The 57,671-nt window shown below is 57.6% G+C and carries 48 protein-coding genes (1 of these 48 only partly in view); 24 read left to right on the forward strand and 24 right to left on the reverse strand.

All coding sequences use genetic code 11. The features are described 5' to 3' along the window. Positions 1-97 precede the first annotated feature (97 nt). The 3 genes from OK142_RS15465 to OK142_RS15475 all read right to left on the reverse strand — a co-directional run bounded on the left by OK142_RS15465 (position 98) and on the right by OK142_RS15475 (position 3,090). Complete coding sequence (locus OK142_RS15465; RefSeq protein WP_498683702.1) at positions 98-976, reverse strand: DUF3313 domain-containing protein; 879 nt, start codon at positions 974-976, stop codon at positions 98-100. A 108-nt stretch (positions 977-1,084) separates the two neighbouring features. Beyond that, complete coding sequence (locus OK142_RS15470) at positions 1,085-2,419, reverse strand: sensor histidine kinase (RefSeq protein ID WP_498683703.1); 1,335 nt, start codon at positions 2,417-2,419, stop codon at positions 1,085-1,087. Beyond that, positions 2,416-3,090, reverse strand: coding sequence for a response regulator transcription factor (locus tag OK142_RS15475; RefSeq protein ID WP_498683704.1), 675 nt, complete (start codon positions 3,088-3,090; stop codon positions 2,416-2,418). Before OK142_RS15475 ends, OK142_RS15470 begins: the two co-directional genes overlap by 4 nt. 187 nt (positions 3,091-3,277) lie before the next feature. On the opposite strand from OK142_RS15475, the gene OK142_RS15480 reads away from it, so the two are divergent. Further along, positions 3,278-4,426, forward strand: a complete 1,149-nt coding sequence (locus tag OK142_RS15480; RefSeq protein ID WP_498683705.1) for an efflux RND transporter periplasmic adaptor subunit — start codon at positions 3,278-3,280, stop codon at positions 4,424-4,426. 1 nt (position 4,427) lies between these two features. After that, positions 4,428-7,580: an efflux RND transporter permease subunit gene (locus OK142_RS15485; protein WP_498683707.1), complete on the forward strand. Its 3,153-nt coding sequence runs from the start codon at positions 4,428-4,430 to the stop codon at positions 7,578-7,580. Between the two features lie 15 nt (positions 7,581-7,595). On the opposite strand, the gene OK142_RS15490 is transcribed toward OK142_RS15485, so the two are convergent. Further along, positions 7,596-8,138, reverse strand: coding sequence for an NUDIX hydrolase (locus OK142_RS15490; protein ID WP_082184779.1), 543 nt, complete (start codon positions 8,136-8,138; stop codon positions 7,596-7,598). A gap of 113 nt (positions 8,139-8,251) precedes the next feature. Between OK142_RS15490 and OK142_RS15495 the strand changes: the two genes are divergently transcribed. From OK142_RS15495 to ku (OK142_RS15505), 3 genes are all read left to right on the forward strand, one after another. Next, positions 8,252-8,896, forward strand: coding sequence for a DUF47 domain-containing protein (locus OK142_RS15495; RefSeq protein ID WP_082184780.1), 645 nt, complete (start codon positions 8,252-8,254; stop codon positions 8,894-8,896). Then, positions 8,896-9,900 carry an inorganic phosphate transporter gene (locus OK142_RS15500; protein WP_082184781.1) on the forward strand — a complete coding sequence of 335 codons (1,005 nt, stop codon included), beginning with the start codon at positions 8,896-8,898 and terminating at the stop codon, positions 9,898-9,900. Before OK142_RS15495 ends, OK142_RS15500 begins: the two co-directional genes overlap by 1 nt. 98 nt (positions 9,901-9,998) lie before the next feature. Next, positions 9,999-10,790: a non-homologous end joining protein Ku gene (ku, locus tag OK142_RS15505; protein WP_498683710.1), complete on the forward strand. Its 792-nt coding sequence runs from the start codon at positions 9,999-10,001 to the stop codon at positions 10,788-10,790. A 3-nt stretch (positions 10,791-10,793) separates the two neighbouring features. On the opposite strand, the gene ligD is transcribed toward ku (OK142_RS15505), so the two are convergent. The 8 genes from ligD to OK142_RS15545 all read right to left on the reverse strand — a co-directional run bounded on the left by ligD (position 10,794) and on the right by OK142_RS15545 (position 21,900). Further along, positions 10,794-13,286: a DNA ligase D gene (ligD, locus tag OK142_RS15510; RefSeq protein WP_498683712.1), complete on the reverse strand. Its 2,493-nt coding sequence runs from the start codon at positions 13,284-13,286 to the stop codon at positions 10,794-10,796. 3 nt (positions 13,287-13,289) lie between these two features. After that, a complete protein-coding gene (gene ku, locus OK142_RS15515) occupies positions 13,290-14,117 on the reverse strand; it encodes a non-homologous end joining protein Ku (RefSeq protein ID WP_498683713.1) in 828 nt (275 codons plus the stop codon). Continuing rightward, positions 14,114-14,398 (reverse strand): hypothetical protein, encoded by a 285-nt coding sequence (locus OK142_RS15520; RefSeq protein ID WP_498683715.1) that lies wholly within the window; start codon positions 14,396-14,398, stop codon positions 14,114-14,116. The genes ku (OK142_RS15515) and OK142_RS15520 overlap by 4 nt, the downstream gene beginning before the upstream one ends. A gap of 204 nt (positions 14,399-14,602) precedes the next feature. Continuing rightward, positions 14,603-16,945, reverse strand: a complete 2,343-nt coding sequence (locus OK142_RS15525; protein WP_498683717.1) for a bifunctional diguanylate cyclase/phosphodiesterase — start codon at positions 16,943-16,945, stop codon at positions 14,603-14,605. Between the two features lie 186 nt (positions 16,946-17,131). Then, the gene (locus tag OK142_RS15530; RefSeq protein WP_498683719.1) at positions 17,132-18,235 is read right to left on the reverse strand and encodes a hypothetical protein; all 1,104 of its coding nucleotides are present in this window, start codon (positions 18,233-18,235) and stop codon (positions 17,132-17,134) included. A 241-nt stretch (positions 18,236-18,476) separates the two neighbouring features. Next, a complete protein-coding gene (locus OK142_RS15535) occupies positions 18,477-20,015 on the reverse strand; it encodes an ABC transporter substrate-binding protein (protein ID WP_498683916.1) in 1,539 nt (512 codons plus the stop codon). A 124-nt stretch (positions 20,016-20,139) separates the two neighbouring features. After that, positions 20,140-21,120, reverse strand: a complete 981-nt coding sequence (locus tag OK142_RS15540; protein WP_498683721.1) for a mannonate dehydratase — start codon at positions 21,118-21,120, stop codon at positions 20,140-20,142. Between the two features lie 66 nt (positions 21,121-21,186). Beyond that, positions 21,187-21,900, reverse strand: coding sequence for a FadR/GntR family transcriptional regulator (locus OK142_RS15545; protein ID WP_498683724.1), 714 nt, complete (start codon positions 21,898-21,900; stop codon positions 21,187-21,189). Between the two features lie 205 nt (positions 21,901-22,105). Between OK142_RS15545 and OK142_RS15550 the strand changes: the two genes are divergently transcribed. From OK142_RS15550 to OK142_RS15565, 4 genes are read left to right on the forward strand one after another with little or no spacing between them, the layout of a single operon-like run. Next, positions 22,106-23,134, forward strand: coding sequence for an ABC transporter permease (locus OK142_RS15550; RefSeq protein ID WP_498683726.1), 1,029 nt, complete (start codon positions 22,106-22,108; stop codon positions 23,132-23,134). Next, on the forward strand, positions 23,131-24,030 hold the full coding sequence (locus OK142_RS15555; protein WP_137039731.1) for an ABC transporter permease: 900 nt from the start codon (positions 23,131-23,133) through the stop codon (positions 24,028-24,030). Before OK142_RS15550 ends, OK142_RS15555 begins: the two co-directional genes overlap by 4 nt. Next, a complete protein-coding gene (locus tag OK142_RS15560) occupies positions 24,017-24,862 on the forward strand; it encodes an ABC transporter ATP-binding protein (protein ID WP_313608113.1) in 846 nt (281 codons plus the stop codon). Before OK142_RS15555 ends, OK142_RS15560 begins: the two co-directional genes overlap by 14 nt. Further along, positions 24,859-25,596, forward strand: coding sequence for an ABC transporter ATP-binding protein (locus OK142_RS15565; protein ID WP_216332163.1), 738 nt, complete (start codon positions 24,859-24,861; stop codon positions 25,594-25,596). The genes OK142_RS15560 and OK142_RS15565 overlap by 4 nt, the downstream gene beginning before the upstream one ends. Before the next feature lie 109 nt (positions 25,597-25,705). Here the strand turns inward: OK142_RS15565 and OK142_RS15570 are convergent, their stop codons facing one another. The 7 genes from OK142_RS15570 to OK142_RS15600 all read right to left on the reverse strand — a co-directional run bounded on the left by OK142_RS15570 (position 25,706) and on the right by OK142_RS15600 (position 33,499). Further along, positions 25,706-26,758 (reverse strand): ABC transporter ATP-binding protein, encoded by a 1,053-nt coding sequence (locus OK142_RS15570; protein WP_498683729.1) that lies wholly within the window; start codon positions 26,756-26,758, stop codon positions 25,706-25,708. An 18-nt stretch (positions 26,759-26,776) separates the two neighbouring features. Continuing rightward, positions 26,777-27,619 carry a carbohydrate ABC transporter permease gene (locus tag OK142_RS15575; protein ID WP_498683730.1) on the reverse strand — a complete coding sequence of 281 codons (843 nt, stop codon included), beginning with the start codon at positions 27,617-27,619 and terminating at the stop codon, positions 26,777-26,779. Next, positions 27,609-28,541, reverse strand: a complete 933-nt coding sequence (locus OK142_RS15580) for a carbohydrate ABC transporter permease (RefSeq protein WP_498683731.1) — start codon at positions 28,539-28,541, stop codon at positions 27,609-27,611. The genes OK142_RS15575 and OK142_RS15580 overlap by 11 nt, the downstream gene beginning before the upstream one ends. A gap of 10 nt (positions 28,542-28,551) precedes the next feature. Continuing rightward, positions 28,552-29,823: an ABC transporter substrate-binding protein gene (locus OK142_RS15585; protein ID WP_498683732.1), complete on the reverse strand. Its 1,272-nt coding sequence runs from the start codon at positions 29,821-29,823 to the stop codon at positions 28,552-28,554. 49 nt (positions 29,824-29,872) lie between these two features. Further along, entirely contained in the window at positions 29,873-31,474 is a 1,602-nt protein-coding gene (locus tag OK142_RS15590) for an FAD-dependent oxidoreductase (RefSeq protein WP_498683918.1), read from the reverse strand. 5 nt (positions 31,475-31,479) lie between these two features. After that, positions 31,480-32,550, reverse strand: coding sequence for a LacI family DNA-binding transcriptional regulator (locus OK142_RS15595; protein WP_498683734.1), 1,071 nt, complete (start codon positions 32,548-32,550; stop codon positions 31,480-31,482). A gap of 211 nt (positions 32,551-32,761) precedes the next feature. Further along, entirely contained in the window at positions 32,762-33,499 is a 738-nt protein-coding gene (locus OK142_RS15600) for a carboxylesterase family protein (protein WP_137039723.1), read from the reverse strand. A gap of 323 nt (positions 33,500-33,822) precedes the next feature. Between OK142_RS15600 and OK142_RS15605 the strand changes: the two genes are divergently transcribed. Continuing rightward, positions 33,823-35,889, forward strand: a complete 2,067-nt coding sequence (locus OK142_RS15605; RefSeq protein ID WP_498683736.1) for an ATP-dependent helicase — start codon at positions 33,823-33,825, stop codon at positions 35,887-35,889. A gap of 23 nt (positions 35,890-35,912) precedes the next feature. Next, positions 35,913-36,992, forward strand: coding sequence for a DNA polymerase IV (dinB, locus tag OK142_RS15610; RefSeq protein WP_498683737.1), 1,080 nt, complete (start codon positions 35,913-35,915; stop codon positions 36,990-36,992). 302 nt (positions 36,993-37,294) lie between these two features. On the opposite strand, the gene OK142_RS15615 is transcribed toward dinB, so the two are convergent. Then, on the reverse strand, positions 37,295-39,466 hold the full coding sequence (locus OK142_RS15615; RefSeq protein WP_498683739.1) for a TonB-dependent siderophore receptor: 2,172 nt from the start codon (positions 39,464-39,466) through the stop codon (positions 37,295-37,297). A 272-nt stretch (positions 39,467-39,738) separates the two neighbouring features. Between OK142_RS15615 and OK142_RS15620 the strand changes: the two genes are divergently transcribed. The 13 genes from OK142_RS15620 to OK142_RS15680 all read left to right on the forward strand — a co-directional run bounded on the left by OK142_RS15620 (position 39,739) and on the right by OK142_RS15680 (position 54,291). Continuing rightward, entirely contained in the window at positions 39,739-40,563 is an 825-nt protein-coding gene (locus OK142_RS15620; protein ID WP_498683741.1) for an ABC transporter ATP-binding protein, read from the forward strand. Beyond that, positions 40,560-41,603: a FecCD family ABC transporter permease gene (locus OK142_RS15625; RefSeq protein WP_498683743.1), complete on the forward strand. Its 1,044-nt coding sequence runs from the start codon at positions 40,560-40,562 to the stop codon at positions 41,601-41,603. Before OK142_RS15620 ends, OK142_RS15625 begins: the two co-directional genes overlap by 4 nt. Continuing rightward, positions 41,600-42,640, forward strand: coding sequence for a FecCD family ABC transporter permease (locus OK142_RS15630; RefSeq protein WP_498683745.1), 1,041 nt, complete (start codon positions 41,600-41,602; stop codon positions 42,638-42,640). Before OK142_RS15625 ends, OK142_RS15630 begins: the two co-directional genes overlap by 4 nt. A gap of 7 nt (positions 42,641-42,647) precedes the next feature. Then, on the forward strand, positions 42,648-43,607 hold the full coding sequence (locus OK142_RS15635; RefSeq protein WP_498683746.1) for an ABC transporter substrate-binding protein: 960 nt from the start codon (positions 42,648-42,650) through the stop codon (positions 43,605-43,607). Between the two features lie 92 nt (positions 43,608-43,699). Beyond that, complete coding sequence (locus OK142_RS15640) at positions 43,700-44,596, forward strand: MurR/RpiR family transcriptional regulator (protein WP_498683920.1); 897 nt, start codon at positions 43,700-43,702, stop codon at positions 44,594-44,596. A 155-nt stretch (positions 44,597-44,751) separates the two neighbouring features. Beyond that, a complete protein-coding gene (rfbC, locus tag OK142_RS15645) occupies positions 44,752-45,321 on the forward strand; it encodes a dTDP-4-dehydrorhamnose 3,5-epimerase (protein WP_498683748.1) in 570 nt (189 codons plus the stop codon). 2 nt (positions 45,322-45,323) lie between these two features. Beyond that, positions 45,324-46,379 (forward strand): dTDP-glucose 4,6-dehydratase, encoded by a 1,056-nt coding sequence (gene rfbB / locus OK142_RS15650; RefSeq protein WP_498683922.1) that lies wholly within the window; start codon positions 45,324-45,326, stop codon positions 46,377-46,379. Between the two features lie 5 nt (positions 46,380-46,384). Then, positions 46,385-47,278: a dTDP-4-dehydrorhamnose reductase gene (rfbD, locus tag OK142_RS15655; protein WP_498683749.1), complete on the forward strand. Its 894-nt coding sequence runs from the start codon at positions 46,385-46,387 to the stop codon at positions 47,276-47,278. After that, entirely contained in the window at positions 47,275-48,141 is an 867-nt protein-coding gene (gene rfbA / locus OK142_RS15660; protein WP_498683750.1) for a glucose-1-phosphate thymidylyltransferase RfbA, read from the forward strand. Before rfbD ends, rfbA begins: the two co-directional genes overlap by 4 nt. A gap of 194 nt (positions 48,142-48,335) precedes the next feature. After that, a complete protein-coding gene (locus OK142_RS15665; protein ID WP_498683751.1) occupies positions 48,336-49,601 on the forward strand; it encodes a rhamnan synthesis F family protein in 1,266 nt (421 codons plus the stop codon). 2 nt (positions 49,602-49,603) lie between these two features. After that, entirely contained in the window at positions 49,604-50,446 is an 843-nt protein-coding gene (locus OK142_RS15670) for a glycosyltransferase family 2 protein (RefSeq protein ID WP_498683753.1), read from the forward strand. Positions 50,447-50,639: 193 nt separating this feature from the next. Then, positions 50,640-52,385, forward strand: a complete 1,746-nt coding sequence (locus OK142_RS15675; RefSeq protein WP_498683755.1) for a rhamnan synthesis F family protein — start codon at positions 50,640-50,642, stop codon at positions 52,383-52,385. Positions 52,386-52,647: 262 nt separating this feature from the next. Beyond that, positions 52,648-54,291, forward strand: coding sequence for a class I SAM-dependent methyltransferase (locus OK142_RS15680; RefSeq protein WP_498683759.1), 1,644 nt, complete (start codon positions 52,648-52,650; stop codon positions 54,289-54,291). An 89-nt stretch (positions 54,292-54,380) separates the two neighbouring features. On the opposite strand, the gene OK142_RS15685 is transcribed toward OK142_RS15680, so the two are convergent. The 4 genes from OK142_RS15685 to rfbC (OK142_RS15700) form a co-directional block, all read right to left on the reverse strand. Then, positions 54,381-55,481 carry an NAD(P)/FAD-dependent oxidoreductase gene (locus OK142_RS15685; protein ID WP_498683760.1) on the reverse strand — a complete coding sequence of 367 codons (1,101 nt, stop codon included), beginning with the start codon at positions 55,479-55,481 and terminating at the stop codon, positions 54,381-54,383. Positions 55,482-55,569: 88 nt separating this feature from the next. Further along, positions 55,570-56,529 (reverse strand): rhamnan synthesis F family protein, encoded by a 960-nt coding sequence (locus tag OK142_RS15690; protein WP_498683763.1) that lies wholly within the window; start codon positions 56,527-56,529, stop codon positions 55,570-55,572. A 184-nt stretch (positions 56,530-56,713) separates the two neighbouring features. After that, a complete protein-coding gene (locus tag OK142_RS15695; RefSeq protein ID WP_498683764.1) occupies positions 56,714-57,637 on the reverse strand; it encodes an NAD-dependent epimerase/dehydratase family protein in 924 nt (307 codons plus the stop codon). Further along, positions 57,634-57,671, reverse strand: the final stretch of a protein-coding gene (rfbC, locus tag OK142_RS15700; RefSeq protein ID WP_498683766.1) for a dTDP-4-dehydrorhamnose 3,5-epimerase. Its footprint extends 529 nt past the window's final position; the window shows 38 of its 567 coding nt (coding positions 530-567); its start codon lies beyond the right edge, outside the window; its stop codon occupies positions 57,634-57,636. Before rfbC (OK142_RS15700) ends, OK142_RS15695 begins: the two co-directional genes overlap by 4 nt.

The following is a 57,671-nucleotide window of genomic DNA, read 5'->3' on the forward strand; positions in this document are numbered from 1 at the left end:
TATAAGTTTCATGAGAATTTGGATCATGACTCCGCCGAGCGTGGTCGCACGACACCGATTTATGGCGCGAGTTCCAGCCCGGCAGAGACCGGTCGTCCTATTGAGGTCGCGGCTTTGCGTCTTTTTCGGTCCATTCGGGCGGCGCACCGAACTGGTCGGCCACCATACCCTGCAAACCGCGCGAGCGGCCGTAAGCATCGCATTCGGCATATTTGGGCTTTCCGCCCAGCGCCGATTTGATGCGGTGGCCGGACGGGAGTGACATGTCCAGGCCCTCGGATTCTTTGCCGGTAACCAGAATGCGCGCGAAGTGGTTGGCAAAATCGGCCGCAAGCCCATAGGCATCACCGATTTGCGAAACGCGGGCGCTGTCGGTGAAGGAGTTTGCACCCTTCGACCAGACGGCCGCCGCACGCTGAACGCCGGCATTGTCCACCGCCTCCGCTTCGACGGCGAGGCCGCCGAGACCGACGGGCAGGCGCGGCACGCCAACCGGCAGCACGAGGTTGCTGCCAAGCGAAACGGCTGTCGATACGCCGGCCATGGTCTTGTCGGTCGGCACCAGATCGGTAATGACGGTTCGCACCGTCATATCCGCCGGCTGACCAAGGGCGGCGATCCGGTATTTATCGCTCAAAGCCACGCAGACGGCGCGATCCAGCGCATTTGAAACAAGCGTCCGGTCCTTTTCCGATGTCACGCGCGCGGCGGCGGCGAAGGAAAAGGTGGTCGGCACGATGGCGACCGTTTTGACGGTCGCCAGCCCCTTGGCATCCACGAATATCCGTGACTTGGTGAACTTGCCCTTGGCCGGGCTGAGCTGCGCGTAGGAGGTGAGTGTCCCCCCTTCCTTGAGCGGCACGGATGTGCAACCGGACATGATGATGGCGAATGGCAAGGTGGCAAAAGCGATATTGCGGCTGCGCGCCGTCTTGTCGCCTGAAGGCCGGGGGAAGAGATTCCGCTGGTGGCTCACTGCATTACTCCGCTTGGCATGATTGCCCCTGTGCCCACACCCTACGACAGCTAAAATTGCGGCAGCATTACATGTGCGCCCCGCGAAAACCGGTGCGCAAAATTGCGGTCAGAAACGGAGCCGGAAGGTGCTTCCGAAAGCCGTGCTTTCCAGAACGATCTGACCGTTGTGGTTCGCGATGATCTGCTTGACGAGGCTGAGACCGAGCCCCGCTCCCGTGCTGCGCGGCGTAACGCGATAGAATGGCTCGAATATCCGCTCCTGCTGGTCTTCGGCTATTCCCTGCCCCTCGTCGGAAATGGCAATCTCGCCGCTTGCGAGAACCGCCACGTGGATCATCCCCCTGTTTCCACCGTGATCGATGGCGTTGCGCACGATGTTGCTGATGGCGCGCGGCAGCGCGAAGGGGTTGCCCTGCATCTCATGATGCGAGACCTGTGTTTCGAAGGAGATATCGTAACCCGCCGAAATCGCGAGCGGCGCAAGATCCGCAACCACGGTGCGGGCGATCTCGACCAGGTCCACCGTCTCGCGCCGGTCGTTCACCTGATCGTTGCGCTCGAAGGCCAGAAGCTGTTCGGCGGTTTCGCCAAGCCGGGCGACATCCTCCATCAGGCGTTGCTGCTCCGGCCCCGGCAGACCCTCTATGCGGGTCTGCATGATGGCAATCGGCGTTCTGAGCTCATGCGCGGCGTCGATGAGGAAACGCTGTCGCGCCCGGAACTGCTCTTCAAGCCGCTCGAGGATACTGTTGAAGGAAAGGATCAATGGCACGACTTCCCGCGGCACGTCCTCGACGGGAAGTTTCGAACCCGGCTGCCGCGGGTCGATCTCCGGCGCTTTTTTGACGACGGAACTGAGGCCGGCGAGCGCCCGGCGCACGATGCGCGGCACGGAGAAGAAAACCGCAGGCAGGATGACCGCCAGCAGCGGAATGTAAATCGGCGCAGTCCCTACAAGAAGTGTCAGAAACGACGCTCTTACATGAGAGCTTCCACCGAACATCACTCTGATGGGTCCCAACGCGGTGTCGATGGTTTCCGCCAGAGCAACCTCGGAAATGCCGGTACCGCCGCGAATATCGGCGTCTGTCATCATATGAACGTAGCGCGACAGTTCGGCATAGACCGCCGGCACGTTGCCATAGGTCGCCGCCCGTCCGTCAAGCGTGGAGGCCACGAACCAGAGCTTTAGATTTTCCGCCTGCAAGGCGCGCAGCGCCGGCCCCTCGGTAATGATGAGCCCCTTCTGCGGATCGAGTGAAAGCGACTCGTCAAGCGTTGCCGACAGGTTGTCCAAGAGCCCTATGCCGGGTGAGACGACCGTCACACCGTAAATGCAAAGACCGATGATGACCACGGCGATCATGGCGGCTACGACAATGCTGAGCTGCCAGCTCAATTGCCACCACAATGACGGATTGGACTTGCCCTGCGCTTTCATGCCTCTTCCTTCAGCAGATAACCGATGCCGCGAATATTGTGCACGCTCACCCCGGCCGAGGCGTCGAGCAGACGTTTTCGCAGCCGCGATATATGCGCGTCGAGCGCATTGGACTGGATTTCCTCCTCGTAATTGTAGACCGCGGCCTCCAGCGTCGAACGCAGCACGGATTTGCCTTTTCGTTTCGCCAGCGCGACCAGTATCATGAGCTCGCGCCTTGGCAGGTCAAACGGCATCGAATTGATCGTGACGCTGAGGTGAAGCGGATCGATCACGATCCGGCCGGCCGCGACCTGCGTTGGGGCCACACTTGCCGGCCTTCTCAGGACCGCACGTACCCGCGCCAGAAGCTCACCGATGAGAAACGGCTTGCCCAGATAGTCATCGGCGCCGCCGTCCAGTCCGGCAATCCGCTCTTCCGGTTCGTTCATCGCCGTCAACAGGATGATCGGCGTATCGATGCCGGCACGGCGCAGCTGCGGGATGAAGGTGAGCCCCTCGCCGTCAGGCAGACGACGGTCGAGCAGGATGGCGTCATAGACATGCTGGCGCGTCAGCTCCATCGCGTCGCCAAGCCACATCGTATGATCAATGACAATGCCCTGCCTGCCGAGCGTTGCCGTCAGCGCATCCGCCATTTCCTGTTCGTCTTCGATTAGCAGAAGTCTCATGCATCACCGTCCCTTCGCCATCCCTTGTCTGCCAGAAAGGTTGCGGCAGTATTGCGGCAGAGACCGCGCGACGGGGTAATGCTGCTGCAATTGTGGGGGGCTATTCGTTATCCATCAGCCTGAGAGACAGGCGACATGACCGCCAGACAGGCGGTCGCAGGATGTGTTTTGCCTTGAGGATTACGATATGTGGATGAAGAGAACGATCAAGGCGGGGATAGCGCTTGCAGGCTGCGCTCTCGTTGTCACCGCTCTCGATCCGGCGCGCGGCAGCGTCGATGCGAATGAGCGCGTCAAGGGTATCGTCGCAGCCGCCTCGATGAGCCCGGCCGGTATCCCGTTCGAACTGACGGCAGCGGAAATAGCCAAGATCGGCACCCGCGCAATGGTGGAGCGGCTCAGCATCAGCGGCGAGCTTCAGCCGGTCAACCGTGTGGTGATGCGCGCCCGCGAGCCCGGAAAAATTCTAGAGGTGAACGTCCGGGAAGGACAGGCGGTGCATGCGGGCGACGTGCTCGTGCGTTTCGAAACTGACGAACTGCAATCGACGCTGCTCTTGCGCCAAAGCGATCGGGATGCGGCCGAGGCCGAGCTGACGCTGGCGATGCAGGCGCTCGCCCGAACCGAACAGCTCGCCTCGAAAAACATCGCGTCGGCAGAGCAGCTCGACAAGGCGAAAAGCGATGTCGTGGTCAAGACGGCAAGGGTCCAGAGCCTTTCGGCGCAGGTGGATATCGCCCGCCTCGCCCTGCGCAACGCCGAAATCCGCGCACCTTTCGATGGCACAGTCACCCGCCGGCTGGCCGAGCCGGGGTCTCGCGTTGGAAGTGATGGCGAACTGCTCACGCTGGTCGATACCAGCGCGCTGGAGGCGAAGGTCCTCGTCACCACACGGGATATTCCGCGCGTCGCCCTTGGCCAGACGGCGGAGCTGGAGATTGACGGGCTCGGTGGCCAGACCGTCAAAAGCATCGTCGAGCGTATCAGCCCGGTTGCCGAGGATGGTACGCGCTTCGTCGCCGTCTATCTGCGGCTTGCCAATCGCGACGGACAATTATGGGGCGGCATGTTCGCAAGCGGATCGATCCTCGTGCGCGAAAAAAACGATGCCCTCGTCGTCCCCGCAATCGCGTTGCGCAAGGATGAGACCGGCTATCATGTGCTCAAGGTCCTCAACGGCCATCTTCGTCGCCAGACGGTGGCGGTGGGACCGCGCTGGAACGGCGGCAGCCTGATCGAGATCGGCGCGGGGCTTACCGATGGTGAAACCATCCTGACAGCGCCGCTTCCCGAATTGCAGCCCGATATGGCCGTCACCGTCGAGAAGGCAGGCTGACATGTTCTTGACCCGCATATCCGTCGCCCATCCCGTTTTCGCAACCATGATGATGGTGGCGCTTCTGGTCATCGGCACCTTTTCGCTGCAACGGCTGGGGCTCGATCAATATCCCAATGTCGACGTTCCGGTCGTGGTGGTGGTCACCGCCTATCCCGGTGCCACACCGGAGACGGTGGAGACGGAAGTGACGCGACCGGTCGAGGATGCGCTGAATGCCATAGGCGGCCTCGACGAGATCAACTCCACCTCTTACGAAGGCCGCTCCGTCGTCGTCGCGAAATTCAAGCTGGAGGTTAAAAGCGCCGCGGCCGCGCAGGACGTGCGCGACAAGATTGCCGCCATCGAGGCGAATTTCCCCGAAGACGCCAAAAAGCCGGTCATCTCGCGGTTCGATCCCGCCGCCGAGCCGATCCTGTCTTTGGCGATCAGTTCGACATCGCTTGATGTACCTGCGCTCAGCACCCTTGCCGACCAGAAGGTATTACGGCAACTGACGACCGTTCCCGGCGTCGGGCAGGCAACGCTGGTCGGCGCCCGCAAGCGGCAGATCGATGTCACGATCGACGACACGCGCATGCGCGCGCTCAAGGTGGGCATCAATGACGTGGTAAGCGCGCTGCGCACCGGCAACAGCAACAGCCCGGCCGGAAGCGTCATCGATACCGTTTCCGAACGCACCATTCAGGTGCAGGGCCGCATCGACGAGCCGCAGGCGCTGCTGGACATGGTGATCGCAAGGCGTGGCGGCACAGCCATTTATCTTCGCGATGTCGCCTCGATTTCCAAAGGTGCCGCCGATCCGCAAAACCGCGCCCTCTATAATGGCCAGACGGCGCTGGCGATCGACATCGTCAAGGTTCAGGACGCCAATACGGTTCAGGTCGTGACGGATGTGAAGAAGCGCCTCGAGGCACTCAATGTCGAGCTTGCCCCGCAAAATGTGCAATTGCGCGTCGTTACCGACTCTTCCGTTCCCATCAGGGAATCGGTCACCCAGGTGCAGATGACCCTGATCGAAGGAGCCGCGCTCGCCGTCGCCATCGTCTTCCTGTTTCTCAATTCCTGGCGCAGCACGGTCATCACCGGACTGACATTGCCGATCGCCATCATCGGCACGCTCGCGGTCATCGATCTGCTCGGCTTCACGCTCAATACGCTAAGCCTCCTGGCATTGACGCTTTCCATCGGCATTCTGGTGGATGACGCCATTGTCGTGCGCGAAAATATCACCCGCCACCTGCATATGGGGAAATCCCATATCCGCGCGGCACTCGACGGCACGAATGAAATCGGGCTTGCGGTGATCGCGACAACGGCAACCATCGTGGCGGTCTTTTTGCCGGTCGCCTTCATGGATGGCATTATCGGCCGGTTTTTCTACGAGTTCGGCGTCACCGTGTCGGCCGCCGTGTTGATCTCGCTCTTCGTCGCCTTCACGCTTGATCCGATGCTGTCCAGCCTCTGGTACGATCCGGATTCGCAACCCGACGCCCGGCGCGGCCCAATCGGCCGGCTGATCGCCCGCTTCGACCGCGGCTTCGAGTGGCTGGCCGAGCGCTACCGGCTTGCGATCGGCTGGACATTGCGCCACCGTCTTATCACCCTGCTTTCGACGGTCGGCATCTTTGTCGGCAGCCTGTTCATGGTGCCGCTGGTCGGCACGGAATTTGTGCCGGATACGGATGAGGGCCGCTTCCAGATCAGCATTACAGCACCTGTGGGCTCCTCGCTGGATTACACGACGGCGAAAGTGCGGCAGGTTGAGAAGGCGCTCAGGGAATTCCCGGAGGTCGAAATGCTTTATTCCACCGTCAATACCGGCGGTGCCGCCGGCAAACATCGTGCCGCCATCCAGGTCGGGCTGGTGCCGCTTTCGGCGCGCACGCGAACCCCGGTCTCGCTGGCCGAGCCGATCCGCAACCGCCTGTCGGCCATACCGGGCATTGAAGTCACGATCCTGCAGAACGGCCTGGGCGGCGGCGAAAGTCCGGTGCAGCTCAGCATCCTCGGCGACGACCGGGCCATGCTTGAAAAAATCGCCACCGGTCTCATGGAAGACATGAAAAAAGTCCCCGGCCTCGTTGATGTGACCTCCAGCGCCAGGGACGTGACCTCGATCCTTTCCGTGCGTCTCAAACGCGATGCGGCAAGCGATCTTGGCATTTCCAGATCCGATCTGGCCGCCGCGCTCTCTCCGCTCGTCGCTGGCGAGGACGTCTCGAAATGGACGGATGCGGGCGGCAACAGCTACGACATCGTCGTGCGCCTGCCCGGTGAGCGGCGTTCCGATATGACGGCACTCGGTGAATTGATGATTGCGACCAGCCGCATCGCATCGAACGGCGCACCGCAGATGGTGCGTCTCGATCAGGTCGCCGATATCGCCACCGTGCCGGCGCCCGCCGAAATCCGCCGCATCGAGAACCGACGCGAAGTGCTTGTTTCGGCCAATGTCACCGGCCGCACGCTTGGGGACGTGACAAATGCGTTGCAGAGCCTGACCGCCTCCCGCGATCTGCCTGACGGTTACCGCATCCGCTTCGGCGGCGAAGCCGAAACCATGCAGGAAACGGTCGGCCACATGGTCAAGGCGCTCGTTATGGCGGTCATCTTCATCTACATCGTGCTCGCCTCGCAATTTGGCAGTTTCCTGCAACCCCTCGCCATCATGGCGTCGCTACCGCTGTCGCTCATCGGCGTCATCCTCGGATTGATGGTGGCTGGCAGCACGATCAACATGTTCTCGCTGATCGGTTTCATCATGCTGATGGGCCTCGTTACCAAGAACGGCATATTGCTGGTCGATTTTGCCAATCGCGAAAGAAAACGGGGACTGTCGCTGAACGAGGCGCTCGCAAGCGCCGGCGTCATCCGCTTCCGTCCGATCGTCATGACGACGCTTGCAATGATCGCCGGCATGATCCCGCTTGGTCTCGCCATTGGCGGTGGCGGCGCACAACGCGCGCCGATGGCGCATGCGGTGGTCGGCGGCCTCATCAGCTCCACCCTGCTCACCCTGATCGTCGTGCCGGTGATCCTGTCCTATATTGACAGTATCACCCGGCGTTTCGCCCGCCTGCTGCCGAAAGCGCCGGATGAGACGGGCGAAACCGGATTGGCAGACCATCCGGCATCACCGTCGCAGACTTGACCAAAGGATTCGCGGTCAGGGCCTGTCTTCCGCCTGGCGCTTCTTTTTGCCCTTCGGGCGAAAATCGACCAGGAGCGACTTCAGCTCGATTTCCCGGACGCGTCTTGCCGCCTCGTCCGGGCGAACCCATTCGACGAGGCGTTCGCCGCGCTCCTTGAAACTCGCTTCCTCCCCGGTCACCTCGATCTGGAAGACATCGACGACGCAGGGAACGACATCACCATTGTCGAGCATCTTGAGATAGGTGTAGCGGCCGACCGCCTCTTTTTTGACCCGGCCGCGCACGCCCGCCTCCTCCCATGCCTCGATTGCGGCGGCCTGGTGCGGCTTCTTGCGTTTCATCGGCCAGCCGCGCGGAATGATCCAGCGTGCGGTGACGCGTGAAGTGACAACGAGGATTTCGATCTCTTCGCCGCTGCCGGCATAACGGAAGCACAGGGCGGCATATTGCTGCCGGAAAGCGCCGGTGAAGAGCTTTTCGGGAACCGCAGCGAGCTGCTGGAGCAATGTCAGGGGACGCGCCGGACGGGCTTTCCGGCTTTTCTTCGTGGATTTCATATCCGTTGATAGTGCTGATTTTCCGGGTTGCATCAATGCCCTGCGTGCATTTATGACAGTTTTATGACAATCACCCCCCACAACTAATAAAGCGCCATTGAGGGCCAATTCGCATGATGAGCATTTTTCGCAAGCTGATGCCGCGCGAGGACCGTTTCTTCGACCTGTTTAGTAAACATTCGGAAACCGTCGTCAAAGCGGCAGCAGCTCTGGACCACCTTTTGAGCGGCGTCGACGTCGAGAAAAACTGCGACCTTATTGTCGCTCTCGAAGACCAGGCGGATGATATTACCCGCGATGTGCTGCTTGCGGTGCGCCGCAGCTTCATAACGCCCTTTGATCGTGGCGATATCAAGGACCTGATCCAGTCGATGGATGACGCCATCGACATGATGCACAAGACCGTCAAGACCATCCGCCTTTTCGAACAAACGCAGTTCGACCCGCTGATGCGCGAGATGGGCCATGAAATCGTGCGTGCGGCAAACCTGATTGCCGAAGCCCTTCCGCTTCTGGAAAAGGTCGGCACCAATGCCCAGCGCCTGTCGGCGATTGCCGAAGAGGTGACCCGTGTCGAAGGCCGCTCCGACGAACTTCACGATCAGGGTCTCAAAGACCTCTTCCGGCGCCATGGCGCGGCCGGCGATGCCATGGCCTATATGATCGGCAGCGAGATCTACGGCGAACTCGAAAAGGTCGTTGACCGCTTCGAGGATGTGGCCAACGAGATCAGCGGCATCGTTATCGAGAACGTCTGATGGAAGTCGCGCTTGCACTGCCGCTGCTTGTCGGCCTCATCGCCATCGCGCTGTTCTTCGATTTTCTGAACGGTCTCCACGACGCCGCAAATTCAATCGCCACCATTGTTTCCACCCGCGTGCTGCGCCCGCAATATGCGGTGGCATGGGCGGCCTTCTTCAATTTCATCGCCTTCCTGTTCTTCGGCCTGCATGTGGCCGAAACGCTCGGCACCGGCATCATCGATCCCGGCATCGTTTCGCCGCAGGTCATCTTCGCGGCGCTGATGGGCGCCATCGTCTGGAACATCGTCACCTGGATTTTCGGAATCCCCTCCAGCTCGTCGCATGCGCTGATCGGCGGTCTCGTCGGCGCGGGATTTGCCAAGGTCGGTTTCAATTCCATCGTCTGGTCGGGCCTGCTGAAAACCGTGGGTGCGATCTTCATGTCGCCCGCCATCGGCTTCTTCCTGGCCCTGCTGCTGGTTCTCGCCGTGTCCTGGCTGTTCGTACGCCAGACGCCCTTTGCGGTGGATCGCACGTTCCGCGTCATGCAGTTCATCTCCGCCTCGCTCTACTCTCTCGGCCATGGCGGCAACGATGCGCAGAAGACCATGGGCATCATAGCCGTGCTGCTGTTCAGCCAGGGGCACCTGGGAGACAGCTTCTATGTGCCGTTCTGGGTAGTCATCTCTTGCCAGTCGGCCATGGCGCTCGGCACGCTGTTCGGCGGCTGGCGCATCGTGCACACCATGGGCTCGAAAATCACCCGGCTGAACCCGATGCAGGGATTCTGCGCCGAAACCGGTGGTGCGCTGACGCTGTTCGGCGCGACGTGGCTCGGCATTCCGGTGTCGACCACCCATACGATCACGGGCGCCATTATCGGCGTCGGCGCCGCCCGCCGCGTTTCGGCGGTGCGTTGGGGCCTTGCCGGCAACATCGTCATTGCCTGGGTCGTGACCATGCCGGCCGCCGCCCTCATATCCGCAGCCGTCTATGGGCTGACATCGCTGTTCGGCTGACACCTGAGCCGCTTGCGATTTGCCAAGGCTCCCGGAACAAAAGCCACCCTGTGGCTGTTTGATCCGGGAGACGGGGGCGACGAAGCGGATCGCGGATCATGGCACGGCAGGTTTTCTGGAAGGGTTATCTGAAGCTGTCGCTGGTGACGGCCTCCGTTTCGCTGACGCCCGCCACCACCGACAGCAACAAATACCGCTTTCATATTCTCAATCGCAAGACCGGCAATCGCGTCGAAAGCCGCTATGTCGACAGCGTCACCCACAAGCCGGTGGCTGCAAAAAACCAGGTGAAGGGTTTCCCCCGCGCCGAGGATGACTATGTGCTGCTGGAGGATGACGAGATCGATGCGGTTGCGCTCGAAAGCACTCGCACCATCGACATCAAGACCTTCGTTCCCACGGGTTCCATCGACTGGATCTGGTACGACCGTCCCCACTTCCTGCGCCCGGAGGACAAGATCGGCGCGGAAGCCTTCAGCGTGATCCGGGAAGCCATGTCGGCGAATGGTGTTGTCGGCGTCGCCCGGCTCGTTCTCTATCGCCATGAAAGGGCGGTGCTGCTGGAGCCCTCGGGCAAGGGCATCATCCTCTGGACGCTGCATTATGGCGAGGAAGTGCGCGAAAGCATCGACGCGCTGGACCCGAAGATGAAGATCGAAAAGCCGCTGCTGGACGCGATGGAAAAACGCATCGACAAACAGATGACCGGGTGGAAGCCGACACTGGTGCAGGACCCGATCCAGAAAAAGATCAGCGCCCTGCTGAAAACCAAGAGCAAGGCTGCCCCCTCCCCGGAAAAGAAGACCGGCGCGAAAGCGCGCGCAGGCGGCAATGTCATCAACATCATGGATGCGTTGAAGAAAAGCCTCGCCGCAGACAAAAGAAACTAGCCTTCAGCGCGCCTTTTTCGGCAGCGGCCGGGCGGCGGCGAAAAAGCCGTCCCATGGGTCCTTCTTCAACGCGGCGAGTCTCGCCGCGATATTTTTGACGGTGAAGTAAGCCGGACCGATCTCGCCGGAGAGTTCCGCCCATTCGATTGGCGCTGAAATGGCGGCCCCCGGCCGGGCACGCGTCGAATAGGGCGCGACAGCCGTATTGCCCCTGCCATTGCGCAGATAATCGAGGAAGATGCGGCCCTGGCGTTTCGCCTTGGTTGCCACCGAGAGGTATTTTTCCGGCTCTGCCATGGCCATGTCATCCGCCATGGCCTTTGCAAAGGCCTTCAGGGCTGGCCATCCCGCTTCCGGTTTCAACGGCGCTACGACATGCAATCCCTTGCCGCCGGAGGTTTTTACGAAGGCGGCAAGGCCGGCATCTTCGAAACGCCGCTTCAGTTCCAGTGCGGAATCGATCACGTCCTGCCACGACACATCCTCGCCGGGATCGATATCCATGGTGATCATGTCGGGCTTTTCCCAGTTCGCGGTTGTCGCCCCCCATGGGTGAATTTCAAGCGCGGCGGATTGCACCAGCGCCATCATGCCGTCGAAATCGGTAATCCGGATCAGCGGTTCGCCAGCCTTGTCCTTCGGATCCCTGATCTGTTCGATCGCCTTGTTGACACCGCGCCAGGCATGTTTCTGGAAAAAACGCTGCCCGTCGATCCCTTCGGGACAACGCAGCAATGCCAGAGGGCGGTTGACGACGAAGGGAGCCATATAGCGCCAGACCTGCGTGTAATAGTCAGCAAGCCCTTCCTTGGTCACGCCGTCATCCGGCCAATAAAGCCGGTCCGGATGCGTGAATTTGATCTTTGACTGCGGCGTCCCTTGTTCCGACACTGCTTTTTCCTCCCGTTCGATTTCCCCCGCCGGTTTATCCTCCCGCAGGCCCCGGAAAGATGCATGGCGCAGATTGCCATCCGCGGACCATGCCCGAAACTCCACTTCGGCCACCAGTTCCGGCCGGACGAAATGGAGGTCGCGGCGGGCAAGTGCCGTCAGCCTTTCGGAAAAAGGGCTTTCCCTGCTGTCCAGTGGCGTCAGGCGGCCAAGCAGCATTTCGGCCACTTCAGCGGTGTAGCCGGTGCCGACGCGCCCGACATGCCGCAGCCTGCCGTCCTCATAGACTCCGAGCGCCAGGGAGCCGATGGCATGGTCCGAACTGGAAGACAGGGTATAGCCGCCGATCACGAATTCCTGCCGCATCGCGCATTTGGATTTCACCCAGCTGCCCTTGCGGCCGGAGACATATTTGCTGTCCCTGACCTTGGAGATGACACCCTCAAGGCTGAGGCGGCAGGCATGGTCGAGCACAAGCCCACCGTTTTCCTCGAAATGTTCGCTGTAGCGAAGATGACGGTTGCCGGCGGGCAGCAGCTTTTCGAGCAGCGCCTTGCGATCCATCAGCGCCGCGCCACGCAGATCCGTGCCGTCCAGATAGATCAGGTCGAAGGCATAAAAAACGAAGCGGTCGCTGCGCCCTTCGCTCAAATCCTGCTGCAAAGCGGAAAAATCCGAGGCGCCGCTCTCCCGCTCAACCACGATTTCGCCGTCGATCAGCAGCGTTTCCGCCGGCAGCGCCTTGAGCGCGCCTGCCACGGTGTCACCGAACTTCTCGGTCCAGTCCAATCCGGTGCGGGTCAAAAGCTGCAGTTTGCCGTGGTCGATACGGGCCTGAAGGCGATAACCATCGAACTTGATCTCATGCAGCCAGCGCGAACCTTCGGGTGGCCGGGGTTTCAGCGTCGCCAGCGCCGGCGGCACGAAGGATGGCAACGCCTGTTTGCGCGCGCCTTTGGGCAGGGCGTGAGCCTGCTTTTGCCCCGAGGAATAGCTTGCGGCTTTTTTCGATACGGGTTTGGAATTCCAGGTGTCCTTCGGTCTGGCAGCTACTTCCTCGACGCTGCGGCCGGTCTTTACCGATTCCGGCCGCTCCTCCAGTATATCCACACCGGCATCATGCCTTGCCTCCTCGTCGTCGCCTTTGATCAGCAGCCAGTTTTCGCGGCTTTCGCCGGGCTTTCCATGCATGCGCACAAGGTGCCAGCGGCCTTTGAGCTTTTCGCCTTCCAGTTCGAATTCGAGGTGGCCTTTGCGGTAGCCCTTCTTCGCGTCGCCGATCGGGTGCCAAATCCCGCGATCCCAGACAATGACGGTGCCGCCGCCATATTGTCCTTTCGGGATGACACCCTCGAAATCGCCATAACTTAAGGGATGGTCCTCGACATGCACGGCAAGGCGCTTGTCTTCCGGGTCGAGGCTCGGCCCCCGCGTTACCGCCCAGCTTTTAAGGACGCCGTCCATCTCCAGCCGGAAATCGTAATGCAGGCGGCGGGCATCATGCTTCTGTATGACGAAACTCGATCCTTGAGCCTCGGCCTTCGCGCCTTTCGGCTCCGGTGTCTTGTCGAAACTGCGTTTGGCATTGTAGGTCTGCAACCCCATGGATCAGCTCGCTTTCCGGGGGGATTTGCGTGCCGCGCCCGCAGCCTTCTTGTCGCCGGCTGCCCCGGCGCTGCGGCGCAGTGCTTCCTTGAGATCGATGATGTTGTCCTGCCTGCGCGGCGCCTGTTTGGCGATTTCCCGGCCCTCGATCTTGGCTTTCACCAGTTCTGCCAAGGCGTCATTGTAGCGGTCGCTATAGTCGGCCGGATTGAAGGTGCCTGCGCGCGTCTTGATGATATGGCCCGCAAGCTCCAGCATCTCGTCATCGAACTGTATGTCCGGAATGGACTTGAAGACGGTGGTTTGCGAGCGCACCTCGTAGCTGAAATTCAGCGTCGTCGCGACGAGCGCCTTGCCGCTCGGCCGGATCAGCACAATGCGGTTGCGGCGGAAAAGCACCGCCTCGCCGAGTGCCACGACATTCTCGTCGTCCATGGCCTTCGCCAGCAGCGTCAGGGCGTCCTCCCCATCCTCCTGCGTCGGTGCAAGATAATAGGACTTGTCGAAATAGAGCTTGTCGATCTCGCTGCGCCCAAGGAAATGCCGGATGCGGATGACCTTGTCGTTTTCCGGCATCAACTTCGCAATCTCGTCTCCCTCGATGACGATGTGATCGCCATTGTCGAGTTCATATCCCTTGACCTGATCCTCACGCTCGACAGCATCGCCGGTATCGCTGTCGACATATTGCCGTTCGACGCGATGTCCGGTCTTGCGGTTGACGATGTTGAAGGAGATTTTGTCCGATGAGGTGAGCGCGGCATAAAGGCCGATTTCACAACTGAAATCGGCAAATTTCAAATGACCCTTCCAGCTCGCTCTCCGGTTCATGATCGCCGCCCGTGATCATCGTGGGAGGATCGCTCTCTGCCCCGATCCGCAGCCAGAATACGCTCGATCGCCGGCACGTCCGCCTCCGCGAGCACCGGCACGGGATCGGATGCCATTGCCTCCAGCACCTCCGGCGACAGCCCGCCATTGCGGATGACCCATTCCATGGCCTCGCGGGTTTGCCGTTCAGCCTTCAGCTGCGCATAAAGCGCCAGTATCAGCCGGTCGCGGACATCGAAGGGTTTTACATCTCTGTCTGAACGTTCTGCCTGCCGTTTCATGTCAAATCCCCGAGGCGCCTCAAACGATAGGACACTTGGACCCCGCCTCGGCCTGGCGGAAGACGCCATATGCGACTCTAACGATTCGGATCGCCCCTCGTTCCATCCGACATGCGGATGGGCAAGTCATGTGACGGCCCGACCTCAGGCTGGCATGGCAGGACGGTGGGCCGGCGGCATCACAAGCCGCCGCTTCGCCCTACCTCAAACGGAATATTTCTTTCTATTGGGGGTGCTTGCCGCTCCGGAAGGCGCAACATCGGGTTTACCGAAGAGATAACCCTGCGCCTGTGCGCAACCCTCATCAACAACCATGCGATATTGCGCATCCGTTTCGATACCCTCCGCCGTCACCGGCAGATCGAGGCTGCGGCCAAGGCCGATCACCGCACGCACGATGGCGCGGGCATTGTCATCCTCGCTCATGGCGGCGATGAAGCTGCGGTCGATCTTGATCTTGTCGAAAGGGAAGCTCTGCAGATTGCTGAGTGAGGAATAGCCGGTGCCGAAATCATCCATGACGATCGCAACGCCCAGCGCCTTCAACTGGTTGAGAATGATCAGCGTCGCCTTGCGGTCTTTCAGCAGTGCCGCTTCGGTAATTTCCAGTTCAAGCCGGTTCGGAGACAGTCCGGTCTGCATCAGCACGGTGCAGACGACATGGCCGAGATTTGCCAGCGAAAACTGCAATGGCGAGACATTGACCGCGATCTTCAGATGCGGCGCCCAGGTACTCGCCTGACGGCAGGCCTCGCGCAGCACCCATTCGCCGAGCGAGATGATGATCCCGCTTTCCTCGGCAATCGGAATGAAGACGTCCGGCGGCACCACGCCCCTTGTCGGGTGCTGCCAGCGCACCAGCGCCTCATAACCTACAACCTGCCCGCATTCGACGGAAAGGACCGGCTGGTAATTGAGGAGCAACTCGTTGCGGTTGATGGCAAGCCGCAGATCCGTCTCGAGCTGGCGGCGCTCGCGCGCCTCCTGATCCATCAGAGGATCGTAGAAGGACAATATTCCGCGCCCGCCCATCTTGGCACGATAGAGCGCCAGATCGGCGGCGTGCATGATGCTTTCGTCGCTATCACCGTCCCGCGGGAAGACGGCAATGCCGATGCTGACGCCGACGGCGGTCGGGTCGTTGGCGGCATTCATTTTCAACCCGAACATGGCAAGGATCGTTTCGGCGAGCAGACGCGCCTCCTCCGACTTGGTGTTCCGGGCAGTCAGGATGACGAATTCGTCGCCGCCGAGACGCGCGACGACATCGCCTGCCCTTGCGCATTCGTCGAGAATGGAAGCGACCCTTTTCAACACGCGGTCACCCTCGGCATGGCCGAATATGTCGTTGACAGCCTTGAACCGGTCGAGATCGAGCGCCAGCAAGGCAAACTCGTCCTCTTCGCTGCAATGTTCGATCTGCTGGCGAAGCCGCGTCTGGAACATGGTCCGGTTCGAAAGGCCTGTCAGTACATCGTGCCGCGCGAGATATTCGATTTCCCGCTGCGCTTCCCGCTTTTCCGTCAGGTCGCGAATGGCCAGAACTTCGCAGGGATGGCCGCGATATTCGATCGTGCGCACGGCAAGTTCAAATACCTGCGCCCGCTCCCCACGCTCGCGGATTGCCTCCACCGGCGCGTGGCGCGGCAGATAGGTCGGCTGCCCATCGATGGCCCTGAAGAGGTCATCGGGATTTTTGCCGATCAGGGACGCCTCGTCGCTGCCGAGAAGTCCGGCAAAACGGGTGTTCAGCTCGACGATACGACCGTCACGCACAACGGCAAGGCCATCCAGCGTCGCATCGACAAGACCTTTGAGGTCAACGAGATAGCGGTCCACCAGAGCGGCGGTGGCTGTTGTCGACAGGATGAGGAAGGTCACGCCGGAAACGGCGCCAATCATGATCAGTCTGGCGAGGTTGTCGGGATCGGGACCGGAGACGGAGGGATCAGGCGACAGGACAGTGGCCGACATGGCGGTAAAATGCAGCGCGCAGATCGCCAGGATGGATGATGCCGCCGGAACGATGATGCGCTGCTTCCACGAACCGGAACGACGGAAAAGGAAGAAGGCCAGAAGAAAGAACACCCAGGCAACGGCAAAACCGCCGAAGATCGGCCCCCAGCGGTAACTGATCGTTGCGGCCACATCCATTCCCGCCATGCCCACGAAGTGCATGACGGCAACCGACAGGGTTACGAGCGTTCCGACGACGACAGGGCTATAGCTTGCCCGCGTGCGGACATTGAGCGCCAGCCAGAACCCCAGGACGGCCAGAACCGCCGAGAGCGCCGTGAACTGAAAATCAAAACCGATGGGGACTGCCCCCTCATAGGCAAGCATGGCGACGAAATGCGTGGCCCAGACGCTGAGCCCCGCAGCAAAGGCGGCAACCAGCACCCAATAGGGCTTGCGGCCAGCCGGACTTTCTTCCGCGCGCAATAAAAGGTGAAAAAAGGCAAGCATTCCGAGCAGGCAGATAGATGCCGCAAGAAGGACGATCGCCCGATCGTGTTGTACGGCAACGCATTCCAGAACCGTGAACATGATGCACTCTCCCAGCCTCTGAGAACCGCCCACGATCGCACTATGGAGTTGGTTTATTTATAAATCTCTAATGCAACTTTGGATAATTGATTGATCTCATCGACAACGAGCCGAAATGCGTTGAGCCGACGCGTCAGCCCATCGGGCTTTTGCGATCGGCGCAACGAACGCCAAGAGAAAACGCCTTTATTTCCAGCTTCGATAGTCATCCCCGGCGCAACCGAAAGGTGCCGGGCCATCGGCAAAACGCTCCTGCAGGCGCGCGCAGCCCCAGTCGTTGAGCGCTGCGGGCATCATGTTGTTGAGGTCCATGCCCGGAGAGTTGAATTGCGAGGGGGCGCTGGTCACGTACCACAGCCAGTAGCCGAACGTTGCAACGACGATAAAGGCGACGATTGCAAGGAACATTGCCAGTCTTCGCACAAGGCTCGGGGCTTTTGTCACCGCCGCACCGGGGTCGGATATGCCCTCCTGCTCACGGCTCGCAACCACTGGGCCGAGAGAAGCAAGCGCTTCCGCTCTTTCCTTTTCCGTAAGCTCAATCCGCTGCAGCTGATCGTCAAGCAGAACGGGCAGCGGGGTTTCACCGTGCCAGACCGCCAGCGCGACATCGTGTTTTCCGGTGTGGCCGACGACGACGGGAATTCGTCCCCTCTCCAGATGCGTAAAGGACTGCCTCTTCGTCTTCCCTTCCCTGACCGTATCAGCATAGGTCACGAAAAGACGGCTGCGTTTTTCGGCAACCGCCGTCAGCGCGACGGGAATGACGGTCAATGGCGCAGGGTGCCGTAACCGCAGCCCAGCCCGCAAACTGCGGATAAGGGTAAACAGCATGGCGATACTGCCGAAACCGAGCAGGGCAACGAACACGCCAAGGGTTATGATCCGGTTCCAGAGCATATCGAGGCCAAGCGAAATCGTTGCAAATTCCGGGTTCTTCGCGGAAATGACGAGGCCGGTTTCATAGTCGCCGGAATGGAAATCGACGAACATGACCTCGACATCCTTCCTGTAGCTCACGCCGGCATGGTCGTAGGAAAGATCCGCCTCGCAGGTCGTAAAAATCGCCTTGCGGGTCTTGCAGCTGCCGTTGATATCGCCGCTTTCAATCTCCAGCGGGTCGCGGCTGATCTGATAGTCGCGCAACACGCCCGGGCCCTCGGCCACGAGCATGACGGCCGTAATCACCAGCAGCACCGGGATGGAAAAATAATAGGCCGCCGGCACCGAAATGACGCCGCGCTTCAAACTGAGCGGCCTTGCGGGAAGTTTTATCTGTGGGAAGCTCATGGTGGCCAACGTATTTGGGGGAACGCGAGCGGAGTCTGGGAATCCCGCTCTCAGGAAGGGACGATCGCCGGACGGTCTACCCCGCTGAAGCCATCGCGAAAACCCCAATAATTCAAGGATGCCGGCGTAATCATTCGCAAGCCGGTCCTGTTCCACTAGCCGACAGGCCGTCGAGGGAAGCACAAAAAAACGGACGGTTGAATAACCGCCCGTCTCATCTTTTCCGCTTGGTGATGCGCCGTCACTGCTTTGTCACGTTTTCCAGTCGCGTCGTCTGGCTGGGGTGACCGACATAGTCCTTGACACGCGCATTCAATACGATCGGTTCGTATCTCTCGAAGAGAGGCAGAACCGCAGGCTTCTGCGCCACGAACATTTCCTGCATCTCAGTGTAGATTTCCCCGCGCTTCTTGGCATCCGGCTCAAGGGAGGCCTTTGCGGTCAGAGCCGTCAGTTCCGGAATGTCCCAGGCCGAGCGCCAGACGAAATTGCCGGCATTGTTGGCAGCAAGCGAGTTGTCGGGGTTGCTGGAGAACTGCTCCATCGAGCCGAGCACGTTGGGCATATAGGCGCCCGTCTGCGGAATGAGCAGATCGAAATCCCGCGCGCGGTGAGCGGCAATCACGTCCGAACCGTTGCCCTGCTGGATGTTCACCTTGATGCCGACCTGGCTGAGCGATGCCTGGATGGCGGTGGCGAGATCGATACGCGGCGTTTGGGCAATTGTCTTCAGATTGAGCGTGAAACCGTTCTCGTAACCGGCTTCCTTCAGAAGAGCTTTCGCCTTCTCGACGTCAAGCTTCCAGTCGGGGCTCGGAATGGCGTATTCGAAATTCTCCGGCACCGGCACCGTGCGCGCCCGGCCATAGGGGCCCATGATGGTCTTTTCCATTCCCTTGTAATCAATGCCGTAAGCAATCGCTTCGCGGACCTTGGGGTTGGACAGAGGCTCCTTGCCGGCATTCATGGACAGGACGTAGAAACCGCCCGTCGGCACGCGCTGGATCTGAAAACCTTCCTTGTTGTTGAAGGTCGCAAGGTCGGCAGCCGTCAGCGCGCTGGCGATGTCGATGTCGCCCCGCTCCAGCATCAGGCGCTCCACCTGGCTTTCCGGTACATGCCGCACGATAACGCGACGCATCTTCGGTTCGCCGGCCACATAATCCTTGTTCGCCTCAAGGATGATGATTTCGTTGGGTGACCAGCGATTGAGCGTGAAGGGACCCGAACCGGCGGAATTCGTTCTCAGCCAGGCATTGCCCCAGTCACCGTCGACTTCATGGGACTTGAGTTCCTTGCTGTCGACGACACTGGCAATGACCATGGCCAGACGATAGAGCAGCAGCTCGGACGTTGTTTCGCCCGACAACTCGATGCGAACTGTCTTTTCGTCCGGGGCGCTCACCAGCTTGTCGACATTTTCAGCGTTGTAACCGACGCGCTTGAGGTTGGCGGCAGCCGCCTGGTTCATCTTCAAAAGGCGGCTGAACGAATAAACGACATCCGCCGAGGTGACGGGATTGCCCGACGCAAAGTTGGCCTCGCGAAGATGAAAGGTGATGCCCTTGTCGTCTGTCTCCCAGCGCTCCGCCAGCTGCGGCGAAACCTTGCCCGAACCGTCGACCGAGATCAGCCGATCGTAAAGATTGGCCATGATTTCGTTGGCTTTGGCTTCGGTCGCCTGATGCGGGTCAAGTGACAGCACCTGGGCCAGCGACGTCCCGACGACGAGCTGGTCGTTGGGAGTCTTGGCCGCAACCGGGGACGCCTGCACCAGCATGGCGCCCAGAACGGTGGTGAATGCCAGACGGATCATTGATTTTTTCATACCTGCTCCTCCTACAGATCGGTAATTGCATTGGTGAAGCCGGCAACGCCACGACGCGCCAACCGGCCTGAAACAGTCAAAGATGGTTGTTATTGAGCGCCTCGATGAGCGCGGCGATATAGCCGTAGCAGAACCCGAAGGCGACACCGACGGGATCGCGGCCCGCAATCGTCGGCACATGATCGGGCATTATCATGTAACGATAGCCGAGTTCATGGTAGAGCTTCAGCGAACGCACCATGTCCATGTCGCCCTCATCGGGGAATGTCTCCATGAACGACAGCTTGCCGCCGCTGATGTTGCGGAAGTGGACGTTGAAAATCTTGTCGCGGCTGCCGAACCAGCGGATGATCTCGTCGATCTCCTCCCGTGGATTGTCGAGCATCTCGCCGATCGATCCCTGGCAGAAATTCAGTCCGTGATAGGGGCTTTCCCGCATCTGCACGAATTTCTTCAGGCCCTCGACGGTGCCGAGCACCCGGGTGACACCCTTGTAACCCGGCGGGGTATAGGGGTCATGCGGATGGCACGCCAGGCGGACCTTGTTGCTTTCGGCAACCGGAACCACGCGCTCCAGGAAATAGTCGATGCGTTCCCAGTTTTCGTCTTCGGACAGAACACCGGCAAGGCCCGGAGCGGCGCCATGGTCTGCCTTGTCCCAGCGCCAGGCTTCATTGAGCGAACCGCCGCGGCCACGCTCCATTTCCGTGCGCGGAATGCCGATGAGGTTGAGATTGTATTTCGCCGCCGGAATGCCGGCCCGGGCGATATCCTCAATCATCCTGCAGACGGCATCGATCTGCCGGTCGCGCTCTGGCCCGGCAAGCAGGATATCGGGAAACGATGCCTGTTCGATCGGCCTTGATGGCAACGGCAATTGCACCATGTCGAGCACGAGGCCAAAGCTTTCGACCTTGTCACGGTGACGTTCAAAATCCTCAAAGGTCCAGCTCGCGGGCGCTTCAGGCGGATCGGCGTTGATATTCCTGACGCCAAGCTGCGCCCAAACCTTAAAATCCTCGTCGTCGCGTGCTGCCACCTGAGTGCCGACATACATCGATTCTCTCCCTCTCCATGCTAGTCATCATATGACATCGCACGAAATAAGATGAGTGTCGAGATGCTATTGCGCCTCGGAAAGCAACCTGTATCGACGCTGGCTCGCAAGCATATGATCGCGCATGGCTTTACGCGCGGCATCCGGATCCTGCTCGACGATGGCGCGCAGGATCGTCTCATGCTCGGCCTGCACTTTGCGCAGATAATCCGCATCGCCCGTTTCCGGCAGGGTGGGAAACTGACCGCGCGGGATCGAGCGTGAGCCGAACTGGCGCAGGGCCTCCAGATAGAATCGGTTGTTGGTCGCTATCGCAATGGCGGTGTGAAATTCATAGTCGGCATCGACCGTGGTTTCGCCCGCATCGATGGCGCGGGCCATTTTCCTGTGGGCTGCGGAAATCGCCGCTTCCTGTTGCGCCGTGCGGCGATAGGCGGCGATTGCCGCCGCTTCCCCTTCGGTTGCAAGCCGAAATTCAAGCATTTCGAGCGTTTCTGCAATTGTTCCCACTTCGGATTGCGTCAGCTTCACACCCGCCCACTCGCTGACATTGCTGACGAAAACGCCCTTGCCCTGGATGGGAATGACATAACCGGAAGAGCGCAGATCCGCGATCGCTTCGCGAACCACGGTACGGCTCACGCCATAGGTGCGCTCAAGCTGCGGTTCCGTGGGAAGCTGATCGCCGTTCTTCAGTTTTCCACTGCGAATTTCTGCACTGAGATTATCGATGATCTGTTGTGCCCGCCGCTCCCGCGGCTTTTCCTTATCGCCCATCATGCCACTCTTCCCTCTTGCAGAAAACGAATCCCTTCGCTACTCATATGATGACGTGGCGTTACGTCATATGTTTTCATGTTAGCTCAGGGAGGAGTTGGGATGAAGTACCATCAAAAGTTTTTGCAAGGTAGAATTGCGCGTCCGCAGCGAGCGGTTCAAAAAGTGGCATCGCTGACAGCGTCTTCCCGTGGAAGTGCGACCTGCGATGACTGAAATTTCACTGCGCGGGCTCGGACATCGCTTCCTGCAACTTGTCGTCAGCCTCTTCATCCTGCTCTGCATCACCTTCATCATTGGCCGGGTGATGCCGACCGACCCGGTGGGGGCAATCGTCGGTGAGCTTGCAGATCCCAAAGCCTATGAAGCCATGCGGGCTCGGCTTGGACTTGACCTGCCGCTTTACCAGCAGTTTTTCATCTATCTCCGCGGCCTGCTGCACGGCGATTTCGGTATAGCTATTTTGACCGGAAACCCGGTAACGCGGGACCTGGCGCAGGCCTTCCCGGCAACGCTTGAGCTTGCAACTCTTGCAATCATCATCTCCACCGTCATCGGCGTGCCGCTCGGTCTTGCCGCAGCCCTGTTCCGCGACACGTTCATCGACAAGTTCGCGCGTGTCTTTGCGCTGGTGGGGCATTCGATACCCGTCTTCTGGTTCGGTATCGTCGGGCTCGTGATTTTTTATGCCAATCTCAACCTCGTCGCAGGCCCCGGCCGCGTGGATGTCTTTTACGAAGGCCTCGTGGAGCCTAAAACGGGGTTGATGCTGGTCGACACTCTTCTCGCAGGTGAGACGGAAATCTTCTGGAACGCGCTCGCCCACATCATGCTGCCGGCGATCATCCTTGCCTATATGGCCATGGCCTACATCACCCGCATGACGCGCGCCTTCACCCTCGAACAGCTCAGCCAGGACTATGTGATTGCGGCGCGTGCCAAGGGCGTCAGCCCGGCGCGTACCATCACCCGCCACGTGCTGCCGAACATTGCGGTGCAGCTGATCACGGTTCTCGCCATCTCCTATGGCAACCTGCTGGAAGGCGCCGTGGTGACCGAAATCGTCTTTTCCTGGCCCGGTATCGGACAATATATGACGAATGCACTGCTTATCGGTGACATGAATGCGATCCTCGCAGCCACGATCGTCATCGGCTTCATCTTCATGATGCTCAACTTCCTGGCAGACGTGGCCTATACCACACTCGACCCGCGGACACGGGAGGTCGCTCGATGACCGATATCACACAGAACAATCCCGTGCAGAGCCGCAGCGCCTTGTCGCGGATATCAACCACGACAGCGCGGACGCTGCGGAAGCTTGGAGACGAGCCGCTTGGAATGTTCGGCTTTGCCATTCTCGCCATTCTGGTCGTCGTCGCCATTTTCGCTCCGCTCATTGCGCCCTACGATCCCGTGCGCCAGACGCTCGACAATGCGCTTCAGCCTCCCAGCTGGGCGCATCTGGCGGGGACCGACGAATTTGGCCGCGATATTTTCAGCCGCCTCGTCTATGGCACCCGCATCACGATCCAGACCGTTTTGTCAGTCTCGGTCATCGTCGGCCCGATCGGGCTTGCAATCGGGGTCATGGCCGGTTTCTTCGGCGGCCGAACCGACGCCATTCTGATGCGCGCGACCGATATCGTCCTTTCCTTCCCTTCGCTCGTTCTGGCACTTGCCTTTGCTGCTGCAATGGGAGCCGGTCTCGGCACCGCAATCATCGCGATCTCGCTGACCGCTTGGCCGCCCATCGCGCGTCTGGCGCGGGCCGAAGCTCTGGTCGTGCGCAACACCGACTATGTTGCGGCCGCACGCCTCTATGGGGCCTCGCCGATGCGCATCCTGTTTCTCTATATTGCGCCGATGTGCATTCCGTCAGTCATCGTCAGACTGACGCTGAACATGGCCGGCATCATCCTGACCGCCGCCTCGCTTGGCTTCCTCGGTCTCGGCGCGCAGCCGCCGCTTCCCGAATGGGGCGCGATGATTTCCAGCGGCCGTAAATTCATGCTCGATTACTGGTGGGTCGCCGTCATGCCCGGCATCGCGATCCTCTTGACGAGCCTTGCCTTCAACATCGCTGGCGATACGCTGCGCGACCTACTGGATCCGCGTCATGCCCGTTCCTGATAGCTCCCCCATTCTTTCGGTCCGCGATCTCAACGTTCGCTTCGGCCGCAACGCCATCCCCGCCGTCTCCAATGTCAACTTCGACGTCGGGCGCGAGCGTGTCGGCATCGTCGGCGAATCCGGGTCCGGAAAGTCCACGACCGGCCGCGCCGCGATGCGCCTTCTGCCCAAGAGCGCCACGGTGACGGCAGAACGGATGGATTTCCTCTCCGAACCCCTGCTTGAAAAATCCGAGCGCCAGATGGGTGCGATCCGAGGCAGCGAGATGGCACTCATCATGCAGGACCCGCGTTATTCCCTCAATCCTGTCCTGCCGATTGGAAAGCAGGTGGCGGAAGCGGCCGAGCTGCATCTGGCGCTGACCGGCAAGGCCGCCAGAAATGCCGCGCGCGACATGCTGCTGCGCGTGCGCATCAACGACCCTGACCGCGTGATGGGGCTTTATCCGCACCAGATTTCGGGCGGCATGGGACAGCGCGTGATGATTGCCATGATGCTGCTTGCGAAACCCAAGCTGGTGATTGCCGACGAACCGACCTCCGCCCTGGATGTCAGTGTCCGCAAGGATGTCCTTCTGCTTCTGGACGAGATGGTGCGCGAGAATAATTCCGGCCTCATCCTCATCAGTCACGATATCCGCATGGTCGCCGCCTTCTGCGAACGCGTGCTGGTCATGTATGGCGGACGCGTCGTGGAGACGCTTTCCAAGCTCGAAGATGCGCAACATCCCTATACGCGGGGCCTGATCGCGGCCATGCCCGATCCCCGCAACCCGGTCCGGCGCCTCAAGGTGCTGGATCGCCAGGCAATCGATGCGGAGGTGATGCGATGATCAACGTAGACAAGCTGGATGTCGTCTACGGCACAAAGGAAAACCGCAATCACGTCGTGCGCGATGTCAGCTTTCGGGTCAACCGAGGCGAAACACTCGGCATCGTTGGCGAAAGCGGTTGCGGCAAGTCGACATTGCTGCGATCGCTTGCCGGGCTGGAAGCCGGCTGGACCGGATCGATCGCCTTCGAAGGCAAGCCTGTCGGCAAAGTCCGTAGCCGCGACGAACTGAAGCTGGCGCAGATGGTGTTCCAGGACCCCTATGGTTCCCTGCATCCACGCCACCGCATCGGCCGCGCTCTGGCCGAACCGATCCGATCGATGGGGCTTGGCGATGGCTGGTCGAAAGTGCCGGCCGCCCTGCAACAGGTCGGCCTGCCCGCGCATTTTGCCGAGCGCTTCCCGCATGAACTGTCCGGCGGCCAGCGTCAGCGTGTGGCGATTGCCCGTGCGCTTATCCTCGAGCCGCCGATCCTGCTGCTCGACGAGCCGACATCCGCGCTCGACGTCTCCATTCAGGCGGAAATCCTGAACCTGCTGGCAGATCAGCGTGAAGACCAGAACCTCACCTTCGTTCTCGTCAGCCATGACCTGTCGGTCATCGCCCATATGTGCGATCGTGTTCTGGTCATGCAGAATGGCGTTTTTGTCGATGAGTTGACCAAGGCTGATCTTGAAGCCGGCATCACCCACGCAGCCTATTCTGGCGAGCTCTTCGAAAGCAGCTTCCTTTGAAAGCCGTCATGGGGTGAGCCATTGGAAAAGCTGGACCGCAAGGGTGTTACCCTGGCAGTCCAGCATCTGATCAGGCCCTCGGCCCGCGCAAGAGGCAGAGGGCCCGTGATCAGTTCAGCCGTGCTCCGTCTTCATTCGAAAACAGATGGACGCAGTTGAGCGTCGGCGAGACCATGATGCTGTCGCCGACTGCCTGCCCTATGCGTTCCCGAAAGACGCCGAGCACCTTGGAATCACCGAGTTTCATGGTGACCTGCGTTTCCGATCCCAAAGGTTCGACCAGCATTATTTCGGCCGGAACGCCGTTGGCATCCAGCAGGAAATGTTCCGGGCGGATGCCGTAGACGGCCTGTTTGCCGGCAAGGCCGGCCGTGGGAACCGGCAGGGGCAACACGATACCCGCAGTTTCAAAACCTCTTTCGGTTATCCTGCCGGACAGGAAATTCATCGATGGCGAACCGATGAAACCCGCAACGAACTGATTTGCCGGGCGGTCGTAAAGATCGAGCGGCGTGCCGATCTGTTCGACCCTGCCGCCATTGAGAACAACGACCCTGTCGGCCATCGTCATCGCCTCGACCTGGTCGTGCGTCACATAGATCGTGGTGGTTTTCAGCTTCTGGTGCAGCGCCTTGATCTCGCCGCGCATGACGACGCGCAACTTCGCATCAAGATTGGACAGGGGCTCATCGAACAGGAACACCTGCGGATTGCGCACGATGGCGCGGCCCATCGCAACGCGCTGGCGCTGGCCGCCGGAAAGCTGGCGCGGATAACGGTCGAGCAGCTGCGCGAGGCCAAGGATATCCGCTGCCCAGTTCACCTTTTCAGCAATTTCCTGCTTGCTTGAACCACGATGCTCCAGCGAGAAGCCCATATTGCTGGCGACCGTCATATGCGGATAAAGGGCATAGGACTGGAACACCATGGCAATATCGCGGTCCTTCGGGTCGAAATCGTTGACGATCCGCTCGCCGATCCTGAGTTCGCCGCCGGTAATCGTTTCAAGACCGGCTATCATCCGCAGCAATGTGGACTTGCCGCAGCCGGAGGGGCCGACAAGGACGACAAATTCGCCATCCCTGATGTCGAGATCGACGCCGTGAATGGTTTTAACCGCGCCATAGCTTTTGCGGATGTCGGACAGGGTAACATTAGCCATCAATCGGTTTCCGGTTCTTCAGCCCTTGAGGCCGGTATGGGCGAGGCCTTCGACGAACTGCTTCTGGGCAATCACGAAGACGATGAGCACGGGCAGCGCGGTCAGCGTGGCTGCGGCAAGCTGGATGTTCCACATCGGTCCGCCATAGGCGTCGGTATATTGCGTCAGCGCCTGTGGCAGCGTGAACATCTCGGCGCTGGAGAGAAAGACGATGGGCTCGAGGAACAGGTTCCAGGAATGCAGGAACGTAAAGATCGCGACCGACGCCAGCGCCGGCTTTGCCAGCGGCAGTGCAATCTTGCGAAAGATCTTGAAACGCCCGAGACCATCGACACGCGCCGCCTCCTCCAGTTCCCCCGGCAGCGTCACAAAGAACTGCCGCATGACGAAAGTTGCAAACACGCTTGGCGCGCCGAAAATCGGCACGAGGATCAGCGGCCAGTGGGTGTTGACCATGCCGGCCTTCAGGAACATCTGGAACAGCGGCACGATCGTCACTTCCGAGGGGATCAGGAGGCCAAGCAGCACGATCATGAAGATGGCATTGGCGCCCGGAAACCGGATCCGCGCAAAGGCATATCCCGCCATGGAGGAGATGATCATCGTGCCGATCGTCACGACAGCGGCAATATAGGCGGAGTTCCAGTATTGCCGCACGAAGGGCTGCAACTCGAAGACCTTCGAATAGGTCGTCCAGTCGTGGCTCTCAGGAATGAGCTGCGGCGGGAAGGCGAAGATGTCGCTGATGGGCTTGATGGACGAGGTCACCATCCACCAGGTCGGAAAGACGAAGGGGATCAGCAGCACGCATAACAGACCGTAGAGCGCCACCTGCATGCGAGGGGAAAGGTCAGCTTTCATAAAAGACGATCCTCTTGCGCATCTGCCACTGGGCGAAGGTCAGCACGGCGACGATCAGAAACAGCAGGATGGACAGCGTCGAGCCGTAACCGAAGAAATGGAACTGAAAGGCCTGCTGATAGAGGTAATAAACCAGCACCGTGGTCGAGAGACCCGGTCCGCCCTGGGTCAGAACCGCAATCTGCGCGAAAACCTGCAGCGAGCCGACGATGGTGATGATCGAGGTCAACAGGATCGTCGGGCTGATCAGCGGCAGGGTGATGCGACGGAACTGCTTGAAGGCTGGCGCACCGTCGATGCGGGCGGCCTCGTAGAGTTCCTTCGGCACGCCCTGAAGTGCCGCCAGAAACAGGATCATATTGAGCCCGACATTCTTGAAGACCTGCACGACGATGACCGAAATCATCGCTGTCGTCTCCTCGCGCAGCCAGTTGGGGCCTTCGACGCCGACCATCAGCAACATGCCGTTGATGCCGCCGTTCTTCTGCAGCAGGAAACCCCAGACGATCGTCCAGGCAACCAGCGACACGACGACCGGCGAGAAGAACAGCGTTCTGAAGATCGCAATGCCGGCAAGCTTCTGGTTGAGCAGCACGGCAAGCAGCAGCGCCAGCGACAGGTTGAACACGACGAGGCCGGCGGAGAATATCCCGGTCGCGCCCAGCACCTCCAGAAGATTGCCGTCTTCGATGAGCATCCGGTAGTTCTGCGCACCGGTATAGGTGAAGGTATTGGCGAGCACGTTCCACTCATGCAGCGAATACCAGAACACCAGCCCGAGCGGGATCAGCACGAAGATGATGATCCCGATCAGTTGCGGGGCGATGAACAGAAAGCCTGCGAGGCTGTCGCGCCGCGCGATGGTCCAGAACGCCGATGCAGGGCGATGCCGGGGACGGGTAGTCTCCTGCGCGACAGCCATGGCCTTCTCCTCAGCGCTTCAGGAGCGGCGCGATCTGGCCGCAGATTTTTTGAAGCGCACCCGCGACATCGGCCTCCGGCCGCCAGACGGCATCGAGGTTTGAGCGCACGATCTGCTGGATCTGGGCAAAGCCGGTGTGGCCGGGCATGACCTTGCCCGTGGCGATGCCTGATATGACGACCTTTTCGATCTGCTCCTGACTGAGCAGCGGGTTGGTCTTTTTCAAAACCTCCGCATTCAACAGCGATTTGCGTGCCGAGGGGAAGAACTGGCTGAGCTTTGCCGAATTTTCCGGATTGGTCATGTAAGCGACGAATTCGGCCGCCGTCTGCGCATTCTTGCCGGACTGCATGACGCCGATACCGGCCTGCCCAATCAGCGCGTATTCACCGGCCGGCCCCTTCGGCAGCGGCACGAGGTCCCAGCCGAAAGGCTTGTCCTTCGGCAGAAGCGAGGCACGGCTGATCTGGGTAATGGTCATCGCCGCATTACCGGCGAAGAAATCGACCGTCTCGCCGGGGCCGGGCATGGCCTTCTTGTTGAAGATGGCATCATGGATGAACGACACCGCATCCGCCATCGGCTTTTCCGCCATGGTGCAGGTTGCGCCATCCGCGCTCCAGGGTGATGCGCCCCAGCCGTTCCAGACCGAGGTCAGATATTGCCAGCTCTGGTAATTGAAGTCGCGGACGACAAGCCCGCCCTTGCCTGATTTCGCGACCGCCGAGGCGGTAGCGATGGCGTTTTCCCAGGTCCATTCGCCGGCAGCGATCATGTCCGCCGGGGTCTTTGCGCCTGCGGCCTTGATGAGATCATTGTTGACGAACACCGCGAAAGGCGAGGTCGAGAATGGATAGGCGAAAAGCTTGCCGTCCTGCGACCAGCGTTCCGTGGCCCCGGCGCTGACTTCATCGAGATTATAACCCTGCGCGGCTTTCAGCGTGTCGGTGAGCGGATAGAGCGCGCCTGACTTCACGAAATCATAGGCCGAGGTCTCGAAAATCCATGCCATGTCAGGCGCATTGCCGCCCGCAATCTGGGTCGTCAGCGCGGTCGTGTAGGTGTCGAACGGCAGGGACTCATAGGTCACGCTGACATTAGGGTGGTCCTTCTTGAAGCCGGCCGCGATGTCGTTGAACAGTTTCAGATGCGCTTCGTTGGCACTCCAGATCGTCATGCGCAGCTTGATCGCATCCTGCGCCGCTGCGGTTCCGGCAAGGGCAAACGAGCCGATAAGGGCCAGCGCACAGGCCGTGGATTGCATTTTCCAATGATTATTCATTCCCAGTCCTCCTCCAAAGATGGGTTCGATCGAACGGCAGTCCGTCGTCCTAATAGGCCGCGATATCCGGCCAGCGTATTTCGATGCCCTCGCGGGTCAGCGCCGTCTGGAAGGCATGAAGATGTTGATCGTCTTCCTGCACTTCATGCGGCGTCAGGCCTTTTTCCAGGCAATAGGCCGCCAACATTCCAGCTACTTCGCCGATGTTCCATTCGACCGGATGCAGGCGGTAGCAGCCATTGGTGATATGCGTCGTGCCGATGTTCTTGCCGGCCGGAATAAGGTTCTTCACGCGCTCGGGTATGAGTGCGCCGAGCGGAATCTCGAAGGGGCAGGAAGGCACATCGATATAATTGTCGCCGCCGGTCGATGGGTGCAGATCGATGCGGTACATGCCGATACCGATGCTGTCGCGATAACGGAAAGCCCCCCTGTCGCCGCGAACCGTGTAGGAAAGATCCTGTTCAACGATACGCGTGACCGGCTTGATGCGGCGGCTTTCACGGATATAGGGCGCCATGGCAAGGCCGTGTTCGGTGCCGGTAATATCGCCTCTGAGGCGCAGGCCGCGAAAACCCTGTCCGCCATCGAGGCGCGGTGCTTCTGTTTGCAACCAGTAAAACACCGAATAGGAAAGTTCGGCCGCCGCCTTCAGATGCCGCGCCTTTTCCTCTTCCGAGACATCGATGATGGTGCCGTCCATATAGTCGATCATCGGCCAGTTCACGAGGCAGATATCGGACTTATAAAAACCCGTCGCGAAGTTCTTGCGTGCCGCAATACGACGGAAAATCCAGAGGTTTTCATCGCCACCGCCCTTGCGCTGATCGGCATCGACCAGCAGCGGATCATCATCCGGATTTGGCGTGAAGGAGCGGGTCGTATGCTCAAGGGTGCGCGGATGCGGCGCGGTGAAACCGAGCATCGGCCCACCCCAGAAATGCGGCTGGTACTTGCGCCAGTAGTCATAATTATCAGGCTTGTCGATCGTCTGATCGCCGTCGACGTGGTCGATTGCAAAGCAGATCGACACGGCCTGCACATTATCAGGCTGGGCGCTGGCCGGCGCACTGGGCTCACCCGTGTCCGATTGCGCCTCGAACCCCTTGGCATATTCCGTGCCCGTCATCGGCAGCAGATCGCCGAGTTCGGTCGCATCAAGAATATAGTCTGCGGAAATGACGATCTCGGCTCCGCTGTCGCGATGCTTCACGGTAATCGAGCGCACCCGGTCGCCATCCACATCGGCAGTGACCGGGCGGTAGGGCTTGAGCACCGTCAGCCGGTCCGCGCCGACATAGGGCATCAGCATGCTTTCCATCACCGCAAGGCTGACGCGCGGTTCGGCGCAGATCCGGCTGACCCAGCCGCCACCCGGATTGAGGTCACCCCAGGCGCGGGCGCCTTCCGTCAGTGGGTAATGGTCGCGGTAATATTGGCGCACGCCGTTGCGCAGCGCGCGATAAGAGCGGGTGATGCCGAACTGCTCGACCCAGCTATGTTCATCCGACGGCACGGCCTGGCTGGTCAGCTGACCGCCGATCCAGTCATATTCCTCGGTCATGATCACGCGCTTTCCGGCGCGTGCGGCACCGAGTGCCGCCGCCACGCCGCCAAGGCCACCACCGACCACAAGAATGTCTGCTTGCATCTCTTTCACGTCGTCACATCCGTTTTGTTGACTGGGGACTTATCCGGGGAGGCCGCTGGAGCCGGCCCCAATGTTTCACCCTTGACGGGTTGGCACTTGAGTAAAATCTGACTTCCCGGGCTGCCCGTCTCGATGCGGTTCACCAGCATTGCAGTCGCCTGCCGGCCCATCTCTTCACGGGGAATTTCATAGGAAGTGAAACGCACGGGGCTGCGGCCGGCGCGAATATGGCTGCCGAGCACGACCATCGAAAACACCTCGGGCACGCCGATTCCGCGCTCCCGTGCCAAAGTCTCGACGCGCACCGCATCCGCTAGTTCTATGAAAAATGCCACCGTCGCGCCGCTTTCGATAATCGCATCGAGGATTTTTTCAGCAGGCCGGTTTACCGCCTTTATGTGCACGGCAAGCGTCGCCGCCATGCCGAGCGCGTCGCTGAAACCTCGCCAGCGGTCGGCAATCGATTCCGCCGGACCGGCAGGGCCGATATAGGCGAGTTTCGAATGCCCGAGCTCCATGGCGTCTTCAACAAGCTGCCGCGTCCCTGCGGCATAGTCGCCGCCAACATAGGGCACCGGCCCGCCGGCATCGTCGCGTCGGCCAATCGCCACAAATGGATAATCTTCCGAGACCAGCCGGGCGAGTTCCTTGCGGTCAAATTCGCGACCGAGGACCAGGCAGCCATCGGCGATCCGGAGCCTGTTGCCCTCGGAAAAAATCTTGCGGTTGTTGCCGACGCCGGCACTGGTCAGCAGCAGAAGATCGTATGCCTGCTGCTGCGCCTCTTCCTCGATGCCCAACAGGAACGGCGTGAAGAAATCGGCCTGTGCACTTGGAAAAGCGGGCTCATAGGTGAAGACGCCGAGGATGCGATTAAGCCCCTTGGCCATGCGGCGCGCGATTGGGTCCGCGACATACCCCGTCTCGCGAATGACTGCCTGCACGCGTTCGCGTGTTTCTGCCGGGATACGGGCAATCGCAGTCGGCGCACCGTTCAGAACAAGCGACACCGTGGCCTGGCTGACGCCGGCAAGCTTGGCAATATCGTTCTGAGTAAGGCGTTTATGGCTGGTCACGCAATGCCCTCCCCGACATTCGCTGACTGCTAATACGTATTAGCTGTTAATGCGTATTAGCACGACATCGCTATTCGATGTCAAGAGGGGAAAGGCACACTTTCGAAGAGATGTTTTGATGAAGGCTTACGAGTCGGCCAGCGCGGCCTTATGACGGCCGCGCTGGGTTGTGGGCTTTTGTAACAGCGGTAAAATGGTGCCCGCTGCGGATTCAGGGTGCCGAAGGCGTCTTTTCATTTGCAAGCTTTTGCTGGAGCAGCCAGGTCCACATTGCCTCATCGCCCAGCACTTTTCCCTCGACCTCCTCATGGTTCGTATCCTCGAAAACCGTCAGCCGCACATTGCGTTTCAGCTCCTGGAGACGCTGGACGAGCACCACCGTATCGGACAAGGGAATCACCTCATCCCTTGCACCGTGAAAAGCCCAGAAGGCTGTCTTTTCATTGGTGCGATTGAGGTAATGGCGGATGCCGCCACCGGCAATCGGAACGACCGCGGCAAAAGTTTGCGGAAACTGCTCGGCCATCGACCAGGCCCCGAACCCTCCCCGGCTATATCCGATCAGATAGATACGGCTGCGGTCCACCCGATGATCCGCCACAACCGACTCAAGGACGCTTGCGACGCGCTCGATCGGATACAGCAGTTCCTCACTTGGATTTTGCGGTGAAAACACCATGAAAGGAAAATCACGTCCCCCTTCGATCAATTTTGGCAGGCCGCTGCTGCGCAGCTTTTCGACGTCGCTCCCGCCCTGATCACCGCCATGCAGCCAGACGACGAGGGGATAGGTTTTGTCCGAGCCGGCATAGTCTTTGGGTGTGTAGAGCAGATAATTGATATCCGACGCGATCGTTGCGTCAGACTTCATCGCCTTCTGCTCGGCAAAGGCAAATGTCGATGTGGCCAGTGCCGCGACAGCGATCAGGCATAGTTTCAGATGCTTCATGCTTTGGTCCTCCCAACAAACACACCTCTTCCCAAGGCGTGACTGGTGAACTCATCAGCCACCGGGTTGGTTCAGTGGCTTGAAAAGCGGGCCGGTCGACACTCCATGCGCAAGCCGATTGGGGCTGCGATCATCGTTCAGCCTGGGTTCTCCACTGTGGCATCGAAGAGAGAGACGTGCGTTCATTATTTGTTCTGGCCTGCTGTTTGAGTTTTTGCTAATCATTGCGACGAGAGTGCAAAAATGACCGGCCGTCATCAGACGGCTCGCATTTTTGAATAAGGCCGTCGTCGTGCGGATAGGCAAATATCAAGGATGCAGGCATGGCGGTTGCCTATCTGGACAAACTGAACGAGCAGCAGCGCAAGGCCGTGGAACATGGCGTTGGACTTTCGGAAGGACACACGGCCGGACCATTGCTGATCATCGCCGGCGCCGGTTCGGGCAAGACCAACACGCTGGCGCACCGGGTGGCGCATCTGATCGTCAATGGCGCCGATCCCCGCCGCATCCTGCTGATGACCTTTTCACGCCGCGCCGCTTCCGAAATGTCGCGCCGTGTCGAGCGGATCTGCAAACAGGTCATCGGCAGCAATGCCGGAACCCTGACGGATGCGCTGGCCTGGTCCGGCACGTTTCACGGGATTGGCGCGCGCCTCCTGCGGATTTATGCAGAACAGGTCGGGCTGAACGTGGACTTCACCATCCATGACCGCGAAGACAGCGCCGATCTGATGAACCTCGCCCGCCACGAGCTGGGCTTCTCCAAGACCGAGAGCCGTTTTCCAACCAAGGGAACCTGCCTTGCGATCTATTCGCGCGCCGTCAACTCGCAGACGCCGCTGAAAGAAATCCTGCGCCAGCATTATCCGTGGGTGTCCAGTTGGGAAGCCGAGCTCAAGCAATTATTCGCCGCCTATGTCGAAGCCAAGCAGGCCCAGAACGTGCTCGATTACGACGATCTTCTGCTCTACTGGGCCCAGATGGTCAGCGATCCCGACCTGGCCGGCGATATCGGCGATCGTTTCGACCATGTGATGGTCGACGAATATCAGGATACCAACCGGCTGCAGGCCTCGGTGCTGATGGCGTTGAAACCGGGCGGTCGCGGGCTGACCGTGGTGGGTGACGACGCCCAGTCGATCTATTCCTTCCGGGCAGCGACGGTACGCAATATCCTGGATTTTCCGGCATCCTTCAGCCCGGCCGCCGACATTATCACCCTTGATCGCAACTATCGCTCAACGCAGCCGATACTGGCTGCGGCCAACAGCGTCATCGACCTTGCCCGTGAGCGGTTCACCAAAAACCTCTGGACAGAGCGACAGTCACTCGAGCGACCGAAGCTCGTGACGGTAAAGGACGAAACCGAGCAGGCGAACTTCATCATCGACCAGGTGCTGGCCAATCGTGAGACCGGCATGACACTGAAGCAGCAGGCGGTGCTGTTTCGCACCTCCAGTCACAGCGGCCCGCTCGAGGTCGAGCTGACACGCCGTAACATTCCCTTCGTCAAATTTGGCGGCCTGAAGTTTCTCGACAGCGCCCATGTGAAAGACATGCTGGCGGTATTGCGGTTCGCGCAGAACCCGCGCGACCGGGTTGCCGGTTTCCGGCTTCTTCAGATGCTGCCGGGTATCGGCCCGAAAAAAGCGGGTAATATTCTCGATGCGATCGCGGCAGACCCCGAGCCATTGCTCGCCCTTGCCGAAATTCCGCCACCACCCAAAACCGGCGATGACTGGGTATCCTTTGTTCAGCTGCTGGCGAACCTGCGAAAATCGCACGGCGGCTGGCCATCGGATATCGAGCACGCGCGGCTCTGGTACGAGCCTCACCTCGAGCGCATCCATGAGGATGCCGAGACCCGCAAGGCCGATTTGCTGCAACTCGAGCAGATTGCCGGCGGCTACCCCTCCCGTGAACGTTTCCTGACCGAACTGACGCTCGATCCCCCGGATGCCACCAGCGACCAGGCGGGCGTGCCGCTTCTGGATGAGGATTACCTGACCCTATCAACCATTCATTCGGCCAAAGGCCAGGAATGGCGTTCCGTCTTCATCCTGAATGTGGTCGACGGCTGCATCCCCTCCGATCTCGGCGTCGGCTCCACGCATGAAGTCGAGGAAGAACGCCGTCTGCTTTATGTCGCCATGACACGCGCCAAGGACAGCCTGTCGCTGATAACGCCGCAACGGTTCTTCACCCATGGCCAGAATGCGCAGGGAGACCGGCATGTTTATGCGGCAAGAACCCGCTTCATACCGGCAACTCTGCTGCAATTCTTCGAAACCGCCACCTGGCCGCTGGTTTCGGCCGCTGCCTCCGAGCGCAGCGCACAGCAGATCCGCATCGATGTCGGCGCGCGGATGCGAGCAATGTGGAAATAAGGACGATCGTACAGGCTGGAACGATGGATAACACGGCTGTTCGAAAGATCATCCATATCGACATGGATGCCTTTTATGCATCGGTGGAGCAACGCGACAATCCCGCACTTCGCGGCCTGCCGGTCGCCGTCGGCGGATCGGCGGCACGGGGCGTGGTGGCTGCGGCGAGTTACGAGGCAAGAACCTTCGGCGTGCGTTCCGCGATGCCATCGGTCACCGCCAGACGGAAATGCCCGGATCTGATCTTCGTGCCGCCGCGATTTGACGTATATCGGCAGGTGTCGCAACAGATCCGGGAAATATTCGCCGAATATACCCCGCTGATCGAGCCGCTATCACTCGACGAAGCCTATCTCGACGTGACCGAAAACCTGAAAGGCATGGAGATCGCCACCGAAATCGCCCTGGAAATCCGCGCAAGGATCAAGGCGGTCACCGGCCTCAATGCCTCCGCCGGCATCTCCTACAACAAGTTTCTCGCCAAGATGGCAAGCGACCTGAACAAGCCGAATGGCCAGGCCGTCATCACGCCCAAGAATGGCCCCGGCTTTGTCGAGGCCCTGGCCGTCAAGAAATTCCACGGCGTCGGACCGGCCACGGCCGAGCGGATGAGACGGCATGGCATCGAAACCGGGCTCGATCTCAAATCGAAGTCACTCGGTTTTCTGCAGCAGCATTTCGGAAAGTCCGGCCCCTATTTCTACAACATCGCCCGCGGCATCGATGAACGGCAGGTAATACCCGATCGCATCCGCAAGTCCGTCGGCGCCGAGGATACATTCGTCGAAGACATCGACGATCTCGATCTGGCCAAGGCTGAGCTCGGCCCTTTGGCTCAGAAAGTCTGGCGGTATTGCGAGGCCCACGACATCACCGGAAAGACAGTGACGGTGAAAATCAAATATTCGGATTTCACTCAGGCGACACGCAGCAGGACTGTCTCGGGAGCCGTGCCTGACCTTGCGACGCTCCAGGAAATGGCCGAGACCCTGCTTGCCTCCGTCTTTCCATTCAAACGTCCGGTGCGGCTGCTGGGTGTTACTCTTTCATCGCTGAGTGGAGAAGAGAGCGATGAGGAACCGCAGCTCGCCCTTGGCCTCTGATGCCCCTGTTCTGAAAACGAAGAAGCCCGCCGCGGGAGGAGGTGCGGCAGGCTTTTCGAAAACTCGAACAACGGCTGGGAGGAGGAGTGCCATTGTTCACAAGACAACCCTTGGGAGGAGGATAGGGTCACCTCAGCTCGAAGCTCTGCGGGAGGAGGTGCATCACTTCGATGAACACCAAGATACCCGATTTCGCCGCATATTAAATAGGCTTTATCGCAGCGCAGCCATGCAAGAAACGCAGGGACTGATTTGCGCGAGCGATATATTGCGAGGCAAATGGCCTGTGCCGCCTTTTTCCGTCAGAATTTCACGCTGGCCGTCAGGCTGACATTAAAGGGCTCGCCTACGGTATTGGCATAGCTGGTGGAGCCAATGGACGAGGTGTAATAGGTCTTGTCGAAGATATTCTTCAGATTGAGCTGCAGCGTCACCGGCTTTTCGAACTGAAGCGTGTAGGTGGCGAAGGCGTCGAAGACCGCATAGCCCGGCAGATTATAGGAATTGTCGTTGATGCCGGCGCGCTCACCCACCGCCCGGACGCCGCCGCCGATGCGCAGCGTATTGCCGTTAGGCCCGACCTCGCCGACATCATAGGCAAGGAAGAGCGAGCCGGTGTGGCGCGCCACATTCGGCAGGCGTTTGCCGGCATAGGTGGGATCCTCAAGCACCAGCGCATCCGTGTAGGCATAACTTGCGATGAGATCGAGATCGTTGGTCAGGCTGCCGGCAATATCGACCTCGACACCGCGCGAACGGACGAGGCCGGCGGCCTTCACCATCGAGACGCCGCCGACATCTTCCGAATAGGCGACATTGCGCTTGCGGGCGTTGAACAGGGCGATATTGGCGTTCAGCCCGGCGAAAAGATCGAACTTCGCACCCACTTCGTAGGAGATGCCCTCTTCCGGATCGAGCCCGCCATAATAGGCACCAATCGAGGATTGTGGACGGAAGGTTTTGGCCACATTGGCGTAAAGCGAGGCATTCGGAGTGAGCTTGTAGACCAGACCGGCATTGGGAATGAGTTCGCCGCCATCCTTCTCGGTATTGACGACGAAGGGACGGCCCTTGCCGGCATAGATGTCGTAATACTGGTAACGCAAGCCGCCGACCGCGATCCATTGGTCGTTAAGATGCAGGGCGTCCTGCATATAGATCGAGGCGGTGGAAAGCTCCTCCGTCTGGTCGCTATCGACGGCCCTGACTGTCGTGCAAGCCGGCAACCTGCCATAGACGGGATTGTTGATGTTGAAATTCGTGGAATTTGCACAACGCAACATGTCGGTGCGCAGCGTGTCACTGTAATCGTAGGACATGCCGAACAGCAGATCGTTGCGCAGGCCGCCAATCTCGGCCTCACCGGTCAAATCAGCGCGGGCCGCATGGTTGTAAATGGTTGAATATTGCGTGGCGTCGGCGCGCCGCGTCACCTGCCCCGTGCGGGAATTATAACCCATCACGCGGGCCTGATTGTCCGAATATTCGTTGCGGCTGTAGGCGTAATTCAACGACAGCTTCCAGTCGTCGGACAATTGGCGGTCGATTGAAATGCTCGCCAAATCCGATTTGCCGTCGGTGATGTTATAGGCCTCGTCCAGCCTGAGGCGTCGGCTGACATTGATGGCCTTTCCGGTCGCCGGATCGAAGATCGTGCCGCGATCAAAGGGCACGCTGTAATCCTCATGCATGTAGGAAACTGTAATATCGGTATCTTCGGCGCTCCATTTCAGCGATGGTGCGATGAGCCAGTTCTTTTTCTCACCGAAATTGCGCCAGTAATCGCTGTTTTCCCCCTGGCCGATCAGGCGATAGGAAAAATCCGTTCCCGCAATCGGACCGGTCACATCGAAACCACCTGATGTGCCATATTTGCCCGCCCCCAAGGCGGAAAAACGCGAATAGGCTTCAGCGGTAAACGTATCTTCCGGTTTCTTCGTCACGACATTCACCATGCCGCCCGGATCGAGAATACCATAGAGAGTGGATGCCGGGCCTTTCAGCACTTCCACCCGCTCCACCGTATCGTTGAAGGAATGTGGCAATGCGGTCTTCAGCCCGTTGACGAGGATCGAGCCGTCGCGATTATCCCCAAAACCACGGCGGATGACTGCATCCTGCGTGCCACCCAGCGTGTTCGACTGGGTGACGCCGCTGACATTGGCGAGCGCATCATCCAGCGAGCGCGCCTGCTGGTCACGCAGCACTTCGTTGGTCACGACATTGACCGATTGCGGAATATCAAGGATCGGCGTCTCGGTTCGCGTCGCCGTGCCCGTCGTTACCGGCTGATAGCCCCGCGCGCCTTTTTTGACATCGGCATTGACGGTTATCGTTTCAAGCACGGTCGTCCCGCCGGCATTTTTCTTGGGTGCCGCGCTCTCCTGCGCAAAAGCAGGCAGGGCGACCCCGGCAAGAAGAAACGCCAGCAGCGCCCGCGAGCCTACCCGAATGATCATCGAACCGTCATGCATCTGTCTTGTCCCCGGCTGTCCCAATCGTAATCGCGACGATGATGCACCGCTCTTTCATTTGATGAATGTAGTAGTCAACTTTAATTCGGCGTATGACGGGCAAAAGATTGATGCGAAGAACGGACATTCAGGCATCGCCGGTCCTTATTTTCGGCCTGCAACCGCCGTTTTTGTGCAAATCACCGCGTAAAAACCGCTTTTTCAAATGCGATATACTTGACTACTACAGTCATCAATAATTCTGGTAGTGGTCCATTCAAACGGGTACGATCTTGAGCGCCGGCGGCAAAAACAGACGCGAGGATATACGGCTTGCGGCCAAGGCAATCGAACTTGCCTATGGCGACACGCCCGTGCTTGCCGACATGTCCGTAAACGTTGCACCGAACCGCTTCACCGTCCTGCTCGGCCCAAACGGGTCAGGAAAATCCACGCTGCTTTCCGCCCTCGCCCGCCTGCACCGCCCGGCGCGCGGCCATGTTGTTCTCGATGGCCAAGACATCTTCCGCCACCCCACGCGGGAGGTCGCGAAAAAGCTCGGCATGCTGGCGCAGCAGAACCACACGCCGGAAGGGCTTTCGGTCTTCGATCTCGTCTCCCGTGGCCGTTACCCGCATCAGGGATTTTTGAAACAATGGAGTGAGGAAGACGCTGACGCGGTGAACGAGGCACTTTCCGTGACCGGGATGTCCGCGCTTGCAGAAAGAGCAGTCGACAGCCTTTCAGGCGGCCAACGCCAGCGCGCCTGGATCGCCATGGCGCTCGCGCAGCAGACGGATATCATCCTCCTTGATGAACCCACGACCTTTCTGGATCTCCATCACCAGATAGAGGTGCTGGACATGCTGGCCGACCTCGTCACACACCACAACCGCACGATCGTGGCGGTGCTACATGACCTCAATCTCGCCCTGCAATATGCCGACCACCTGATTTTTCTGAAGGACGGACGGCTGCGGCACCGGCTGGAAACGGCGACACTGTGCGATGCCCAAATCATCGCGGACGTTTTCGACATGCCCGTCGCCCAGCTCACACATCCGGTAACGGCGCGGCCGGTATTTCTTCCCCTACCCGGCCGGACCGGCGCGGCATGATGTTTGCGAGAACCCGCGGCAGCGCGCGCGCCTTGCAGGAGCAGGCCTATGGCCGCACGTTTGCGGCAGCGCTGTTTCTGCTGCTGGCCATGCTGCTTCTGGTACTGGCGCACATCGGCGCCGGCCCGCGCGCCGTTCGCCTACACGTTCTGCACGACCTGATATTCTCCTATGACGCCCGCAATTTCGACCAGCAGGTTTTGCTGCGTCTGCGGTTGCCGCGTCTGCTGGCGGCGCTTCAGGCCGGGGCCTGCCTTGGAATAACGGGGCTTCTGTTGCAGACCCTGCTTCGAAACCCGCTCGGCGAGCCGCATATTCTGGGGCTGAATGCGGGGGCAAGCCTCGCGGTCGTTGTGGCGACGGTGACGCCGCTAGGACTGATCGCAACGCCGGCCTTGCGCCCGCTGCTGGCAGCCATGGGGGCGGGCATCAGCTTTTCTCTTGTTCTGCTGTTCGCCTCGGCCGGACGGCAGGGGCTGACGCCGGCAAAACTCGTCTTTTGCGGCATAGCGCTGTCAACGCTTGCCGGAACCCTCACCTCCGCCATCCTCATTCTCAACGAGGAAACATTGCAGCAGATGCGCTTCTGGTTGGTGGGCGATACGGCGGGGGTTTCGATGTCGGCCATCGCCGCAGCCCTGCCCGCAGTCACCATCGCGCTTCTCCTCGCATTCGCCGTCGCGCCGCGGCTCGATCTTCTCGCTTTGGGTGACACCACCGCTGCCACGCTCGGCGTGCCTGTCCGCTCCACCCGAATTCTGGCGCTTGTCGCAATATCTCTGTTCTGCGGCGCGGCCATCGCCATCGCCGGTCCCATCGGTTTCGTTGGTCTGGTGGTGCCGCCACTCGTTGCGCGTCTGAGAACCGGGCGGCTTCTGCTCGCCATTCCCATCGCCGCGCTCGGCGGTGCGGTTTTACTGATCGCGGCCGATCTCGCCGCCCGCCTGATCCTTTCGCCGAAGGAATTGCCGACAGGGGCAATGACCGGTCTTGTCGGTGCCCCGATCTTTCTCTGGCTGGTGCGCAGGGTGGTGAAATGAACGGTTACAGGGTCATCAGACTGGCGCGTTTCTCCATTCGCCTGATGCCGCAGCGGTTCGCCATTCTACTGGCGCTTGCCCTTTGCCTTACGCTTGTCGCCGTATGGTCGCTTACCGCCGGCAGCCATCCTATTACGGCCTCCTCCCTGTGGTCGCTACTAACCCGTGCAAATGCTGACCCCGTCGCCACTGATGCCGTAATGGTTCTCGACTTCCGCCTCTCGCGCCTGGCGCTCGCCATGGTCTCCGGTGCCATGCTGGGCATTGCCGGTGCCATCATGCAAGCGACCACCCGCAACAGCCTTGCCGACCCCGGCCTGCTCGGCGTGCGCGAAGGCGCGTCGCTCGCGGTGCTGGGCTGCCTTTTTTTGCTGCCCTCCCTGCCGGTGGCATTTCGCCCCCTGGCCGGTATCGCCGGCGGGATGGCGAGTGCTGCAATCGTCTTTTCGCTTTCCGGCGTCACCTCACGACTGCGCTTCGTTCTGACGGGCATCGGTTTTTCATGGTTTTTATCAGCTTTGTTGCTTACCCTTATGGCATCGCTTGATATTCGCAATTTGCAGACGGCGATGATCTGGATGGCGGGAAACCTGCAAGGCGCATCCTGGACCGCCGTCTCGATCCTTTCAGCCATTCTTGCCATCACCCTTTGCCTTCTTCTCCTCAGCGCCCGCGCCGCCGATGTTCAGGCGCTCGGAGACAATAGCGCAGCGGCACTTGGCGTTCACACCCGCTGGCTGTCTGCCCTGCATGTCGTCCTTGCTGTCATTCTCACCGCATCCTGCGTCTCCTTTACCGGTAGCATCGGCTTTGTCGGCCTGATCGGCCCGCATATCGCCCGGCTGCTATTGCCGGGCGGCTCCCATCCCGGGCTCGTTGTGGGAGCAGGGCTGGCGGGAGCGACGCTGGTTGCGACGGCCGATACGATTGCCCGAACCGCTTTTTCACCGCTTGAACTACCGACCGGGCTCGTTCTTTCGGCCGTGGGCACCCCCACCCTTCTTATCCTTCTCTGGTTTCACCGGCACCGACTATAGGTCTTTCATGCGCAAAACCATTCTCGCTTTCGTTTCAACCGCCGGGCTTCTTCTCGGCTCATGCATTGCTAACGCCGAGGGCAACCGGACCTTTACCGATGACCTCGGCCGCGCGGTCTCCGTTCCTCTCCAGCCGAAGCGCATCGTCGCCCTGCATGACATTGATCTCACCATTCCGCTGATAGAGCTGGGCGTGATGCCGGTGGGCAGCCATGGCCGCATGGGTGGAGACGGCAAACCCTATCTGCGTTCCAGCGCCATTCTGACCGGCGTCGATTTCGACAATAGCGACATCGCCTATATCGGCTCCATCAATGCTGATCTGGAGGCGATCGTCGCCCTCAAACCCGATCTCATCCTGACGGAACCGGACCGCCCCACCCCTATCGATAAACTGCAGCAGATTGCCCCGACCGTCGCCATCGACAACACGAAGGACGGTGCGCCGCATATCTACAAGGTGCTGGCCGAACTGACCGGCACGCAACCGCGGCTCGCCGTGCTGGACCGACGCTACCGGGCGCAGATCGAAGCGCTGAAGGCCTCCGTCGATACCGGCGCCGACACGGTCTCGGTGTTCCAGCCGCTGAATGGCAAGATCAGCGTCTATCATACCTATCGCGCGCTTGGCCGGGTGCTGCGCGATGCCGGTTTTCGTTTCCCCGCCATCATTGACGATATTCCGGAAGGCGAGCGCATCGAGATCAGCGCCGAGCGCCTGCCGGAACTCGACGCCGACTTCATCTTCGATCCCTATCGTTCCGACACAGGCGCTTCTCCGCAGGCCGAAATCGACATGATGGAGGCTGTGATGCCCGGTTTCTGCAATTTCCTGCAGGCCTGCCGGAATGGCCGCTACATTCTTCTTCCGCGCGAGGAGGCAATCTCCAACTCCTATGCCGCCCTCAGCCTCATGGTCTCCGCCATCCAGTCGCATCTCACGGTGAAGCCCACGGCTGAAAAATGATGATGAAAGCTGCCCCAAAGCGCTTGCCTCCCGACTGGAAGCGCTGCTAATCCGTGAAGAAGAGTATGAAACTCATCTTCACGGAAAAACCCATGCCGGCTGACGAAACGCGTATATCAAGGCTTCGGCACACCGACCGCTTCGGTGATCAATTGCGCAAGCGCCGCGACCGTCTTTCGCCCGGCCTGCTTGCCGTTGCCGAATATATTGACGGCCACCGCCACGCCGTTCTTGGCAAATCAGCGCTGGAAATCGGCTTTGAAACGAAGACATCCGATGCGACTGTCATCCGAGCGATCCAGGCACTTGGATTTCAGGGGCTGGTCGATCTCAAGGAAACACTGGAAGCCTATCTCGGCGTGACGGATTCACCCGTCGAGAAGATGGCAGCCACGACCAAATCCATGTCGGGCAATTCCGACGCGGCAATTGACTTCGTCCTCGAGAACCAGAAAAACACCTTGGAAATGCTGGCCAGCGCGGAAAACCGCGAAGCCATCGCCGTGTCCGTGCGTCTTCTGGCAGAAGCACGCGGCATCGGCGTCCTCGGCATCGGAGCCTCCGGCATCATCGCCACCTATGCAGCGCGGCTGTTCCAGCGCTCGGGCGTTCGCTCCTATACGCTGAACGCCACCGGCATCACACTCGCAGAACAATTGCTCGACCTCGAAAACGGCCACGTCCTCATCATGCTGTTGCATGGCCGCGCCCACCGCGAAGCCCAGACCGCCATCACGGAGGCCGGCCGCCTCGACATCCCGATCATCATGCTGCTTGGCCAGGAAGACAGCGTGCTCAAAAAACACGCCACCGCCTGCCTTTTCCTGCCTCGCGCAAAAAACGAGGGCGTTGCGCTACACGCCCCCTCCTTCATTGCCATGGAAACCATGGCGCTAGCCCTCTCCGCTGCCTGCCCCGACCGGAGCCTTGAGACGCTGGAGAGATTGGTGGAACTGAGGACGTCAATCAGGCCGCACAAGCGGACATAGTCTTGAGCCGAGGCACGAAGCCGGCAGGCCTTTCCGTTATACCGCCGGACGTCGAGAGGGTCACTCTTGTGTGGTCGACCGAGAAAGCGTTATTGACTGTCCGTAGCGATAAAGTCATATCACCGTGAGCAGGCAGACCAGACAGGATCCGCAAAGTGCAGGTAGAAGCATTCTCGATATCAGGCTTAAAAAAAATAACTCCGGCTCGTTTTGGCGATAGCAGGGGTTATTTCAGCGAGGTTTTCAAACGGGAATGGTTTCGCGAGAATGTCGCTGACATCGAATTCGTGCAGGACAATGAATCTCTGTCTGCGCAAGCTGGGACTGTGCGCGGGCTTCACTTCCAGGCGGATCCCTTTGCACAGGGAAAGCTCGTCCGCTGCATTCGTGGTCGCCTGCTGGATGTCGCGGTCGATATCAGAACGGGATCGCCCACTTTCGGACAATGGGCGGCCGTTGAGCTTTCAGCGGAAAACGGTGAACAGCTCTGGATCCCAGCTGGCTTCGCCCATGGTTTCGTGACGCAGATTGACGACACCGTTATCTCATACAAAGTCACAGCTCCCTACAGCGCGGCACATGATCGTGGTGTTAAGTGGGATGATCCGGCCATCGGCATCAACTGGCCAAAGATGGACAGCTACGTGCTTTCCGAAAAGGACGCCAAGCAGCCGCCTCTCTCCGACTTGCCTGAATATTTCATCTACAAAAAAACTGGGAACTGATGATGCGCGTTCTAGTCACCGGCGGCGCCGGATTTATCGGGTCGGCCCTTGTGCGCCATCTCGTAAGCGAAGTTGGTGCGGATGTTCTCACCGTTGACAAGCTGACATACGCGGGCAATCTGGCTTCACTCAAGCCAATTGAAAATGCGCCGAACCACCGCTTTCTTCAGGCGGATATATGTGACCGCGCCGCTATGAATGACGCTTTCGCGACATTTCAGCCGAATTACGTGATGCATCTGGCGGCCGAGAGCCATGTCGACCGCTCCATAACCGGAGCCGCTGATTTCATTCAGACCAATGTCAACGGCACATTCACGATGCTGGAGGCCGCGCGGCAATATTGGAACGGTCTTGCCGAAGACGCAAAAGCAGACTTCCGCATACTTCACGTCTCGACCGACGAAGTTTACGGTTCGCTCGGAGAGCATGGTCTCTTTGAAGAAACAACACCGTACGATCCGTCGTCGCCGTATTCAGCTTCAAAAGCCGCAAGCGACCATCTCGCTACGGCCTGGCAGCGCACTTATGGCCTTCCGGTAGTTATTTCCAACTGCTCAAACAATTATGGGCCGTTCCATTTCCCGGAAAAGCTTATTCCACTGATCATTCTCAATGCGCTGGAAGGCAAGCCTCTGCCGGTTTATGGAAACGGCGCGAACATCCGCGACTGGCTTTATGTGGAAGACCATGCCCGTGCCCTGTGGCTCATTGTTCAGAAGGGCCTTGCCGGCGAGAAATACAATGTCGGCGGCAGAAACGAGCAAAAGAACATCGATGTGGTCAACTGCATCTGTTCCATTCTGGACGAACTGCGCCCGCAATCTAAGCCCTATGCCGAGCTGATCAAATACGTCACGGATCGTCCCGGCCACGATGCCCGCTACGCCATTGACGCGACTAAGCTCGAAACCGAACTTGGCTGGAAAGCTCAGGAGAATTTCACGACCGGCATTCGCAAAACAGTGGAATGGTATCTCGATAATGCCTGGTGGTGGCAGCCGCTTCGCGATGGTGTTTACGCAGGAGAGCGTCTCGGCGTTCTGACAAAGGGCTGAACCGGATGCGGTTGGTAGTCACCGGAAAAAATGGACAGGTCGTCAGTGCGCTTCAAGCGCTTGGGAATGATAATCTGGAGATCGTGCCTCTCGGTCGGCCGGAACTCGATCTTGCTCGCCCTGAAACAGTTGCCAAGGCAATACGTGACGCAAAACCCGATGTCGTAGTGTCAGCGGCGGCCTATACCGCGGTCGACAAAGCGGAAAACGAACTCGACATGGCCTTTACAGTCAATCGGGATGGCGCAAGAGCAGTCGCACGAGCTGCGAGTGACATCGGCGTTCCGGTCATCCATCTTTCCACGGATTACGTATTCGATGGCACCAAAGCCACCGCCTACGTCGAGACGGATCCTACAGGTCCGACCTCCGTCTATGGCCGTTCAAAGCTCGAAGGCGAACAGGCCGTTTCTGAGATTACCGACAATTATGCCGTTCTGAGAACCGCTTGGGTCTATTCGGAATATGGCAGCAATTTCGTAAAAACCATGTTCCGGCTAGCTGAGAGCCGCGATGAAGTAAATGTTGTGGCGGACCAGTTTGGGTGCCCTACCTCGGCAAACGACATCGCGGCAGCGATCGTTGCGATTGCGAAAAAACTTGAGGAAGACTCCGCAGCGCACCTTCGCGGCGTTTTTCATTTGGCCGGAACAGGCGAAACAAACTGGGCGGAATTCGCAAAGCAGATATTCGCATTTTCTGCGGAAAATGGAGGGAAGCCGATGATCATCAAAGACATCACGACGGCGCAATATCCCACCCCGGCCCGACGTCCGGCAAACTCACGGCTTGATTGCAGCAAGCTGGAGGAAGTCTACGGCATCAGGTTGCCAGAATGGCAAACATCAACGCGCGCTGTCGTTGCCGCTCTAACGCAAAGCAAAAAGGAAACGCCATGAAGGGCATCATTCTTGCCGGAGGCAGCGGAACCCGCCTGCACCCCATGACGTTGGCGGTGTCTAAGCAAATCCTGCCGGTTTACGACAAACCGATGATCTACTACCCTCTGACGACGCTGATGCTCGCAGGTATCCGCGAAATACTCATCATTTCTACGCCGCATGATATGCCCCTGTTCCAAAGCCTACTAAGCGATGGCTCACAGTGGGGAATCTCAATTCAATATGCTGTACAGCCAAGTCCAGATGGTCTTGCTCAGGCTTATATGATTGGCGCGGATTTTGTAGCGCATTCATCGTCTTGCTTGATATTGGGTGACAATATTTACTACGGCCATGGTTTGCCAGAACTTTTGAAAACCGGGATTTCTTTAACCGAGGGAGCCACTGTATTCGCATATCATGTAAATGATCCCGAACGGTATGGTGTCGTGGAGTTCGACAGCGAGATGCGGGCTCTTTCCATCGAAGAAAAGCCTCAGAGGCCAAAATCGAACTGGGCAGTTACGGGTTTGTACTTCTATGATGCGGACGTTGTGGATATCGCCGCAAACCTAAAACCGTCGGCGCGGGGTGAATACGAGATCACTGATATAAATAGCATCTACCTCGAACGGGGAAAACTGAAGGTTTCGGTCATGGGACGAGGCTATGCCTGGCTCGATACAGGAACACCCGAAAGTTTATTGGAAGCCGGCGAATTCGTACGAACCCTGGAAAAACGACAAGGTTTCAAGATAGCTTGTCCTGAAGAAGTTGCCCTCAGCAAAGGCTTCATTACGAAAGACCAGTTTGCTGCTGTAGCTTCAAAATTCGGCAAAAGCGACTACGGTAGATATCTACGTCGGTTGGCAGGACTATAGCTCCATAGAGATTTCTATCCTAGAGTCGGCGTTACCACTTCCTGAGCACGGCTGAGCACGAAACCGCACCAATTAGATCTTTGTCAGACGAACCGTTGTTGCTCCTTTGGAAATACTTGTATGGTGCGCCTCCCTACATCGTTTCCCAAAAATCTGTTGCACGACAGCCAACTGGGGTGAATGTGGAATTTTCAATGCAAATAGTCAAAATCGTTTCTCTCACTCCCGGCTGCTACAGCATCAATTTAACGACCGATAAAAGTGTAAAAGCGATCGAAATCGCCGACACTGAAGGCCGTGTCCGTTGCTGCAGGCTCGATACACAGATCGATGAAATTCAATATTACTTAAAAATAAACACACCTCTCACCAAGATAACGATCAATATTGTAGGAGAAACCCAGAACAATAGCCTTGTAGATATTGAATTTTCTCCTTTATCCGCACTGAATTTCTATTGCAGGATGCTACTGGCAGGATTTAATAGACATAGAATTCAGAGTTTCGGCCCGGGTGAAAAACTTCTATGCTACGGCGGCCTATCTTCATATATTGCATCATTGGCATTTTCCAACGTCGAATATCGCTACCTTTACCTCTATGGCCTGGATGATGCCTCCATTGCCAAAAACGGTTGGGATTGGGCAGATAAAGGCTGGGTGAACAATGGAATTTCCAATGCTTCTGGTGACAACAGTGTCACCAGAACATGCATATACGTTCACATGCACTATTTGGAAACTTGGCCGGAAATCAAAACCGTTCTCTCCATGAACGCTCAGGACATGGACATCATCGTTACAGTGACTAGCAGTGACAACGAGTTTCCGAAGGAAGTCCAAAGATCATTCCCGCACGCAAAGGTAATTCGCACAGAGAACCGGGGGCGCGACGTAGGGCCGTTTCTCGAACTTCTGCGGCAAGATTTTTTTGCGCCCTATGATGCGGTTTGCAAAATCCATGGCAAACTCTCGCGAAAGGAAGGCAAGGAAACGATTTCCGGGCATAGAATCCGTCGCTACGCTTTGGCAAGTCTTTTGGCAGATGGCGCAGCGCGCGAGATCGCGAAGATGTTTAGAGAGACTCCAGATATCGGCCTCGCGGGACCCTTGAACCTTCGGTTGCCTCCAGCAGAAGAATCGGTGAATCGATACATCAAGAGCGAGTTAGTACAAATGCGACGAGTTTTCGATTTGGCCAAAATAAAATTCGAGTCTCATGAAGTTATATTCTTTGCTGGCACCATGTTCTGGTTTCGACCGGCAGCGTTGAAATTACTGCAAGATATAAATCTTGGTATTACAGATTTTGAGATTGAAAACGGTGCCAAGCGCGATACGTTACAACACGGATTGGAACGAATATTCTGTACGTTCGTGCAAAAATCCGGCTATCGTGTCGCTGGGCTTCAAGCGCAATCTCGACCTAATAGCGAAGCAACCTCAGTGGAGGGTGTGTAAGCATGCATAAGGATTCGCCCTCAGACGTCACAGTTATTTCCGTATGCTACAAAAGCGACAACGTTATTTCTGAAATGATGGACTCAATACCTAAATCTACTCGTATAATACTTGTCGACAACGGAAAGACAAACAGACTCCCCAACCTACCTCAAAACCGTGAAATCAGCATTTTGAGCTTGGAGGAAAATGTTGGTTTCGGGCGCGGTTGCAATGCTGGGGCGGCGATCGCGAAAACGCCCTGGCTACTCTTCCTAAACCCCGACGCAAAACTGAGGGATGGAGCGGTACAGGCGCTCCTTAACGCGACACAGCGCTATCAAAACGCTGTCGCGTTTAATCCCAGAATCATAAATAGCGATGGAAGCGTCTATTTCAAACGTAGATCATGGCTCCTGCCACGTAAAAAATACTTGCCACGCGGATGGCCGAACGGCGATGCGCAGGTACCCATACTTAGCGGCGCTGCAATATTTGTATCCCGCGAGAACTTCGAAGCTGTGGGTGGATTCGACCCGAATATTTTTCTGTATCATGAAGATGACGATCTTTCTCTAAGACTTGAAAAGCTCGGCCCCTTAATGTTTATACGTGATGCGGTAGTAATGCACCTCAGCGGGCATTCTTCAGGACGTTCTCCGGAAATAGCGCGCTTCAAAGCTTTTCACATGGCACGGTCGCGCATCTATACCGGTAGAAAGCATGGAAAACCCTTTGCTGTATCATCGGCGCTTGTACAAGCTCTAGCATTGCTTCTTTCACCTGCTGTCCTCTTCTCTGAGCGCAGACGTGCCAAAGCAGTGGGATTTCTTAGCGGAATATTGGCTGGCAGTCGCACCAAATGACTGTTCTAAAACAGCAGGTACCATGCGGTTAGGTAGAGTTACGATTGCCAATGAGCATTTGCAGGTTTGAAGGTTGCAAAAATTTGGGATATTCCGCCCTTCGAGGTCAATGATGTTTAATTCTTCTGTATCAGTAAATACAATCCGCAAACACTACGTCACCGTTACGACCCAAACGCCAGGGCTATGCCTTGTGGAGATCAAGGCCGGTGAATTTAGTGAAAAATATTTATTGAAACTTCAGAAAGAAGTATCTTATTTTATTTTTCGGTCCATTTCAGGTGAAAATAAACTCACATTTTCGGCGCCTTTCAAACTTGACGCGGCGATCATTTCCACAGGTCGGCGACGTCGCCCTCTCTCGGTGAAGCTACTTGAACTAATTGACGAGGCAAGACGGAGACGCCTTTCCTATTGGCCAAACATTCATACACTTAATGGCGTGGAACTTCGGGAAATAACTGCCGGAAACTTCATGCCTGAAGCACTGTCACAAACAGAGAGAAGCATATTCCATCGGCTTAGATATAACGAATCCGATATTTTGTTTCTAGGACAAGAAATACAAAAGCTTCAAGCATCTTCAAATATTTTACGTGACATACTCGACTGGCTGCATGACCCAAACGGCGAGGAGTTCGCGTTCTTTGTTAATGGAAGAGAGTTTTCACATACCAACAACTCAGCGATTCAGTATTATTTGCAGCAACGTTTTGGCGACGGATCGACCGGGAGCGGGCCTGCATGGTCCTTTATGACCGCAAACCCCACGATCGGCATGATTAGTTTTGGAGCGTCTGAAACCAACCACGTCTCAAAATTCAGCAGCGGGAACAGCAAACGACTTCTCCAACTCATGAACATCGATGTCGCAGACATTAAATCTAGCTCAGGCTTTCCAACAGCTTGTCTTATTCGAAAATCCGCACTCGCTTGGATTCTATCGACAAACATCGAGTATCAAGATATCGCTAGCGGGCTCTATGATGCCGATACGCTTTTACACCTCATACCTGCTCTTATTTGCAGAGCAGGCTTTGGAATTACACCGATTCCACTCCTGCAAGATGAGGCGGGTCTCGGCCATTCCGTGATGATTGCGAGATGGGTGCAGCATCGTCCCTTTCAATGTCCAGCAGGCAGCAATGTTTGCCTTTTCGTTGGCTTGCTTGGTAAGGATGGCCAGTTTGCGCCACATGCGTTGGCCTACATGCGGGGTCTAAAAGAGCAAAATTTATTTGTCTACGCTCTCGGAGTTAGCCTCTCAATACCTGAGTCTGCGCGGGATCCAGGAGAGGACTTCTGCAATGCTTTCGCGGCTCGCCAAAACGACGGTCACGATTTCGCCATATGGGCTGCAGCGATAAAACGTCATCCGGAACTCTGGGATGCAGAAACACTGCTTTTTGCGAATGATAGCATGATCCCCGCTCAGGCATCTTTCGACGATTTGTTTGATAAAATCTCTCTTTCTCCTTATGATGTTACCGGGCTGACGGATAGTACAATTAGTCATCACCATCTACAAAGTTACTTCATTCATCTGAAAAAAAATGCGCTTAAAAGTACGCAAGTTCGTAAATTCTGGAATTCCGTATTGTCATGGGCGGACAAAAGCAGAATTATCAATCTTTACGAAATCGGAATGACGAGTAAATTTTCTGCGGCGGGTCTGAGATGCGGCCCACTTTATACGCTGCCTGCGGCCGGCGGCATCGGACGGCGCAATCCCTCAATTTACTGCTGGAGAGAACTTATCAAGCTAGGCCTTCCGTTTGTAAAAACTCAAGTAATCAAAGATGCAATAGCGTCCGGAACGCTTCATGAAGTAATTAATTTTCTTAAGCAAAATGGTTTTGATGCGGAAACATTTCCTGGAACAAAATCCGTAGGAGGACAAAGTCAGCGCAATATGCATACCATATTGCCTGAAAAGTAGTGCGAAACACTTCATCGTACTCTATTGGTCCGCCGCCAAAACCATTGTGGGGGAATGAACTGCTAACGTTTTCGATATCACAGTGAACTTATTTCTTTTGAGCAACGACGGTAACCATAAGCCTTTTGCGGAAGCGAGTTGAAATCAACTTTTTTTAACAGTTGCTGCGGTTGACACTGCACCGTCCGCACTCTACGCCGACCATAGGCGAAATGTCTTGCTTTCGTCTGAGCAAAAACTGTGATGCATGCGGGGGCAGGCAATGGTCGAGTTGAAGTGGTACGATGGAAGCAAGGTCGAGATAAAATCGTGTCTCGCCTGCGGTAGAACTGAAGAAATGACGCTGACAGTCAGCACGAAACATGTTGTTCAGAGTCGTGGCGACGTGTTGTTTTATAAATGCCCAGTTTGTGCATCAATAAACGCCGAGGGTCAATTTGCAGATTTCCTCACTTCAGATGAGGGATTTATAGGATCCGACAACAGCAAATACGTATGGGATCATTATCTTGAAATTGGTGCAGGCATCGATTTCATGGTCAGGCCTTTAGAACGGGTTGGCATCGTCGATCAGGGACGTCTTCTTGATGTTGGCTGTGGGTACGGTTTTCCCCTGGATTATTGGGAATTTGCAGCTCGCGGTGAGGCTATTGGCCTAGAGCCTTCCGAATATGGAGCTCGTGGCAGTCAAGAGCTGGATATTCGGATCATTCCTGAATATCTGTCGGACCAAACAGAACTTGTCGGACAGAAGTTTGACAGAATAATCTCATCCGAAGTCATTGAGCATGTACCAGATCCAAAGGCATTCCTGGAAGGGTTACGGGAATACCTTGATCAAAAAGGCATTGTAATACTGACTACTCCCAATGCGGGGTTCATAACACCCGGCGTGTCGTTAAGCACAATGATTGCAGCGCTATCGCCTGGCCTGCATCAGGTGCTGTTCAGCAAATCCGCGCTGGAGGACTTGCTGCGTGAGGTTGGATTTTCTCACTTTGTTGTTGATGTTCGTGAGGAGCGATTGATTGCCTATGCTGCCAACGAACCAATCTCCTTTAAGAATGACGATGTAAAAATACGGGCCAACTATCTCAACTATCTGCGGTCCAAACTCGGAGCAACAAATCCACTCGATGCCTTGGGTGCCGGTGTTCGTTACAGGCTTTTCAAGGAGCTTGTTAATGAAGGGGAATTTGATGAAGCCTTTGTTGTAGGACGTGAAATTTCTTCCTCGATAGCAACAAAATACGGCTTCGATCCGCTTTCCCCCCCTGAAACACTGAGCGCAATCCGTTCATGTGATACATTGCCCGCCTATTCAGCGGCGGCTCCTTTTTTCCTTCCCTGTTTTGTGTTCTACGCCGCCATGTTGACACGACACGGTCGAACTATGGGGGCCTATAGCGCTGCCGATTTGTTCTCATGCGCAGCTGATCTTTGCGCACATGCTCAGCGACATAATGTTATTTTTTCGCAAGAAGCAGGAACGCTTTACTGGGTCTCCGTCTACGAAGAAGGCTTTGCGCGATTAGTAGATGGCGAGAAAGAACGTGCGTATCATCTGATGGAGCGTATACGAAAAGGCTCCGCACCTGAGGATAAATACCTAGAGACTTGCTCTAGGCCTCTTTCTCTGATTGCACGCGCCACGCTTCAGTCTGGTATCGCAAAGCTACAGGCAGGAGAGCCAGAATGGGCAATGTCAATCCTGCGCAAACTCATCGCTGATGGGGAAGCGGCGGAGATGCCGGAATTGATTGCCGAAGCGAGATCCGCATGGAAAACTGCTGCGGCGCAATCACGTGACATGCTACCAAAAAATACTGTTGAACATATCCAGTCGTCGCCAGAGAGAGATAAATCTCGTAACAAGGGCTTTATAGCTTCTCTTTTCAAGAGTTAAAGACGACAACAATTTTGGTAGCTGACGCAATCAAGTACAAATAAAAAGGGGAGAAATTCTCCCCTTTTTGCCAATCATTTATTGTGATTTTACGACACCATCTCAGAAACATGGCGCCCAATTGCGAGGGATGACGTCAAACCAGGGGATTCAATTCCAAACAACTGAATGACGCCGGGTACGCCGTGTTCTCGAGGGCCTATGATTTGAAAGTCTTGTTTCGCTATTGCAGGCGGAACAATTTTGGGACGAACACCTGAATATGCTGGCTGGAGGCTGTCGTCAGGCAAGTCTGGCCAATAACGCCTTATAGCATCGTAAAAAACAGCACTCCTGGTCGGATTGACGTCATAAGAGATAGTTTCTATCCACTCAACATCTGGACCAAACCGCGCCTGCCCATTCAGATCCAGCGTTAGATGCACACCTAACCCGCCCGCAACCGGAACTGGATAGATCAATCTTGAAAAAGGCGCCTTTCCAGTGACCAAGCTAAAATAGTTCCCTTTCGCAAAATATGCAGTTGGGATGGATCCTTTGGGAAAGCCGTCCATCAAACCCGCGACGTTGGGGGCTGTCAGACCAGCGGCGTTTATCAGCCAGCGGCATGAGATTTGAATTGGCTCAGTGCCGCCAATCGATACGACCGAGCAATCGCCAATTTTCGCGGACAGAAACGGGCTTCTGTATGCAAACAGAGCGCCATGTGCCTCAGCCTCTCCAACCATCGCCAACATGAAACCATGACTGTCTACTATTCCTGTAGAGGGAGAATGGAGAGCCTCAACGACGTTAAGGTTCGGCTCCAGTTCCAAGGCTTCGTGTTTATGCAACACGACCAGATCTGAAACACCGTTAGAATAAGCGTGTTTGGCAATGGCAGGCAATCTTTGCGCTTCCTCCAAGCTCGTTGCCACGACAAGCTTACCGCATCTTTTATATTCTACGTGATGTTCAGAACAAAAATCATACAACATATCTCGCCCGGCAACGCAGAGCCGGGCCATAAGACTGTTTGTGGGATAATATATTCCCGCATGTATCACTTCGCTGTTTCGGGACGAAGTTCCGAACCCAAAGCTCGGTTCCGCCTCTAGTACCAGAACATCCCTTCCCGCAAGTGCCAGGCTACGCGCAATCGCGATGCCGACCACTCCCGCGCCGACCACAACACATTCAACTTCTTCCATAATAGTCGCCTAAATCTCACAATACGTCGCGAAGGGAACGCAGGAAGAACTCAATACTCGCGATATTCCGCTTCAAAACAAGCAAGGTTTACGCACCATTTGTAACCAAGCTAATATGCTCTTCCAGTTCCTCGAGCGTGACTGGTGAATCTTCCCCAATGACATCACGCCAATCTGCCGCGTCATAAACATATGACGGGTTTAACGTTACCAGTTCGGTTTTAATGAATGGAAAGTTATAAGCCAGAATGAGATGACGCCAAAAATAGTGTGTAGGATTTAGAGCAGCGCTCCAAAGCCTTGCCTTCATCCTCATTCTAATCCAGCTAAAACGTCCACCGGAATCCAATCCAGCGTCGTCAAACAAAAGCTTTTCTTCGTTTTTGGAAAACTCTTTGAGCAGGAGAGGCATAGACGCCAACAATCCACGAAGGTGATCTCTGCTATTGAGATGTGCCGATTCCAACTCTTCGTAACTGAAGAGTGTATAAAGTGGGATGCGTTTACCGGCAATAAAAGTCGATAATGCGAGTTCGCCTCGCTCTATCATGATCTTCTTTCTAAATGAGCAATATAATTGCTCAAAGAACGCGTCCAGGCATGAGATCGCTCCCTTTCCGCGAAATAGAAGAAAATATGATTGGAGGTGCGGCACATGATCAGGACTATCTGTTAGCCCTAGAACACCTTCCTCAACAGAGCGAAGAGCAGCCATAATCGGGGCAAACGGACGAACCGGGCCTAAAACACTGTCGTTCGTCAACAAAATCTCGGGAGCAGCCATAAGCTCCTCACGACATCGTAGCCAGGCATCTTTCCACGCACCAATATCGCGCCCAAATGAGCGACGTTCGAATCCTATATTGATAAAACTTTCGATCAATTCCACCTTATCTTCTGGGATTGGCGACATTGTCACGAAAATGATATCAAAACCCTCGCTACTCAATGCACGCAGCTGCTCCACCACCATTCGGGAAATCGTTCCCGCTGGGTTGAAATGCGCATAGATAGCGATCGGCTTGCCAGTCTGAAGTGGCTTCTCCACGAAGACTGAACGCACTCTGGAGGCCCAACCGACTTCATTCTCTCTCTTGTCTCGTAGGTTGGGTCCCGATCTTATTTTATTACGCAGAAATCGTTCAAGTCTCCTGCCCAGATTCCTTTCACGCCTGATAAACGCTGTGACTCTACGTGTCGTCATCCTTTTTGGTGTTAGCAACGTCATGTCATCACCGATATGAATTCGCAATCTCGTTCCAGGCACTGGATTCGTCCCAGTTCTTTACGTAATGCGCAGCAGACTGTGTGTTCACCCGCATCAAGGGTTCACTAAAATCAGTCTGCGAACCTAACTCAAGCCGACACTCCATCTGCAATCTCTCCCGCATCGCGATAGCAAACCGCCGAGCGAAATCACCCTGAGTTTCAACATATCCACTAGGATTGAGCTTTGAATTCTTCCCGTTCGATTCAGCTACCTCGGATACGTATTTTACGTATGCGGACGCAAGAAGACGTATATGAATGTTGTCTCGTACGTAGTCTGGTGTGTTAACCCGCGCGGTATCACCCTGTTTCCACGTCCGCATCAAATATGCAACAAACCGGGGCTCTTCAAACGGTCCAAATGGATTAGGGATAACAAATTTTCCAAAAGCCAAATCAAACTCGCGGCAATAGTACTTGACCAATTCTGCGGTAAGGCCCTTGGAAACCCCATAAGGTGAAAATGCAACAAGCGGCAGGTTGCCGGCACCTTCATTTTGTTCGAATACGCTGCCGGTTAAAACAACACCCTTCAAGCCGCCTTCGTGAAGCGTCTTCAGAACCGAACAAATATTGTGCGTATTTTCTGAAAGCGCGCCAACTACGTCGAATTCAGGACTGCGGTAGTTGGCAACCTGCGCCGCGTGATGACACAGGATATCAAAACCACCAGAAGCGATCTGGCAAAACTTCTCGGACCCGAACGGAGCCAACTCGACAACATCAGCTATGCGCTGCAAACGGCGGACGCGCTCCGCGCGAACGCCCTCGCTATATGACGAAAGGCTCCCGCGAAGTGGAGCAACGACCTTTACTCCCGACCCGGCAAGCATCTCGGCAAACCAGTATCCGCTGAACGAGCTGGCACCAGTGAGTAGAACTTTCATTTCACCCCTCGCATGAGCTCCACACCATGGAACT

It is taken from the genome of Agrobacterium sp. BT-220-3 (genome assembly GCF_025910175.1).
GTDB classification, from domain to species: domain Bacteria; phylum Pseudomonadota; class Alphaproteobacteria; order Rhizobiales; family Rhizobiaceae; genus Agrobacterium; species Agrobacterium oryzihabitans.

Coding starts and splice junctions, on each gene's coding strand:
- OK142_RS15470 (WP_498683703.1), bottom strand. CDS start 2,419: ATGAAAGCGCAGGGCAAGTCCAATCCGTCATTGTGGTGGCAATTGAGC.
- OK142_RS15475 (WP_498683704.1), bottom strand. CDS start 3,090: ATGAGACTTCTGCTAATCGAAGACGAACAGGAAATGGCGGATGCGCTG.
- OK142_RS15480 (WP_498683705.1), top strand. CDS start 3,278: ATGTGGATGAAGAGAACGATCAAGGCGGGGATAGCGCTTGCAGGCTGC.
- OK142_RS15485 (WP_498683707.1), top strand. CDS start 4,428: ATGTTCTTGACCCGCATATCCGTCGCCCATCCCGTTTTCGCAACCATG.
- OK142_RS15490 (WP_082184779.1), bottom strand. CDS start 8,138: ATGAAATCCACGAAGAAAAGCCGGAAAGCCCGTCCGGCGCGTCCCCTG.
- OK142_RS15495 (WP_082184780.1), top strand. CDS start 8,252: ATGATGAGCATTTTTCGCAAGCTGATGCCGCGCGAGGACCGTTTCTTC.
- OK142_RS15500 (WP_082184781.1), top strand. CDS start 8,896: ATGGAAGTCGCGCTTGCACTGCCGCTGCTTGTCGGCCTCATCGCCATC.
- ku (WP_498683710.1), top strand. CDS start 9,999: ATGGCACGGCAGGTTTTCTGGAAGGGTTATCTGAAGCTGTCGCTGGTG.
- ligD (WP_498683712.1), bottom strand. CDS start 13,286: ATGGGGTTGCAGACCTACAATGCCAAACGCAGTTTCGACAAGACACCG.
- ku (WP_498683713.1), bottom strand. CDS start 14,117: ATGAACCGGAGAGCGAGCTGGAAGGGTCATTTGAAATTTGCCGATTTC.
- OK142_RS15520 (WP_498683715.1), bottom strand. CDS start 14,398: ATGAAACGGCAGGCAGAACGTTCAGACAGAGATGTAAAACCCTTCGAT.
- OK142_RS15525 (WP_498683717.1), bottom strand. CDS start 16,945: ATGTTCACGGTTCTGGAATGCGTTGCCGTACAACACGATCGGGCGATC.
- OK142_RS15530 (WP_498683719.1), bottom strand. CDS start 18,235: ATGAGCTTCCCACAGATAAAACTTCCCGCAAGGCCGCTCAGTTTGAAG.
- OK142_RS15535 (WP_498683916.1), bottom strand. CDS start 20,015: ATGCTGGTGCAGGCGTCCCCGGTTGCGGCCAAGACTCCCAACGACCAG.
- OK142_RS15540 (WP_498683721.1), bottom strand. CDS start 21,120: ATGTATGTCGGCACTCAGGTGGCAGCACGCGACGACGAGGATTTTAAG.
- OK142_RS15545 (WP_498683724.1), bottom strand. CDS start 21,900: ATGATGGGCGATAAGGAAAAGCCGCGGGAGCGGCGGGCACAACAGATC.
- OK142_RS15550 (WP_498683726.1), top strand. CDS start 22,106: ATGACTGAAATTTCACTGCGCGGGCTCGGACATCGCTTCCTGCAACTT.
- OK142_RS15555 (WP_137039731.1), top strand. CDS start 23,131: ATGACCGATATCACACAGAACAATCCCGTGCAGAGCCGCAGCGCCTTG.
- OK142_RS15560 (WP_313608113.1), top strand. CDS start 24,017: ATGCCCGTTCCTGATAGCTCCCCCATTCTTTCGGTCCGCGATCTCAAC.
- OK142_RS15565 (WP_216332163.1), top strand. CDS start 24,859: ATGATCAACGTAGACAAGCTGGATGTCGTCTACGGCACAAAGGAAAAC.
- OK142_RS15570 (WP_498683729.1), bottom strand. CDS start 26,758: ATGGCTAATGTTACCCTGTCCGACATCCGCAAAAGCTATGGCGCGGTT.
- OK142_RS15575 (WP_498683730.1), bottom strand. CDS start 27,619: ATGAAAGCTGACCTTTCCCCTCGCATGCAGGTGGCGCTCTACGGTCTG.
- OK142_RS15580 (WP_498683731.1), bottom strand. CDS start 28,541: ATGGCTGTCGCGCAGGAGACTACCCGTCCCCGGCATCGCCCTGCATCG.
- OK142_RS15585 (WP_498683732.1), bottom strand. CDS start 29,823: ATGAATAATCATTGGAAAATGCAATCCACGGCCTGTGCGCTGGCCCTT.
- OK142_RS15590 (WP_498683918.1), bottom strand. CDS start 31,474: ATGCAAGCAGACATTCTTGTGGTCGGTGGTGGCCTTGGCGGCGTGGCG.
- OK142_RS15600 (WP_137039723.1), bottom strand. CDS start 33,499: ATGAAGCATCTGAAACTATGCCTGATCGCTGTCGCGGCACTGGCCACA.
- OK142_RS15605 (WP_498683736.1), top strand. CDS start 33,823: ATGGCGGTTGCCTATCTGGACAAACTGAACGAGCAGCAGCGCAAGGCC.
- dinB (WP_498683737.1), top strand. CDS start 35,913: ATGGATAACACGGCTGTTCGAAAGATCATCCATATCGACATGGATGCC.
- OK142_RS15615 (WP_498683739.1), bottom strand. CDS start 39,466: ATGCATGACGGTTCGATGATCATTCGGGTAGGCTCGCGGGCGCTGCTG.
- OK142_RS15625 (WP_498683743.1), top strand. CDS start 40,560: ATGATGTTTGCGAGAACCCGCGGCAGCGCGCGCGCCTTGCAGGAGCAG.
- OK142_RS15630 (WP_498683745.1), top strand. CDS start 41,600: ATGAACGGTTACAGGGTCATCAGACTGGCGCGTTTCTCCATTCGCCTG.
- OK142_RS15635 (WP_498683746.1), top strand. CDS start 42,648: ATGCGCAAAACCATTCTCGCTTTCGTTTCAACCGCCGGGCTTCTTCTC.
- OK142_RS15640 (WP_498683920.1), top strand. CDS start 43,700: ATGCCGGCTGACGAAACGCGTATATCAAGGCTTCGGCACACCGACCGC.
- rfbB (WP_498683922.1), top strand. CDS start 45,324: ATGCGCGTTCTAGTCACCGGCGGCGCCGGATTTATCGGGTCGGCCCTT.
- rfbD (WP_498683749.1), top strand. CDS start 46,385: ATGCGGTTGGTAGTCACCGGAAAAAATGGACAGGTCGTCAGTGCGCTT.
- rfbA (WP_498683750.1), top strand. CDS start 47,275: ATGAAGGGCATCATTCTTGCCGGAGGCAGCGGAACCCGCCTGCACCCC.
- OK142_RS15665 (WP_498683751.1), top strand. CDS start 48,336: ATGCAAATAGTCAAAATCGTTTCTCTCACTCCCGGCTGCTACAGCATC.
- OK142_RS15670 (WP_498683753.1), top strand. CDS start 49,604: ATGCATAAGGATTCGCCCTCAGACGTCACAGTTATTTCCGTATGCTAC.
- OK142_RS15680 (WP_498683759.1), top strand. CDS start 52,648: ATGGTCGAGTTGAAGTGGTACGATGGAAGCAAGGTCGAGATAAAATCG.
- OK142_RS15685 (WP_498683760.1), bottom strand. CDS start 55,481: ATGGAAGAAGTTGAATGTGTTGTGGTCGGCGCGGGAGTGGTCGGCATC.
- OK142_RS15695 (WP_498683764.1), bottom strand. CDS start 57,637: ATGAAAGTTCTACTCACTGGTGCCAGCTCGTTCAGCGGATACTGGTTT.